The sequence below is a fragment of the Thermotomaculum hydrothermale genome (genome assembly GCF_016592575.1).
GTDB lineage: Bacteria > Acidobacteriota > Holophagae > Thermotomaculales > Thermotomaculaceae > Thermotomaculum > Thermotomaculum hydrothermale.
Genome location: NZ_AP017470.1, coordinates 1,262,501 through 1,320,171, shown reverse-complemented (window position 1 = coordinate 1,320,171; position 57,671 = coordinate 1,262,501). Strand labels below are relative to the sequence as shown.

At 34.6% G+C, this 57,671-nt stretch carries 47 protein-coding genes, 1 tRNA gene and 1 pseudogene (2 of these 49 running past the window's edge); 18 read left to right on the top strand and 31 right to left on the bottom strand.

From position 1 onward, the window contains the following. The 12 genes from nuoH to TTHT_RS05990 all read left to right on the top strand — a co-directional run. Positions 1-863 carry the 3' portion of an NADH-quinone oxidoreductase subunit NuoH gene (gene nuoH / locus TTHT_RS06045; RefSeq protein ID WP_236578187.1) on the top strand. 169 nt of this gene lie to the left of the window's left edge, so the window shows 863 of its 1,032 coding nt (coding positions 170-1,032); the start codon falls outside the window, past its left edge; the stop codon is at positions 861-863. A gap of 3 nt (positions 864-866) precedes the next feature. Continuing rightward, complete coding sequence (locus TTHT_RS06040) at positions 867-1,370, top strand: NuoI/complex I 23 kDa subunit family protein (protein ID WP_201327080.1); 504 nt, start codon at positions 867-869, stop codon at positions 1,368-1,370. A gap of 1 nt (position 1,371) precedes the next feature. Further along, the gene (locus TTHT_RS06035) at positions 1,372-1,872 is read left to right on the top strand and encodes an NADH-quinone oxidoreductase subunit J family protein (RefSeq protein WP_201327079.1); all 501 of its coding nucleotides are present in this window, start codon (positions 1,372-1,374) and stop codon (positions 1,870-1,872) included. 2 nt (positions 1,873-1,874) lie between these two features. Beyond that, positions 1,875-2,177, top strand: coding sequence for an NADH-quinone oxidoreductase subunit NuoK (nuoK, locus tag TTHT_RS06030; RefSeq protein WP_201327078.1), 303 nt, complete (start codon positions 1,875-1,877; stop codon positions 2,175-2,177). 4 nt (positions 2,178-2,181) lie between these two features. Next, the gene (gene nuoL, locus TTHT_RS06025) at positions 2,182-4,131 is read left to right on the top strand and encodes an NADH-quinone oxidoreductase subunit L (RefSeq protein WP_201327077.1); all 1,950 of its coding nucleotides are present in this window, start codon (positions 2,182-2,184) and stop codon (positions 4,129-4,131) included. A gap of 13 nt (positions 4,132-4,144) precedes the next feature. Beyond that, entirely contained in the window at positions 4,145-5,671 is a 1,527-nt protein-coding gene (locus TTHT_RS06020; protein WP_201327076.1) for a complex I subunit 4 family protein, read from the top strand. After that, positions 5,668-7,104, top strand: coding sequence for an NADH-quinone oxidoreductase subunit N (locus TTHT_RS06015; protein WP_201327075.1), 1,437 nt, complete (start codon positions 5,668-5,670; stop codon positions 7,102-7,104). The genes TTHT_RS06020 and TTHT_RS06015 overlap by 4 nt, the downstream gene beginning before the upstream one ends. Then, entirely contained in the window at positions 7,101-7,766 is a 666-nt protein-coding gene (locus tag TTHT_RS06010) for a redox-sensing transcriptional repressor Rex (protein WP_201327074.1), read from the top strand. Before TTHT_RS06015 ends, TTHT_RS06010 begins: the two co-directional genes overlap by 4 nt. Next, positions 7,763-9,607, top strand: coding sequence for an ATP-dependent DNA helicase (locus TTHT_RS06005; protein WP_201327073.1), 1,845 nt, complete (start codon positions 7,763-7,765; stop codon positions 9,605-9,607). The genes TTHT_RS06010 and TTHT_RS06005 overlap by 4 nt, the downstream gene beginning before the upstream one ends. Before the next feature lie 43 nt (positions 9,608-9,650). Continuing rightward, positions 9,651-10,253, top strand: coding sequence for a hypothetical protein (locus TTHT_RS06000; RefSeq protein WP_201327072.1), 603 nt, complete (start codon positions 9,651-9,653; stop codon positions 10,251-10,253). Further along, a complete protein-coding gene (locus TTHT_RS05995) occupies positions 10,243-11,583 on the top strand; it encodes an FAD-dependent oxidoreductase (RefSeq protein WP_201327071.1) in 1,341 nt (446 codons plus the stop codon). Before TTHT_RS06000 ends, TTHT_RS05995 begins: the two co-directional genes overlap by 11 nt. A 79-nt stretch (positions 11,584-11,662) precedes the next feature. Further along, positions 11,663-12,850, top strand: coding sequence for an ABC transporter substrate-binding protein (locus TTHT_RS05990; protein WP_201327070.1), 1,188 nt, complete (start codon positions 11,663-11,665; stop codon positions 12,848-12,850). Between the two features lie 50 nt (positions 12,851-12,900). Here TTHT_RS05990 and TTHT_RS05985 read toward each other — a convergent pair whose 3' ends face one another. The 9 genes from TTHT_RS05985 to htpX form a co-directional block, all read right to left on the bottom strand. Then, positions 12,901-13,677, bottom strand: coding sequence for an inositol monophosphatase family protein (locus TTHT_RS05985; RefSeq protein WP_201327069.1), 777 nt, complete (start codon positions 13,675-13,677; stop codon positions 12,901-12,903). Between the two features lie 9 nt (positions 13,678-13,686). Further along, positions 13,687-15,033: an MATE family efflux transporter gene (locus tag TTHT_RS05980; RefSeq protein ID WP_201327068.1), complete on the bottom strand. Its 1,347-nt coding sequence runs from the start codon at positions 15,031-15,033 to the stop codon at positions 13,687-13,689. Beyond that, positions 15,030-15,788, bottom strand: coding sequence for an HAD family hydrolase (locus TTHT_RS05975; RefSeq protein ID WP_201327067.1), 759 nt, complete (start codon positions 15,786-15,788; stop codon positions 15,030-15,032). Before TTHT_RS05975 ends, TTHT_RS05980 begins: the two co-directional genes overlap by 4 nt. Further along, the gene (gene ubiE / locus TTHT_RS05970) at positions 15,727-16,404 is read right to left on the bottom strand and encodes a bifunctional demethylmenaquinone methyltransferase/2-methoxy-6-polyprenyl-1,4-benzoquinol methylase UbiE (RefSeq protein ID WP_201327066.1); all 678 of its coding nucleotides are present in this window, start codon (positions 16,402-16,404) and stop codon (positions 15,727-15,729) included. The genes TTHT_RS05975 and ubiE overlap by 62 nt, the downstream gene beginning before the upstream one ends. Continuing rightward, positions 16,404-17,051, bottom strand: coding sequence for a metallophosphoesterase family protein (locus TTHT_RS05965; RefSeq protein ID WP_201327065.1), 648 nt, complete (start codon positions 17,049-17,051; stop codon positions 16,404-16,406). Before TTHT_RS05965 ends, ubiE begins: the two co-directional genes overlap by 1 nt. Before the next feature lie 100 nt (positions 17,052-17,151). Next, entirely contained in the window at positions 17,152-17,802 is a 651-nt protein-coding gene (gene thiE / locus TTHT_RS05960) for a thiamine phosphate synthase (protein ID WP_201327064.1), read from the bottom strand. After that, positions 17,799-20,699: a M36 family metallopeptidase gene (locus TTHT_RS05955; protein ID WP_201327063.1), complete on the bottom strand. Its 2,901-nt coding sequence runs from the start codon at positions 20,697-20,699 to the stop codon at positions 17,799-17,801. Before TTHT_RS05955 ends, thiE begins: the two co-directional genes overlap by 4 nt. Continuing rightward, positions 20,699-22,672, bottom strand: a complete 1,974-nt coding sequence (locus TTHT_RS05950; RefSeq protein WP_201327062.1) for a choice-of-anchor J domain-containing protein — start codon at positions 22,670-22,672, stop codon at positions 20,699-20,701. Before TTHT_RS05950 ends, TTHT_RS05955 begins: the two co-directional genes overlap by 1 nt. Before the next feature lie 76 nt (positions 22,673-22,748). Beyond that, positions 22,749-23,609, bottom strand: coding sequence for a zinc metalloprotease HtpX (gene htpX, locus TTHT_RS05945; protein WP_201327061.1), 861 nt, complete (start codon positions 23,607-23,609; stop codon positions 22,749-22,751). Positions 23,610-23,793: 184 nt separating this feature from the next. Here htpX and clpB point away from each other — a divergent pair, with 184 nt between their 5' ends. Together clpB and TTHT_RS05935 are read left to right on the top strand one after the other, a co-directional pair. Continuing rightward, the gene (gene clpB, locus TTHT_RS05940) at positions 23,794-26,370 is read left to right on the top strand and encodes an ATP-dependent chaperone ClpB (protein ID WP_201327060.1); all 2,577 of its coding nucleotides are present in this window, start codon (positions 23,794-23,796) and stop codon (positions 26,368-26,370) included. A gap of 103 nt (positions 26,371-26,473) precedes the next feature. Continuing rightward, positions 26,474-26,563, top strand: a tRNA-Leu gene (locus tag TTHT_RS05935). Between the two features lie 63 nt (positions 26,564-26,626). Here TTHT_RS05935 and TTHT_RS11030 read toward each other — a convergent pair. The 13 genes and pseudogenes from TTHT_RS11030 to TTHT_RS05870 form a co-directional block, all read right to left on the bottom strand. Further along, positions 26,627-26,794: pseudogene (locus TTHT_RS11030) on the bottom strand (type I restriction enzyme endonuclease domain-containing protein); the annotation flags it as partial. A 20-nt stretch (positions 26,795-26,814) separates the two neighbouring features. Next, on the bottom strand, positions 26,815-28,422 hold the full coding sequence (locus TTHT_RS05925) for a type I restriction-modification system subunit M (protein WP_201327059.1): 1,608 nt from the start codon (positions 28,420-28,422) through the stop codon (positions 26,815-26,817). 1 nt (position 28,423) lies between these two features. Continuing rightward, a complete protein-coding gene (locus tag TTHT_RS05920; protein ID WP_201327058.1) occupies positions 28,424-29,518 on the bottom strand; it encodes an AAA family ATPase in 1,095 nt (364 codons plus the stop codon). A 2-nt stretch (positions 29,519-29,520) separates the two neighbouring features. Beyond that, on the bottom strand, positions 29,521-30,768 hold the full coding sequence (locus TTHT_RS05915) for a restriction endonuclease subunit S (RefSeq protein WP_201327057.1): 1,248 nt from the start codon (positions 30,766-30,768) through the stop codon (positions 29,521-29,523). Continuing rightward, positions 30,761-33,730, bottom strand: coding sequence for a type I restriction endonuclease subunit R (locus TTHT_RS05910; RefSeq protein ID WP_201327056.1), 2,970 nt, complete (start codon positions 33,728-33,730; stop codon positions 30,761-30,763). Before TTHT_RS05910 ends, TTHT_RS05915 begins: the two co-directional genes overlap by 8 nt. Positions 33,731-33,788: 58 nt before the next feature. Next, positions 33,789-34,133 carry an ORF6N domain-containing protein gene (locus TTHT_RS05905; RefSeq protein ID WP_201327055.1) on the bottom strand — a complete coding sequence of 115 codons (345 nt, stop codon included), beginning with the start codon at positions 34,131-34,133 and terminating at the stop codon, positions 33,789-33,791. A 34-nt stretch (positions 34,134-34,167) separates the two neighbouring features. After that, positions 34,168-34,362, bottom strand: a complete 195-nt coding sequence (locus TTHT_RS05900) for a hypothetical protein (protein ID WP_201327054.1) — start codon at positions 34,360-34,362, stop codon at positions 34,168-34,170. After that, on the bottom strand, positions 34,323-35,594 hold the full coding sequence (locus TTHT_RS05895) for an RNA-binding domain-containing protein (RefSeq protein WP_201327053.1): 1,272 nt from the start codon (positions 35,592-35,594) through the stop codon (positions 34,323-34,325). The genes TTHT_RS05900 and TTHT_RS05895 overlap by 40 nt, the downstream gene beginning before the upstream one ends. Positions 35,595-35,610: 16 nt before the next feature. Continuing rightward, positions 35,611-35,760 carry a hypothetical protein gene (locus TTHT_RS05890; RefSeq protein WP_201327052.1) on the bottom strand — a complete coding sequence of 50 codons (150 nt, stop codon included), beginning with the start codon at positions 35,758-35,760 and terminating at the stop codon, positions 35,611-35,613. Beyond that, positions 35,757-37,295, bottom strand: a complete 1,539-nt coding sequence (locus TTHT_RS05885; RefSeq protein WP_201327051.1) for a type I restriction-modification system subunit M — start codon at positions 37,293-37,295, stop codon at positions 35,757-35,759. The genes TTHT_RS05890 and TTHT_RS05885 overlap by 4 nt, the downstream gene beginning before the upstream one ends. 276 nt (positions 37,296-37,571) lie before the next feature. After that, on the bottom strand, positions 37,572-38,483 hold the full coding sequence (locus TTHT_RS05880; RefSeq protein ID WP_201327050.1) for a thiamine pyrophosphate-dependent enzyme: 912 nt from the start codon (positions 38,481-38,483) through the stop codon (positions 37,572-37,574). A gap of 10 nt (positions 38,484-38,493) precedes the next feature. After that, entirely contained in the window at positions 38,494-39,681 is a 1,188-nt protein-coding gene (gene porA / locus TTHT_RS05875) for a hypothetical protein (RefSeq protein ID WP_201327049.1), read from the bottom strand. After that, complete coding sequence (locus TTHT_RS05870; RefSeq protein ID WP_201327048.1) at positions 39,674-41,950, bottom strand: 2-oxoacid:acceptor oxidoreductase family protein; 2,277 nt, start codon at positions 41,948-41,950, stop codon at positions 39,674-39,676. The genes porA and TTHT_RS05870 overlap by 8 nt, the downstream gene beginning before the upstream one ends. A 307-nt stretch (positions 41,951-42,257) precedes the next feature. On the opposite strand from TTHT_RS05870, the gene rpsU reads away from it, so the two are divergent. Next, complete coding sequence (rpsU, locus tag TTHT_RS05865) at positions 42,258-42,467, top strand: 30S ribosomal protein S21 (protein WP_201327047.1); 210 nt, start codon at positions 42,258-42,260, stop codon at positions 42,465-42,467. Next, positions 42,442-44,754 (top strand): endonuclease MutS2, encoded by a 2,313-nt coding sequence (locus TTHT_RS05860; RefSeq protein WP_201327046.1) that lies wholly within the window; start codon positions 42,442-42,444, stop codon positions 44,752-44,754. The genes rpsU and TTHT_RS05860 overlap by 26 nt, the downstream gene beginning before the upstream one ends. 1 nt (position 44,755) lies before the next feature. Here TTHT_RS05860 and TTHT_RS05855 read toward each other — a convergent pair whose 3' ends face one another. The 9 genes from TTHT_RS05855 to TTHT_RS05815 are packed head-to-tail and all read right to left on the bottom strand — an operon-like array spanning position 44,756 to position 56,587. Next, a complete protein-coding gene (locus TTHT_RS05855; RefSeq protein WP_201327045.1) occupies positions 44,756-45,718 on the bottom strand; it encodes a sodium:calcium antiporter in 963 nt (320 codons plus the stop codon). Beyond that, entirely contained in the window at positions 45,718-46,032 is a 315-nt protein-coding gene (locus TTHT_RS05850) for a 6-carboxytetrahydropterin synthase (protein ID WP_201327044.1), read from the bottom strand. The genes TTHT_RS05855 and TTHT_RS05850 overlap by 1 nt, the downstream gene beginning before the upstream one ends. Then, positions 46,033-47,424: a UDP-N-acetylmuramate--L-alanine ligase gene (locus TTHT_RS05845; protein WP_201327043.1), complete on the bottom strand. Its 1,392-nt coding sequence runs from the start codon at positions 47,422-47,424 to the stop codon at positions 46,033-46,035. It lies immediately after the preceding gene. After that, on the bottom strand, positions 47,408-49,954 hold the full coding sequence (locus tag TTHT_RS05840; protein ID WP_201327042.1) for an efflux RND transporter permease subunit: 2,547 nt from the start codon (positions 49,952-49,954) through the stop codon (positions 47,408-47,410). Before TTHT_RS05840 ends, TTHT_RS05845 begins: the two co-directional genes overlap by 17 nt. A 38-nt stretch (positions 49,955-49,992) precedes the next feature. Continuing rightward, positions 49,993-51,216 carry a PAS domain S-box protein gene (locus tag TTHT_RS05835; protein ID WP_201327041.1) on the bottom strand — a complete coding sequence of 408 codons (1,224 nt, stop codon included), beginning with the start codon at positions 51,214-51,216 and terminating at the stop codon, positions 49,993-49,995. 17 nt (positions 51,217-51,233) lie between these two features. Next, a complete protein-coding gene (locus TTHT_RS10990) occupies positions 51,234-51,668 on the bottom strand; it encodes a type II secretion system protein (RefSeq protein WP_201327040.1) in 435 nt (144 codons plus the stop codon). 55 nt (positions 51,669-51,723) lie between these two features. Beyond that, entirely contained in the window at positions 51,724-53,715 is a 1,992-nt protein-coding gene (locus TTHT_RS05825; RefSeq protein WP_201327039.1) for a glycosyltransferase family protein, read from the bottom strand. Between the two features lie 12 nt (positions 53,716-53,727). Then, positions 53,728-54,936 (bottom strand): type II secretion system F family protein, encoded by a 1,209-nt coding sequence (locus TTHT_RS05820; RefSeq protein ID WP_201327038.1) that lies wholly within the window; start codon positions 54,934-54,936, stop codon positions 53,728-53,730. A gap of 1 nt (position 54,937) precedes the next feature. Beyond that, the gene (locus TTHT_RS05815) at positions 54,938-56,587 is read right to left on the bottom strand and encodes a GspE/PulE family protein (RefSeq protein WP_201327037.1); all 1,650 of its coding nucleotides are present in this window, start codon (positions 56,585-56,587) and stop codon (positions 54,938-54,940) included. A 105-nt stretch (positions 56,588-56,692) separates the two neighbouring features. Here TTHT_RS05815 and TTHT_RS05810 point away from each other — a divergent pair, with 105 nt between their 5' ends. Beyond that, positions 56,693-57,007 carry an STAS domain-containing protein gene (locus tag TTHT_RS05810; RefSeq protein ID WP_201327036.1) on the top strand — a complete coding sequence of 105 codons (315 nt, stop codon included), beginning with the start codon at positions 56,693-56,695 and terminating at the stop codon, positions 57,005-57,007. Positions 57,008-57,021: 14 nt separating this feature from the next. Then, positions 57,022-57,671, top strand: partial view of a signal peptidase I gene (gene lepB / locus TTHT_RS05805; protein ID WP_201327035.1) — the 5' portion only. It continues 40 nt past the right edge of the window; 650 of the gene's 690 nt are visible here — the first part of the coding sequence; the start codon lies at positions 57,022-57,024; its stop codon lies beyond the right edge, outside the window.

The following is a 57,671-nucleotide window of genomic DNA, read 5'->3' as shown; positions in this document are numbered from 1 at the left end:
GGATACTTGGACTTGGACAGCCGCTTGCAGATGGGTTAAAGCTGTTTTTTAAAGAGGACTTATTCCCTCTTCATGTTGACAGGGTGCTTTACACAATAGCACCAATAATATCCTTTATCCCGGCAACTATGACATTTGCGGCAATTCCCTTTGGAAAGCCTTTTGTGAAAAATGGAACCCAGTATTTTTTAAGTATTTTACCCCCTGACACAAATATAGGTGTTTTATACATATTTGCCCTTGCAGGAATGGGGGTTTATGGAATAATAATTGGAGGATGGGCTTCAAACAATAAATGGTCTATATTGGGAGCAATGAGGGCATCTGCTCAGGTTATATCCTATGAGCTTGCCATGACCCTTGCTGTTGTTGGTGTTATTCTTTCAACAGGCAGTTTAAGGCTTGACAAAATAATCGAAGCGCAGACCGGAATGTGGAATATTGTACCTCAAATTTTAGGGGCAATAGTGTTTTTCACCGCAATGTTTGCTGAAACCAATAGATTGCCATTTGACTTTGCAGAAGGTGAATCAGAGATTATTGGTTACCATACAGAATACATGAGTATGAAGTTTTCCATGTTTTTCCTTGCTGAATACGCCAATATGATTACAGCATCAGGCTTTTTTGTGGTGCTATACCTTGGCGGCTGGCACTTTCCTTACCTTGATTCAACAGTTGCTGGCTCAATTATAGCCTTTGTTATAAAGTTATTGTTTGTTTTATGGACTTTTATCTGGATAAGGTGGACTTTACCAAGATTCAGATACGACCAGTTGATGCGTTTAGGATGGAAATATCTGTTGCCGTTGTCGTTGATTAACCTTGTAATAGTTGCTCTTTTTTACGCATACGGGGGGTAGGAAATGGCTATAAAAAAAGAAGTTAAACTGAAATTCTGGGATAAGATTTACCTTCCCGCTGTTATTAAAGGGATGGGGATTACAATCTCTCACTTTTTTAAAACTCTGTTTACTCCCCCCTCAAAAAGGTACACTATTGAGTACCCTGACAGGAGAAAAGAAGATATTCCAGAATGGTACAGAGGGTTACATAGATTGAATACCTATCCTGACGGCACATTAAAGTGTGTTGCTTGTTTTTGCTGTGCAACTGCATGTCCTGCTGATGCTATTTACATTGAGCCTGAAGACCTTGAAGATTTTGATAAAGAGCATCCGAAAGAAAAGGCACCTAAAGTTTTTCAGATTGATTTACACAGATGTATTTACTGTGGGTTCTGTGAAGAGGCTTGCCCTAAAGATGCTATTGTATTGACAAATCATTATGAGATCGTTCACACATCAAGGGAAGCCGGAATTATTGGTATAGAAGAATTGGTAAAAACTAAAAGAGAAGGTGGGGAATAAAATGCAGCTGGCGTTCTGGATTTTAAGTTTTATTGCGGTTTTTGCCGCGGTAATGGTAATTTTGTCTGATAGGCCAATTGTTAGTGGATTGTATTTATTGCTTTCTTTTGTGGCTGTAGCTGGTATTTACCTTACTCTATCAGCACCCTTTATTGCTGCTATGCAGCTTGTTGTTTATGCGGGGGCAATCATAGTACTGTTTCTCTTTGTTTTAATGCTTCTTAATCAGCACAGGGAAGAACCTTCAAAGAGAAGTAAATTTGTAACCTTTGTTTCAGTTATAGGCGGAATTTTAATAGGTTTGCTAATTTACATTTCCTTTTTGAAGAGTAAAATTCTTTTATCTTACACAAAGATGAGTGCGGTAGGGGGAATGAAAAACAATGTTGAAACAATTGCTGATGTTATGTTCGGCAAATACTTTATTCCCTTTGAGTTAATCTCTTTGTTACTGCTTGCCGCAATGGTGGCGGCGGTATTCTTATCAAAGAAGAGGGTGTGATTATGGTTGCTATGGTGGATTACGCAGTTTTAAGTGCAGTATTGTTTACTATTGGTGTGGTTGGAATTTTAATAAGAAGAAACATTATTACTATTTTAATGTGTATTGAATTGATTTTAAACTCAGTAAACCTTTTGTTTGTTGCATTTTCCCGCTTTATAGGAAATGTTGACGGACAGGTTTTTGTGTTTTTTATATTTGCCATTGCGGCTGCAGAGGCGGCAGTGGGTTTAGCGTTGGTGGTGGCTTACTTTAAGTTGAGGGAAACAATAGAAGTTGACGAAATAAAACTTTTGAAGGGATGATGTTATGACTGGATATGTATGGTTAATCCCTGTTTTTCCGTTAATAGGATTTTTAATTAACGGTTTGTTTGGCAGGAAGCTGCCAAGAAAGGCTATTGGAATTATTGGGAGTGGAGCAATTCTTTTATCATTCCTTCTTGCCTGTGTGCTGTTTGTTCAGATGAACGGAAGTGCAGAATTCTCTGAACACGGCATAAGGAATGTACTTTTCCCGTGGATTTCTTACGGAGATTTTAATGTAAATTTTGCATACCTTTTTGATAGATTGTCAGGCTCCATGACTTTAATGGTAGCCGGCGTCAGTTTCTTAATCCATGTTTACTCAATCGGCTATATGGCAGAAGAGGATGGTTACTGGAGATACTTTGCCTATCTTAACCTCTTTGTTTTTATGATGTTAACACTTGTTTTAGCCGACAATTTGCTTTTAATGTTTGTTGGCTGGGAAGGTGTTGGTTTATGTTCTTATCTGCTTATTGGTTTCTATTACACAACAAAGGTTGCATCAGATGCAGGTAAAAAGGCATTTATTGTAAACAGGGTAGGTGATTTTGGTTTTATTCTTGGAATGTTTTTGATTTTTACCCTTTTTGGAAGCCTTGAATTTACAAAAATTAGAGAAGCTATTGTTTCTGCTGGATTGAAGCCTGAGCATACATTGGGGCTTATCACCCTTGCTACAATTCTATTGTTTGTTGGTGCAACAGGTAAATCTGCTCAAATTCCTCTCTATATATGGCTTCCTGATGCAATGGCAGGCCCAACACCTGTTTCTGCACTTATCCACGCTGCAACAATGGTAACGTCAGGTGTTTACATGATAGTTAAACTAAACTTTCTCTTTCAATTAGCACCAATTACCTTGCTTACAATTGCATGGGTTGGCGGTTTAACCGCACTGTTTGCGGCAACAATTGGTACGGTTCAAAACGATATAAAGAAGGTGCTTGCTTACTCAACTGTTTCACAGTTAGGCTATATGTTTTTGGCGTTGGGTGTTGGAGCCTTTATTGCAGGCTTCTTCCACATTTTAACCCACGCATTTTTTAAGGCTTTGCTATTCCTTGGTTCAGGTTCTGTAATTCACGCAATGCACCATGCATTTCACCATGCGGGAATACACGATAAAGACCCGCAGGATATAAGAAATATGGGTGGGTTGAAAAAGTATATGCCTAAAACATACTGGACATTTTTAATAGCAACCCTTGCTATTGCTGGATTCCCGCCATTTGCAGGTTTCTTTTCAAAGGATGAGATTTTGTGGAAGGCATTTGCTTCAAACCATAAAATTTTATGGGGTATAGGTGCTTTTGCAGCAGTACTAACATCATTCTATATGTTCAGACTTGTTTACCTGACATTTTTAGGGGATTTCAGAGGTACGAAAAACGAAGAAGAGGCTTTACACGAGTCTCCATCTGTAATGACTGTGCCACTTATGGCGTTGGCTTTTCTCTCAGTGGTTGGTGGATGGCTGGGATTTCCTCATATATTCCACCTTCCCAATTTGCTTGAGCATTACTTAGAGCCTATGGTAGAAAATATAGGTCATATACACTTTATGCACAATGTATCAATGGAATGGACTTTAATGTTTGTATCTGTAGGTCTTGCAATAATAGGCTGGTTGTTTGCTAAATTCCTGTATGGAAGAAAGACAGATGCTCCTGAAAAACTTGCAAATACCTTTAATTATTTCTATAAAATTCTCTTAAATAAGTACTATGTTGATGAGATTTACTTTGCTTTAGTTGTTACTCCAGTTAGAAAGATAGGCGAGTTTTGCTGGTTGTTTATAGATACTGTAATAATTGACGGGGCTGTAAACCTTTCCGCATACCTTGCAAGGTGTGTTGGTAAGATTTACTCTCTATACCAGAACGGTGCAGTAAAGGTTTACGCATTAACAATGCTGGCCGGAATACTGATACTATTCTGGATTTTCTTATAGGTGAGGGGTAGTTATGTTTGAGAATCATTTTTTAAGTTTGATTACATTTTTCCCGCTGCTTGCAGTTGTTATACTCTTGTTTTTCCCCTCAAAAGAGGAAAAGGGGATAAAGGTTTTCGGGATTGTCTTTTCCCTTATTCACTTTTTAATATCTTTAAAACTATTGCTTAACTTTGACTATTCAGTCTATAAACTTCAATTTGTTGAAAGGACAAGCTGGATAGTTTCTAACTTTTTAAATTCACAGTACTTTATAGGGATAGATGGCATAAGCCTTTTTATTGTTTTGCTTACAACATTTCTTATGCCTATAATCTTTCTTTCAACCTATTCTGGAATTACAAAAAAGGTTAAATCATTTTATATCCATATGTTTTTGCTTGAGGTTGGAATTTTAGGTTCACTTGTTGCGCTTGATTTATTTCTATTCTATGTTTTCTGGGAAGTTATGCTCATCCCTATGTACTTTATTATTGGAGTATGGGGAGGAGAGAGAAGGATTTACGCAGCAATTAAATTCTTTATCTATACAATGGCAGGCTCTCTTCTCATGCTTTTGGGAATTATGTACATTTACAAAACAACAGGAACATTTGATGTAACTAAGATTTACTCTTATCATTTTAGTTTAAATGAACAGATTTATCTCTTTATTGCTTTTGCAATAGCATTTGCAATTAAAGTACCTATTTTCCCGTTTCACACATGGTTGCCTGATGCTCATACAGAGGCACCGACAGCAGGCTCAGTTATTCTTGCAGGTGTTTTGCTTAAATTAGGTACCTACGGTTATTTAAGGTTTGCAATGCCAATGTTTCCAGATGCAATGGTAAAATTCGCACCTTATGTAATTGTGCTTGCTATAATCGGTATAATTTACGGTGCGCTTGTTGCAATGGTGCAGAAGGATATTAAGAAACTTGTTGCATACTCTTCTGTTTCTCACTTAGGCTATGTTATGCTTGGCTTGTTTGCCCTGACAGTTTACGGTATGCAGGGCGGTATTTTACAGATGATTAACCACGGTATTTCTACAGGTGCACTCTTCCTCTTGGTTGGTGTGGTTTACGAAAGAAAGCATACAAGACTTATTTCAGAATATGGTGGTATTGCTAAGGTTATGCCTGTTTACGCAACCTTTTTTATGATTGTTACCCTCTCTTCAATTGGGCTACCTTTGACAAACGGTTTTGTAGGTGAATTTTCAATACTTTTAGGTACCTTTAAATCTTCCTGGCAGCATGCCTGGGTTTACACTGCCTTTGCTGCTTCAGGGGTTATTTTAGGGGCTGTTTATATGCTCTGGATGTACCAGAGGGTATTCTTTAATACAGAGCCTTCAGAGGAAAACAAGAAGTTAACTGATTTAACTAAAAGAGAGATTGCATACCTTGTACCCCTTGTGATTATGATTTTCTGGATAGGGCTTTATCCAAACTTCTTTTTTAAGAGAATGCAGAAATCTGTTGATTATTATTTGAATATGTTTAAGGCAAAACAGGTTGTTACTGTGATTGATAATGAGGGGGGTAAAAAATGAATATAACCATAAATTACTATATGCTAATGCCCTTTTTGATTCTTACAGGGGGGATAATCGTTCTCTCTTTTATGGGTGTTTTAAATGAGAAGATAAAGCATTACTCAGGGGTTATTGCATCGTTGTTTTTGTTTGCTGATTTATATTACTTTGTTAAGTTATTGCCTCAATTAACATATAGAAGTCTTGATTATATGAACGGTATGGTTTTTTACAACGCTTTTAATATTTACCTCTCAATCCTTGTGCTTGTCTGCGGGATTGCATCATTTGTCCTGGCAGAAGGGTTTTTTAACAAGGAAGAATTCAAGCATCCAGAATTTTACGCAATTGCCCTTGCTACAATTTGCGGTTTGCTTGTGATGGTTAATACAAACAACCTTATAAACATTTTTGTTGGCCTTGAGTTAACCTCAATTCCACTCTATGCAACTGTTGCTTATTTTAGATACAAAGAACCGTCTGTTGAGGGTGCTTTAAAGTATTTTATTTTAGGTTCAATTGCTTCTGGCTTTTTCCTCTTTGGAATTGCTGTAATCTATGGTGCAACTGGAAGTGTTGTTTTAAAAGATATAATGATTGTTAAAAAGGGAGATGAACTCTTTAAATTGGGGCTTTTATTTTTAATGGTTGGTATTGGCTTTAAAGCGTCGGCAGCGCCATTCCACATGTGGACTCCAGATGCTTACGAAGGTGCTCCAACACCTGTAACAGCATTTATGTCAATTGCACCAAAGGCTGTTGCAATTGTTATCCTTGTAAAAATCCTTTATATTGCCTTTCCGGATATGTTTATTTTGTGGGAAAAGGCAATTTTTGTAATAGCAATTTTAACTGTTTTAATAGGTAATTTAGGAGCTCTGGTACAAAATTCTGTAAAGAGAATGCTTGCTTACTCTTCAATTGCCCATGCTGGATACCTTTTAATGGCAATTGTTGCATTCTCAATTGAGGGGATTTCAGCAATACTGTTTTATCTTGCTGGGTACCTGCTTATAAATATAGGTGCTTTCGGCAGCCTTTCCCTTTTGAAAATTGGGGATAATGACTATGTTGAATACAATCATTTAAGGGGATTAGGCTATAAATATCCGCTGTTTGGAGTTCTTTTAAGTGTTTTTATGTTTTCTCTTGCTGGAATTCCAGCAACCATAGGATTTGTTGGAAAGTTTTATATATTTAAATCCCTTATTGTAAAAGAGCAGTATATCCTTGCATTAATCGGTATTTTAGGGTCACTTATTTCTGTTTATTACTATTTAAAAGTTGTTGTTTTTATGTATATGAAGGAAAATCCGGAGGAAAGGAATTTTGAATTTAGTTTTTTAACTTTGTCATTGTTAGTTGTTTGTGCTGTAGGGGTAATCTATTTTGGACTGTTCCCTCAGGCAATTAACAAGTTAGCAATTCTTGCTTCAAAGGTGCTTATATGAATGAAAAGGAATTGAAAAAATATTGTTCCTGTGTCTCAGAGGTTGTTGCAAGAAGGCTAACACTTTATTTGAGGTGCTTTATTCAATTAAAAGAGGAAGGGTACGAATTTGTTTCCTCAAAGGAGTTGGCAGAGAGGTTTAATTTAAATTCTGATTTAATAAGAAAGGATTTTTCATACTTTGGCACATTCGGGAAAAGGGGTGTTGGCTATAATGTTGATGAGATAATTGAAAAGATAAAAATGATTTTAGGCCTTCAGAGGGTTTATAATGTGGCAATTGCTGGAGCTGGTAATTTAGGAAAAGCTCTTGCTCATTACCCAAAATTCAATGAGGGCTCATTCAGGATTGTTGCAATGTTTGACAGCAACGCAAGGAAGGTGGGGAGAACCTACGGGGAAAACAATATCCCTATTTTCCATGTTAAAGAATTGCCTGAAAAAGTAAAAGAATTAAAGGTTGATATGGGAATTATAGCCGTTCCTGCGAGGGCGGCTCAACAGGTTGCAGATGCATTTGTAAAAGCAGGGGTAAAGGGTTTAATGAATTTTGCCCCTGCAAGGATTTCTGTTCCCAACAATGTGAAAACAGTATGTGCCGATTTCAGGGCATTGCTTGAAATGTTAGCATATTATGTCTCAAATCTTAAAGATAGTGAATGAGAGAGTTTTTCAGTCAAAACGGCCTTCTTGCTAAGTTTTTAGATGGATTCTCAGAGAGAGAGTCTCAAATTCTAATGGCCGAGAAGGTGGCCAATGCCATTGATGAATGCAAACCTCTTGTTATTGAAGCGCCTACAGGAGTTGGGAAAACATTTGCCTATCTATTGCCTATTTTTCAAAAAGAGAAGAAAGCGATTATATCAACAGCTACCATTGTTTTACAGCATCAATTATTTGAAAAAGATATTCCATTTACTGCACAGTTGTTTAACAGGGATTATAAGGTTGAAATACTTAAAGGAAGGCAGAATTACCTCTGTTTGCTTAGATTTTTCAACGAAAAAAATAAACCTGGTTCAAACAGAGAGAAACACTTATACAACACAATTTCAAGCTGGATTGAATACACAGAGAAAGGTGATTTTTCTGAAATTGAAGGGCTTTCTCTTTCAGACATTTCAATTAGAAAGATTAATGCTGATAAAAATTTTTGTACAGGGAGAAAGTGTCCTCATTACAAAGAATGCTATTTTTATAGAGCAAGAAAAAGGGCTGTTGATGCTGATATTGTACTTGTTAACCATCATCTTTTTGTTTCAGATTTAGCAGTTAAATCCTCTGATTTTGGAAGCATTCTCCCTCTTGCAGATGTTGTGGTTATAGATGAGGCCCATAAATTTGAAACTATTGCTTCAATTCAGTTTGGAGAAACTTTTTCCTTGAGGATGCTTACTATATTTTTTAATCAGCTTCCATCAGAGTTAAGGTTAAAGTATGTTAAGAATTTTGAGTACCTTCAAAACAAAGAAAATCTCGAACTTGAAAATATTCAGACAGCAAGGATTGACAAAAAACAGAAAAAGTATTTTTACAAGTTGAAAGAAACCATGGGTTTTTTAAAAGAGGATTTGAAATTAATAGATGAAGATGATTTTGATTTAAAGACTAATTTAATAAAAAGGGCAGATAGGTTTATAGTTTTTGTTGAGCTTATAGATAATCCAGATTTTGTTTCATTCTATGAATACGAAGATAAAAGCGTTGTTTTTAAGAATATCCCTTTAAATGTATCTGACAAACTTTCTAATCTTTTTAGTGTCTATTATCCCTGTGTAATTTTTACTTCTGCAACTCTGGCTGTTAACAATTCCCTTGATTTTTTTAAGAAAAGCGTTGGAGTTGAGTATGCAGAAAGCTTTGTTTTACCCTCTGTCTTTAATTACAAAGAGAATACTTTGTTATATGTTCCATTGGATATTCCCTTTGTTGATGAACCTGATTTTGTAGAAAAGTCTGTTGAAGAAATTTATGATATTTTAAAAAGAATAAAGGGAAAAACCTTTTTGCTTTGTACAAGCTTGAAAAATGTAAAACTATTTGCCAATGCTTTAAGAAACAAAGTTGATTTAAACATACTTGTACAGGGTGAAGACAGCAATTCTTTTTTAATAGAAAGGTTTAGAGAAAGTCAAAACTCAGTCTTAATTGGTAGCTTTTCTTTCTGGGAGGGGATTGATATAAAGGGGGAGGATTTATCCTGTGTTATTATTGATAGACTCCCCTTTAACAGACCTGATGACCCTGTTTTTAGTGAAAAATCATCAAGGATTAAAAATTCTTTTAAGGATTATGCAATACCTCTTTCAGTTTTACAGTTAAAACAGGGTATGGGTAGGCTTATACGGGATGAAAAAGATAAAGGGATTTTTATAATTTTAGACAAAAGAATTCAGAAAAAATGGTACGGAAAATTCTTTTTAAAAAGTTTATTTAATTTTGAGGTTGTAAATGATAAAGAGAGAGTTTTTGATTTTATTGACAAAAAACTAATAAACCTTTAAAAATGTATTAAAATATTAATGAGATAACTTTAAGTGGTGAAGAATGAACAAAGAAAAAGACAATGTAACTATACTGTTAGACAATCTGGAAAAAGAGATAAAGAGATTAAGGATTGAATACAACAGGGAATTAGCCCATATGCCTGATGTGAATCTTGAGTTTGCCGAGCAAAGGGTTAAAGAGTTAATAAAAACATTAAGAAGGATTCCATTTAAAAAATACATTCATAAATTCAGGTTTGAGAATTTACTTGCAAGGTATAATGTCCAGAAAATAAACTTCAATAGATTAAAAGATTTTCAGGAGAAAAAGTATCAAAAATTAAAAGAGGAAGGATTGATTACAGTTCCATTAGTTGACGCAAAAGAAGAAAATAGAACAGTTGTTCCTCAAGAAGAAAAGGTTGTAATTGGGGATATTAAGTCAGAAGAGCAGAAGTTACAAAAAATTTATAATGATTATAAAATAAAGTTAGAAAGCCAGAAAAAACAGGTAAATGTTCCCTATGAAGTTTTTAAGAAAAAGATATATGATAGGTTTCAGATGATTAAAGAGAAAAATAGAAATGCTAAATTGCAGATAAGATTGGTTGAGGAAAATGATAAAGTTAAAATAAAAACTAAGGTGGTGAAAGATGGGCAATAGGTATGTTGTTATCGGTGGTATTGCGGCGGGAATGAGTGCCGCAAGCAGAATTAAAAAGGTAGACAAAGGTGCGGAGGTAATTGTTCTTGAAAAAGGGGAATTCATTTCTTACGGTGCCTGCAGTATGCCATACTATATTGCAAATCCTGATGGGGATTACAAAGACTTAATTGTGCTTACAGTTGATGATGCAAGAGACAAAAGAGGCATTGATGTAAGAACTAATCACCTTGTTTTAGGGATATCCCCAAATGAAAAAAGAGTTTTTTACAAAGAGTTAATAAGTGGAAAAGAAAAATCTATTAACTACGATAGGCTTGTTATAGCAACAGGCGCATCACCTGTTAAACCTCCAATCCCGGGAATTGATAATGAAAATGTTTTTTCTTTAAGAACATTAAACGATGGGGTTGCTATTAAAAAATTTATAGAGGAAAAAAAGCCTAAAAAAGCGGTTATTATAGGCGCTGGATATATAGGGCTTGAAATGGCTGAGAGTTTCAAAGAATCAGGGCTTGATGTTACAATTGTTGAAATGCTTGAAAAACCAATGCCAAATTACAATGGAGAGATTATTAACTCTATTTTAAAAACCCTTGAGGGAAACGGTGTTAAGGCATATTTTAATACAACTGTTGAAAGGATTGACAATGACAGGGTTATAACCACTTCAGGTGAATTTGAGGCAGATATTGTTTTGCTTGCAACTGGAGTAAAGCCAAATAGTAAGCTTGCTAAAGATGCTGGCATTGAGCTTGGAGTAAATGGGGCAATTGCTGTTGATAGTAAAATGGAAACCTCAATATCCGGGATTTTTGCTGCTGGTGATTGTGCTGAAAGTATTCACAGGATTACAAACAGAAAGACCTATGTGCCTCTTGGGACAGTGGCCAACAAGCAAGGAAGAGTTGCTGGTTTAAATGCGGCAAGGGAACTTGCGAGGTTCCCGGGGGTAATAAAAAGTGCAGAATTTAAACTCTTTGATAAAGAGGTTGCAAGCTGTGGATTAACATTAAACGATGCTTTAAATGAAGGATTTGACCCAGTTGAAATTGTTATTACTGCTTCCTCTGCTGCCCATGGATACAAATACAAATACCCTATACAGGTTGCAATGATTGGGGACAAGAAAACAGGGAAATTATTAGGCTGTCAAATGATTGGCAAAACAGGAGTTGCCCACAGGATAAATATTGTTGCAACAGCAATTTTCAACGGAAATACGGTTAAGGAATTTTCTATGTTTGACCTTGCCTATGCGCCGCCTTTTTCACCTGTATGGGATCCAGTGCTTGTTGCAGCAAATGTTTTGTCAGGGAAGTTAAAGTAGTGTTCTTTGTTTAACATTGACAGTTATTGCTTATTTTGATATGTTTTTTTTGTAAGATATTAATTATTCAGGAGGAAAAATGAAAAAATTACTTGTGGCAATAATTTCAATAGGTATGTTAATTGCGGTAATGTCCACAACAGCCTGTAAAAAGGATAAGGTTGTAAGAATTGGAGCAATTGTTCCTCTTTCAGGTGTTCTTGCTCCTATTGGTAAAGATATTAAATGTGCTATTGAAATAGCAAAGATTCATTTAAATGCGGAAGGTGGAATTAAAGGTAAAAAAGTAGAGGTATTTTACGAAGATTCAATGGGTATTCCTGAAAAGGGAAAAGAGGCATATAAAAAACTTGTTAAAGAGAATCATGTTAGTGTCGTTGTAGGACCATGTGCAAGTGAAGTAGCTTTAGCAGTTGCTCCTCTCGCTGAAAAGTATAAGGTTCCTTTTGTATCACCAACTGCTTCAACTCCAAGGCTTACTCAAAAGGGTAACGATTATACTTTCAGGGTATACCCTTCTGATACAATTGAGGCCAAAAAGTTAGCTGATGTAATGTTTAATAAAATGCTTATCAGGTCAATTGTTGTAGTTGCAGTAAAAAATGAATACGGCTATGGAGTTTCAAACGAGATTTTAAGAATTGCAAGAAATACTGCCGATATGGATGTTAAAGATGTTATCAGGTATTCACCTGATGCTATTTACGATGACTTTGTTGCTATTGCCAAAAAGATAAAAGAATTGGATCCTGAAGCGGTCGTTATGTGCTCATATCCTGACGATGCGAAAATGCTTTTGAAGGCATTAGATGAAGAAAAGGTTAAAGCGTACAAATTTGCTTCTTCCTCTATTGGAAGGCCATCTTTTATAAAAGAGATGGGCGATTTCGCAGTTGGGCTTGTCTACGCAAAGGCTCAATTTGACCCGAAAAGCACAAGGGAAGATGTAAAAAGGTTTGTAAAAGATTTTATTGATAGGTGTGGACATGAGCCTGATGTATATGCTGCACACGCTTATGATGCTTTAAAGATTGCAGCATATGCTAATGAAAAATCACCAAGGTCTGACGATGTTTTGAGAAGGCTTCAGCAGACAAAAGGGTATAAAGGTATTGCTGGCGATGTAACATTTGACAGGTTTGGCGATGTTGTTAAATTCCCGAAAATTTTCGTTGTAAGAAAAGACAAAGATGGAAATATCTTCAGCACAATAATTACAGACGAAGACATTAACAAGGTTAAAGATTCAATTTTAAATAAGAAGTAAAATAGATAGGAAAGCAATAAATTTAAAGCCCCGAATTTTCGGGGCTTTTTTTATTTAAGAACTTTTTCAATCAACTCATTATGTATCAATGAATTTGTTGCCACAATCTCATTCCCGTAAATAGAAAATTCGTTTCCAGAGTAATCAGTAACTTTACCCCCTGCTTCTTCCACTATTAAAACTCCTGCCGCAGTATCCCACGGTTTTAGTCCTATCTCAAAGTATCCGTCAAGCCTTCCGCAGGCAATATAGCATAAGTCAACTGCTGCCGCGCCTCCTCTTCTCAAACCCTGTCCATTTAAAACAGCCTTTTTCATTTTTTCAAGCAAATTGTCAACAACCTTTGCCCTGAAATAGGGAAGACCTGTTACTAAAAGGGATTTTTTTAATTCGCTTACCTTTGAGACCCTGATTTTTTTCTCGTTTAGGTAAGCCCCCTCTCCTTTTTTTGCAAAAAAAGTTTCTTTGAGAAAGGGGATTTCCACCAGAGCGGCTATTGTTTCATTGTCTTTTTGCAAAGCACAGGAGAATGCAAAGAAGGGATATCCATGGGCAAAGTTTGTTGTACCATCCAATGGGTCAATAACCCATAAAAATTCAGATTTCAATTTGTTCCCAGTTTCTCCTGATTCTTCGGCAAGAATAGAGTCTTTTGGAAACCTGCTTAATATGGTTTCAATAATTGTTTTTTCGCATTCTTTGTCTGCTTCAGTTAAAATATCAACACTTCCCTTAAATTGGTAGTCTTCAATCTTTCCGTAATAGTTTAAAAGAATGTGTGACGCAATCCTTCCAAGTTCTTTTAAAAGTAGTATTCTCTCATTCATGTTTTCTCCTTAAACATTTTTATAGTAGATTAGGTAATTTTCAGTTCTATAATTTGCATACATTATAAGCGAGTAAACAATGTTTAACAAAGCAATTGTAACAAAAATTAGTTCAGGTTTTTCTGGATAGAATTTAATAAAGGTGTATGCAAAGCCGAGGCGTACAAGCCAGAATGAAATTATATTTGCTTTTAAAGGCACAGCCATGTAGCCTGCAGCATAGTAAATACCGACAAAAACAAATGCCATTGCAAGAAAAACTTCTGAGAAAGAGATTGTTTTAAGCATTTTGGTCATGTAAAGAATAACTTCAGTATCTTTAGTAAATAAAAGCGCTATTTTGTCAGCAAAGAGAAAGAATAAAAAACCGAAAAATAATCCAGTAATAGACGCATATGTTAGCAGTTTTCTGTTTATCTCTTTTATTTTTTCAAACCTTTTAGCACCTAAATAATGCCCGACAATTGTTGTTGCTACACTTGAATATGCAAATGAAGAGAAGAGTGAGATAGATTCAGCATACATACCAGCGTGCAATGCGGCTAAAACCTTTGTCCCTAAGGTTGCCACAAGTGCAATAAAGATTAATGATGAAACCGTCCTGCTAATCCCCATTATGGAAGCCACAAAGCCTACTTCAAGTATCTGTCTCATTATCCTGAAATCCGGTAGAAAGCTTTTGTGAAAGGTAATACCATACTTTTTTGATAGCAGTATTAAAATTCCCATAACACTGCCTATTGCTCTTGCAATTAAGGTTGCGTAAGCAGCCCCCTTTACCCCTAAAAAAGGGAATCCGTAATGCCCGAAAATCATTGCATAGTCTAAAAAAACATTTATTATATTGCTTACAGCCATTAAAAAAAATGAAGGTTTTACATATCCTGCTCCCCTTAAAAGGGAGTTAATCATAAAGTTAAAAAAAACAAAAATAAGGGAGAAGGCACTTATTTTTAAATAAATATCCGCCTGAGGAAGAATTTCTATGTTTGTATTAATTGAGGTTAAAAGAGGTTTTGTTAGAAAAAATAAAGGGAAAAAGAAAATTAAAGAGAGCATGGATCCTAAAATTAGAGATTGGTTTACCGTTTTATTTGCGTCATTTTTTTTGTTCGCTCCTAATTGCCTTGCAATTAAAGATGTTGAGCCTATTGAAACAGAGGACATAAAGGCAAAAACAAACATTAAAATTGTGTTTGACTGTCCAACTGCTGCAAGGGAATTTGCCCCTAATTTCCCTACAAATATGGTGTCTATAATCCCGTAGAGGGATTGAAGCATCATTGTGGCAAAAATAGGGATATAGAGTGAAAAAATAGTTTTTGTTATGTTTTCAGAGAAAATTTTTTTATTCATAAAACATTTTTTAATTCTTTAAAAGAGCGGATAATGATAATTCTATCTGAGTCTATTAGCTCTTCTTCCTCGTATTCCCATTGGGTTTCTCTCTGAATTAAAATTCCGTACATTCCGGCCTTTACAGCCGGGTTTATATCTGATTTTGGGGAGTTTCCAACCATAACTGTTTTTTCTGGATTAAGTTTTAAGCTTACAATTAACTCTCTGTAATGCTCTTCTTTTTTGTCATTTAAAACTATTGATGAGTTGAAAAACCTTGATAATCCTGAGCGTTCAACCTTGTTTAATTGCTCTTTTTCTTCTCCTTTTGTCAAAAGTATTAGTTTGTATTTCCTTTTTAAGTATTCAAGTGTTTCTTTAACCCCGGGATAGGGGATTGAAGGCTGGTTGTAAATAAAGGTTTTTATTTTTTCAAGTAACTTAAGCTCTGTGGTGCCTATTTCCTTTTTAGATTCGTTATAGAATTGACTTAATGTAAATTCCATTGCTTTTTTAAACCCGTTGCTTCCAAATCCTATTTCTTCAAGTCTCTTTGTATCAAAATGGTTAAGGTAATAGTTTACGTTTTCTCTGTCAAAGCCCTGTTTTTCCATAAAATTAAGAAATGTGTTTCTTGCCTGCTCAAAGTAAAAATAGTTCTCCCATAAAGTATCGTCTGCATCGATTAAAACAACCTCAAACTGTTTTTTATTACTTTTTGTATCCCTTGTGGAGCAGGGATATTCCAAATGGGAGTCTGAAAAATTTAACATCTCTAAACCCCTGTTTTTCTATTATTTTTTTAAATTCTTCTCCGTTTGGGAACTCTTTTACCGATTTGTGAAGGTATTTGTAAGAATTGCCGTCTGACATAAAGATTTTTGCTAAAAAAGGCATCAAATAGCCTGTATAGAAGTTAAAAAACGGGTTTTTATTCGGAGTAAACTCTAAAACAAGCAACACCCCCCCTGGTTTTAAAACCCTTCTAAACTCTTGTAACCCCTTTTCCATATCCTCAAAGTTTCTAATTCCAAAAGCAATGGATACAACATCAAAGGTATTGTCTTTAAATGGGAGTTTGCTTCCGTCAGCGTGGAAAGGGTAAATCTTTTTCCCTTTAATCTTTTTTAATCCCCTTTCAAGCATTTTTTCGGCAAAGTCAACTCCAATGATGTCTGCATCAGGGAATTTTTTTGCAAAATCAACGGCTAAATCAAGGGTGCCGCATGCTACATCTAAAATCCTTTCAACCCTTTCTCCTTCAAGGGATTGAACTGTTTTCTTTCTCCATATTCTGTCAACATTTGCACTGAAAAAGTGGTTGAGAAAATCGTATCTATGTGAAATATTGTTAAACATTGAGCGTATCTTTTTGCTTTCCTTATCCATCAAACCCTTTCAATCCTTCCACTAACATTTTCTTCATCTATTTCAACTATCCCTATGCCCCCTCTTCTAAAAGGGCCAGGGTTTAAGATAAGAGTTTTTCCTAAAAAATCTATATTCGCTGATTCGTGTATATGCCCGCAAAGAAAAGCAACAGGCTGTTTGTCTTCAATTAAATTACGAAGTTTTTTACTTCCAACATGCATTCCAAATATTGTTCTATCTGTTTTTGTTTTATAAGGGGGATTGTGGCATACAACAACTGTTTTTTCTGGCTCGTTCAGGTTATTTTTCAGGCAATTATAGATAAAATCTTCATCTAATTCAAAGGGTGTCCCAAATGGGGTTTTTGTTGAACCACCACACCCTGCAAATTTAATTCCCTTTACCTCTATTTGTTTTCCGTGAATATTTACCCCTAATTCTTCAAGAATATTAATAGAATCTTTCCCATCCATATTTCCAGGTATGGCAAAAATGGCAGGGTTTATCTCTTTCAATTCTGATATTACCTCTTTTATCTCTTTTAAATCTCCATGCCTTGAAATATCCCCGCATACAATAATAGCATCTGCATCTCTCAAAATTTTCCCGCCTTCTGCTAATTTTTCAAGATTTCCGTGTATGTCGCTTAAAACAGCAAGCCTCATAAAAACTCCTCAATCTTTAAATTCTAAATGATTTTGAGAAAAATTAAAGTATTTTCTGGAAGAGGCTTTTTAATTAAGTATTTGCAAAAGTATAAAACTTTCATGCCCAATTTTTTTTGCATAGTGCAAGAAAAAGTTTTTCAGTTGCCTTTTGTAAATCTTCTGATGATAGTATTGCTGAAATTACAGCCACCTTATTTATCCCTATGTTTGAGAGGTATTTTACATTGTCAGAATTTATCCCCCCTATAGGGATTACAGGCTTTTCTGTATTTGATAAGACATAGTTTACAAAATCAATCCCAACTGCATTTCCTGCATCAGGTTTTGTTGATGTTGAAAATACAGGTCCAGGGGAGATGTAGTCTATGTCCTGATTTAAAGCATATTCTAACTCTTTTTTATTCCCTGCTGACATCCCTATAATTTTGTTTTTTCCTAAAATTTCTCTCGCATATTTTGGTGGCAAATCATCCTGACCAAGATGCACCCCGTCTGCATTTGAGGCATAGGCTATGTCAACCCTGTCGTTTACTATGAAAATTATCCCGTTTTTTTCACATGCCTCTTTTACCTTAAATGCTATTTCAAGGTATTCCCTTGTTGATATATTCTTTTCCCTCAACTGCACTATTTTTACACCAGATTTTGAAACAGAGTCTATTATTTCTATATAACTTTTCTCCTTTGCTAACTTTCTATCAAGAATAAGATATATACCTGTAAGTTTTTTCAAATCATCTTTATTCATTGCACAATCCCTTCCATTCCAGCAATATAATCCTGCCTGTGGATAATCTCACCGTTTTCCTCTGATGTAAGGTTTCCGCTTATTTCAAACCCACAGATTGAATTATTAGATTGAGCAATTATGTATGAAACACTCTGTATAGTATCTTCTGAAAAGATATCTTTAACAAGGAACACCTTTTTTTGATTGGGATTAATATCAGAAAAATCAACCTGCTCAAGGAGATTGCCATCTGAATCGTATGCAGAAAGACTGATGTCTGAAATAGAATCAGAAGAATTGATAATAGCAATCCCTGTCCAGAAGTTTTCCCCTGTTTGAATGTGTGGGAACAGAATCTTCGTTGACAGGTTTATTATCCCGTTTATGCCTGCAAGAAGCCTTGCCCCCTGTTCAGGAAGGGTGCCAAATAACTGATAACCAATGAGACAGGGAGATTGAGAGGATAATTTTATCCACGCTGTATTTTCTGGAAATTCCCTTTCATTATTAGTCCATAAATTCTGAGCAAGGCACACTGTTTTTTGGTAAGGTTGTTGCTCAATTGTAAAAGAGTCTAAAAGGTTACCATCAGAATCATAAGCAAAAACTGTTATTTCTTCGCTTGAATCAAGCACATTTTCAAAAACTATTCCTGTCCACCAGTAATTCCCCTCAACATGAATGTGGGGGAAATAAATTGTGTTTGATGGGGTTATGTCAAGGCTTAGTCCCCCTGATTGTGCCACATCCTTTCTTGTGAAAAATTGATAACCAGCAAGGCATTCTCCGTTTGATTCAATTGTTACCCAGTTTTTTTCAGGGGTAATATTGTTTGGGTTGTAAAAGTCATTGTACCATTCAAGGTAATTCATTGTGTATTTTTCATTGGGATTGCTTAAAGAAATATTTTCTCCCTCGTGGGTGTTAACCGTTAAACTTGCCTGCTCATTTGAGCCATTTACAATTGCCGAATAACTATTCCAGTAATCAGTTTCTGGTGCAATGTGTGGCACATATAAAGTGTTTGAAAGTTTTTTTATCCCTTTTAAAATTGTACTTTTCGTTTTATCTTTGTCAATAAAGTAGATATATCCATCAACAGGTTTATCTGAAACCGCCATAATCCAGAATTTTGTGTCTATTTCATCAGGGTTTACCTTTTCGTAGTATTTTTCACCAGGGTTTAAGTTTATGTCTTTCTCTTTTAAAACAAGAAATCCTTCCTGTGAAATAAAAAGTAGATGCACTGTTTCGCTTTCATTTGAGGTGTTGATTAATCCCAGAAAACTATCCATATTTGAATTTTCTTCTGCATAGGGGAAGAAAAGTTTATAACCATTAAATTCAGGAACTGAAGTTATGTAATTTTCAGGGAGTATCCCCCTTTTAAAAAAGAAGTAGCCTATTGCCTCTTTAAAATTGCCCCCATTAAGCAAGTTTGCGGAGTAAACAGACATCGCAGCAGATTGGAAACTTGCTGAAGTTGAAATGTGATACAAGGATTCAATTACATCCCTGTCAAAATCCTTTCCAACCGCTTTTCTTATCTGCCAAAGTGTTGAGGAAAATATAACCCCGTCCCAGTGATAGTTTGGTTGCCAAGTAAGATAATATCTTTCTCTCATATTCTCAGGATAATGCCTGTCAGTTTTAATTGGCCTGAGCCAGGGAGGATTTCCCGCATGGTAGTAAGTTGCATCCCATTCCCCTATATAATCCCTGAACCTTGTATCCCTGCTGAATGTTGCTGCAAAGTAATCGCTGAGCCCTTCGTCCAGAGCCTGCGCTTCCCACACCCCACCTATCCCGGGGACTATATAATGGGTAACTGCGTGCATAAATTCGTGAAGTATTATTTCTGCGTCCTCTGCATCGTCTACCCCTCCGTCTCCAAAGTGAATCCCGTGGTCTGCTTCTGAATAAAAGGAAGTATCATCAATCAAAAAGTGAACATTTATAGGTATTGGGTTAGGCAAAATGTTGAATCCTAAAGATTCAATATACTTTCTTGCCTCTGTAATCCAGTAATACGCATTTACCTCTTCAAACCTGTAATCGTCCCTTGTAAAAAAGTAATTTCCGTTTTCTGGAAGGGCGCTGCCTGGTGTGTATTCAGAGACTCCGACAACTCCAAATGTACTGGGGGGAAGCAATCCATGACCGCTTAAATCAACATATCCGTTTTTTAATACACCAGAATTGTCAATATTAGTTAATGTTACTGTTACATAACTATCTTCTAAATCTTCATAGTTTGAATCTTCGTTATCGTAAAGAGAGGTGTTTCCTGAATAACAAACAGGGTTAGGGTAGAATACATTTCCCTTAGCGTCAAAGTGAATTAAAAGGCTTTTTTCTTTGAGAATTTTTCCGCTTTTTGAATCAACAAAAACATCTAAAAGGTTTTTTTTTGCTGTAATTCTCAGCCTATAGCATGGCTTTTTTCCAAAATATCCCTTTTCAATTTTAATTATCCTTTTGAATTCTGGGTTTTCTTTTAACAATTTGTTCTTAATTATTGAACTGTCGCAGAATTCAGGTTGTTCAAAATTTTCAAAAGTGTTGTTTACAAATTTTAAAACACTTCCCCTGTAAATCACCCCTAAAACCTCACTGTTAAAAACAGGATATCCATTTACTTTCTGCTTATATCTTAATGTTGTAGTATGCCTGTTTGAGATTTTTTGAGTAAGGTAAAGTGAGTTAAAGTCAAGGGGTAGTTTTTTTGATTGAATAAAGTTTTTGAAAACCTCTTCTGGGTTTAATTTTTTGTTTGAACTTTTTATAAAAACAGGGTTATAAACAATCTCTTTCAGTTTACCCCTTTCCTTTTTTTCAAACATTACTTCTGGTGGTGTTGCCTTTGAAATCAGAAAAAAGAATATTAGAGGTAATAAAACAATTGTTTTGTTCACTACCTTACCTCAATTTTATCTAAATGAAAGGATTGTTGATATTTTGATTTTATTTCAAAAATAATTTTAACCTTTTTCCCTGCAAATTGAGAAATATCGAGGTTTTCTTTCATCCAGACTGTGAAATCTGATACCTCTGTAGATTTGTCCAGCGATTCCATATAAGAAGGAGTATACTCTTTAATTAAAGTTGTTTGGTTAAAATCAATTCCGTCGTTTGTGTTTAAATCTTCTGTAATGTAAACATTGCATGACTCAACCGCTGTTGAAGTCCAGCCAAACTGGTAAAAATAGGTCAGGGATTTAGCGTTTGCAGGTAAATCTATCTGTGGGGAGACTAAATACTGATGATTCAAAGCTGAGCTTGTTCCGTAATAGCCTACAACATAATCGCTTCCCTCAGGTGGGGTTTGTGGGAACTGTGAAGCCCATGTTTCAATTCCGAGAGAAAGCTTTGATGCTACCTGCCAGCCTTTTCCTGAGTATTCATTATCCTTTGCTTGAACCACCTTCCAGCTTCCACTATCTATAACATCACTATTTTCAAAGCCTTCTTTAAAAACCACCGGGATAGCGGGAGTTGCAAGCATTCCTGAAATATAGTCCTGTTCAGGGATTAGGTTGCCCCAGAGTTCAAACCCGACAATTTCCTGGCTTGAACTAATCTTTAAATAGGTTGTTCCTTCAGGCACATTGTTGTTAAACATTGCTTTTACTGTTGATACATACTTTTCATTGGGTTTAAATGAGTCTGAGATTGTAATTGTTTGAAGTGCTTTTCCCTCATCGTTGTATGCGGTTACCTGAACGGTTGCATTTTCATCTCCTATATTGACGAATGCAATTCCTGTCCAGTAATCTGAGTTTGATTCAATATGAGGGAAGATTAGCTCTTTATATCCTTCAATAGGGGAGTTAAGGCCTGCAAGAAGCCTTCTTCCCTGGCTTTCCAGAGTTCCAAATAATTCATATCCTATAATCTTTTTTTCTGTGCAGGTTACCTTAATCCATGCTGTGTTTTCAGGGAATTCCCTGTCTTTGTCTGTCCATAAGCTTTGGGCAAGCTTTACCAGTTTAGAGTATGGGTCAATAAACCATGTAACTGAATCAAGTTCTGTACCGTCTGACGATATTGCGTGAAAGGTTACAGGCAATGTTATCTCTGAAGCATTATTTACAGCAATTCCAGTCCACCAGTAACCACCTTCAACATGAATATGTGGGAAATATAGTGTGTCTGTTAGCTCTGACGGTAATGACAGTCCTGCAGTGTTGTAAATACCATCTGCCTTTACCTTGAAGGTTTCCATTCCGCTTAAAGTTGCGTTGCCGGTAGTGTAAATCTTACCCCATCCTCTCATATTGTCCGGAAATGAGCCGTTAAAAATATCAGTTTCCCATTCAAAGTAACTTTGCTCAAGTGGGTTAACAGGTGCTGGCAGGGTAACAAGGTCAGAAAAATAGTCAAAGTATGGGGAGCATACATTTTCAAAATCGCCGTTGACTAATGCAGTGTATGTGTACCAGTAATTTGTTTCAGGAGCGATATGCGGTACATAAATGCTTTTGGAAAGCCCGGTGTCTGGAAGGTAAAAGTAAGATTCTGTTAAATCGTTTGATATTGTATTCATATAGCCTGCAAGAAATTTATCACTGCTAACCATAACCCAGCAGGGAGAGTTTAACTGTTCATCGCAAATTTCACGGTAAATCCTTTCCCCTGCATTAAGAGTTCCTGTAACATTTTCAATAAGCAGGTTGCCATTGCTGTCAGAGATGTGGATTACATAATTTGCTATGCTGTCGTTTAAGTTTAATAAACCAATATAAGAAGTGTATGTATTGTCATGAAAAGCTAAAGGAAAGTACAAATGGTATTTGTAGCTATCAGAAAAGGATTTTGTGACAGGATTTGCTGCTGCTGAAAAGGTGATTATAATTAGAGATAAAAGTAAAAAAAACTGTTTTTTCATTTCAAAACCCCCTGATTTTTTCTATAAAAATTATACAACAATTTAAAAATCAGGGGGTGATTTTTGTCATATAAATTTAGTTTATTCTATTTGAATAAGCCATTTCCTCAAGCCTTTTTATTCTCTCCTCAATAGGTGGATGGGTTGAAAAAAGCTTTGCCAGTGCTTTCCCTGAAAGTGGGTTGACAATAAACATATGAGCAGTTTGTGGGTTTGCCTGAGGCATTGGTAATTCCTTTGCGTATGAATCAAGCTTTCTCAAAGCGTTTGCTAGGAATAATGGATTTCCGGAAAGCTCTGCTCCCTTTTTATCAGCAAGGTATTCCCTTGAACGGGATATAGCAAGCTGTATAAGTGTTGCAGCAAGGGGTGCGAGTATTGATACAACTAAAAGTCCTATTATTCCACCGTTGTCATCGTCTCTTGAAAAGCCACCGAAGAATGCTGCCCATCTTGCCATTGATGATAGAACCATAATTGCCCCTGCAACTGTTGCTGCTATGGACTGTATTAGTATGTCTCTATGAATTATATGCCCCAATTCGTGACCAAGTACACCCTTTAATTCATCCCTGTTCAACAGTTGTAGAATTCCGGTTGTTACAGCCACAGCAGCGTGTTCAGGGTTCCTTCCAGTTGCAAATGCATTTGGTTGGGGAGATGGGATTATGTAAATTTTAGGCATTGGTATCCCTGCTTTTGTGGCTAATTCTCTTACAATGGAGTAGAGTTCAGGAGCCTCATTTTCGGTTACCGGCTTTGCTCTGTATGCTGCAAGAACGATTTTGTCAGAGTACCAGTAAGAGAAGAAGTTCATAAAAAATGCGAGAACAAAGGCAATTATCATTCCGCTTTGTCCACCTATCATTCCACCAATCCATACGAACAAAAGGGTTAAAGCGGTTAAAAAAACAAAGCTTTTTATTTGATTTAGCATATTTGCCTCCTTAATTTTTTCTTTCATCTTTAAATATATTGTTGAATTTCCTTAAAGTCAAGCGCAAGTTTTAAAGTTGAGTATATCATTATAAAATTTTCTTATAAATTTTTTATAAATTTGTGTTGACAAAAAAATAGTTGGGATTATATTAAGTAATGAAAAAGATTTTAAGGAGGTAATTATGAATCTTGACAGATTTACCATAAAGGCAAGGGATGCTATTGCAGATGCTTTTGAAAAGGCAGAGCTTTATCAAAACCCGGAAGTCACTGAATTACACTTAATGAAATCCCTGCTTGAGCAGGAGGGAGGAATAGTTAAGCCTCTCTTGCAAAAAGCAGGTATTTTAGTTGATTTGCTTGAAAAAGAGGTTGAAGAGAAGCTTTCATCTCTTCCAAAGGCGGAAGGGGTGCAGAGGTATCCTTCTCCAAATCTTCAGGCAATATTAGTTAAATCCAAACAGATTGCCGACAGCATGGGTGATGAATACACATCTTCAGAGCACCTTGTTCTTGCAATAATTGAAAAATCTGGAAGCCTGGCAGATTTTTTCAAACAGCACAATATCACCAAGGGAGCCCTTTTGCAGGCTATAAAAGACATAAGGGGCGGGCAGAAGGTTACCGACCAGAGTGCTGAGGATAAGTATCAGGCTATTGAAAAATACTGTATTGATTACACCAAACTTGCAGAAGAGGGCAAACTTGACCCTGTAATCGGTAGGGATGAAGAGATTAGAAGGGTAATGCAGGTTTTAACAAGGAGGACAAAGAATAACCCTGTTTTAATCGGTGAACCAGGAGTTGGTAAAACTGCAATTGTTGAAGGTATTGCCCAGAGAATTGTTAAGGGAGATGTTCCTGAAAACTTGAAAGATAAAAAACTTGTTGCTCTTGACCTTGCAGCTTTGGTTGCAGGTGCAAAATTCAGGGGAGAATTTGAGGAAAGGCTGAAAGCTGTTGTAAGTGAAATAGAAAAGTCTGATGGACAGATAATCCTCTTTATTGACGAGCTGCATACCCTTGTGGGAGCAGGGGCATCAGAGGGCTCAATGGATGCTGCAAACATATTAAAGCCTGCACTGGCAAGGGGAATGTTAAGGTGCATTGGTGCAACAACATTAAACGAATACCAGAAATACATTGAGAAGGACGCAGCCCTTGAAAGAAGGTTTCAGCCTGTAATTGTGAAAGAGCCTACTGTTGAGGATACAATCTCAATTTTAAGGGGATTGAAGGAAAGGTATGAGGTTCACCACGGAATAAAGATTGCCGATAGTGCAATTGTTGCTGCGGCAACCCTTTCTCACAGATACATAACAGACAGGTTTTTACCAGATAAGGCAATAGATTTAATTGATGAGGCTTGCTCAAAGCTAAAGATAGAGATTGACTCTGTGCCTGCTGAAATTGACCAGTTGCAGAGGCAGATTATGCAGCTTGAGATTGAAAAGCAGGCTTTAAAGAAGGAAACTGACCCTGCATCTAAAAAAAGGCTTGAAGAGATAGAAAAACATTTAAGCGAATTGAAAGAGCAGGAAAAATCCCTTTTGGCAAGATGGCAGCTTGAAAAAGAACACATAATGAAGGTAAGGCAGTTAAAGGAAAAGATAGAAGAGCTTGAGAGAAAGCTTGAAGATGCGACAAGGAAGGGAGATTTTGAGGAAGCGGCAAGGATACAATACGGTGAGTTGCCAGAAACAAAGAGACAGCTTGAGCTTGCAAACGAGGAATTGAAAAAGATTCAATCTGAATCAAAGCTTTTGAAAGAGCAGGTTGATGACGAAGACATTGCGGAGATTGTATCTAAGTGGACGGGAATTCCTGTTTCCAAAATGCTTGAAAGCGAAAGGGAGAAACTCCTTAAACTTGAAGATATATTGAAACAGAGGGTAGTAGGACAGGATGAGGCAATTAAATTGCTTGCTGAGACTATAAGAAGGTCTCGTGCAGGATTGCAAGACCCGTCTAAGCCGATAGGTTCCTTTATCTTTATGGGGCCAACAGGTGTTGGTAAAACTGAGCTTGCAAAGGCTCTTGCGGAATTTCTATTTGATACTGAGGACGCACTTGTAAGAATTGATATGTCTGAGTTTATGGAAAAACACTCAGTTGCGAGGTTGATAGGAGCGCCTCCAGGATATGTTGGTTATGACGAAGGTGGAGTGCTAACTGAAAAGGTGAGAAGGCAACCTTACTCTGTAATACTTCTTGACGAAATAGAAAAAGCACATCCAGATGTTTTAAATGTTCTCTTGCAGGTGCTTGACGATGGAAGGTTAACTGACGGTAAAGGAAGGACTGTTAACTTCAAAAACACGGTTCTTATAATGACTTCAAACATAGGAAGCGACTTGATTCTGGATATGAACGACTCAAACAGAGAGATGATTTTAAAACAGGTGAATAATCTCTTAAGAAGCACATTCAGGCCTGAATTCTTAAACAGGGTTGACGAGGTTGTTGTATTCAACAAATTAGGCAAAGAGCACATGAGAGAAATTGTAAAGATACAGTTAAGGCTTGCTGAACAGAGGTTAAAAGAGCAGGATATTTCTCTTGAACTTGAGGAAAGCGCTTATGAATTTTTGATTAACAGGGGATACGACCCGAATTTTGGCGCAAGGCCATTAAAGAGGGTTATCCAGAAATATCTGCTTAACCCGCTTGCTACAAAGATTCTTGCGGGAGAAATACTCCCCGGAAGCAAGGTAATTGCCTTTGCCCAGAATGATAGGCTGGAATTTAAAACCCAGTAAAATTAAAAGATTTAAAAAGCGGGAGAAATCCCGCTTTTTTTGTTTACTAATTTATTAAAAAAAGTTGACTTTCTTCACTCTAATTGGTAATATTTTTTAGCGAGCCCGGGTGGTGGAATTGGCAGACACACAGGACTTAAAATCCTGCGGACCTTGTGGCTCCGTGCCGGTTCGAGTCCGGCCCCGGGCACCACTTTCCACCACATTTTTTTTAAAGCCATTAACAATTTTTTTGAATATTGAGTTTTAGTAGTTTTTATGTAGTCAAATCATTTGCAATAAGCTCAGCCTGTTTTAAAACAGTTTCTGTTGCCAGCTTTTGCATATCTGGCGGGTAACCGTATTTTCTTAAAGTTCTTTTAATAATTACTCTTAATTTTGCCCTTGCGCTTTCCCTTATTGTCCAGTCAATTATTATATTTTTTGTTTACAAATAACACAAAATTATGGAAGTAACTTAAGTCTTAGTTCTTCAAGAAATTTATTGTGTTTTTCCTTTGCATGCTTTAATTTTTTCTCTATTTCCTTCAATTCTTCGTTAACTTTATAAATATCAACTGGTTCCTCTGGCTTAGCAGTGCTTACATAACGGGAAATATTTAAATTAAAATCATGTTCTTCTTTTATTTCATCCAGTGAAACACGACGAGAAAAACGTTTCTCTTCTTTTCGATACTGATAGGTTTCTACAATCTTTTTAACATGTTCAGGCAACAATACATTTTGCCTTTTAGCCTTTTCAAAATGTTCACTTGCATTAATAAATAGAACATCATCAAATTTCTTACATTTCTTTAAAACAAGAATACAAACGGGAATGCCTGTAGAATAAAAAAGTTTTGGAGGAAGTCCTATAACAGTGTCAATATTTCCATCTAAAAGCAATTTTTTACGAATTTTTTTCTCAACGCCTCCTCTAAATAAAACACCATGGGGTAAAATAATTGCCATTGTTCCGTCTTTTGCTAAAAAATGAAAACCGTGAAGCAAAAAAGCAAAATCAGCCGCAGATTTAGGTGCAAGTCCATATCCCTTAAACCTAAAATCGTCTTTTAATGATTCTGGGGGATTCCAGCGATAACTAAAAGGCGGATTTGCGACAACTGCATCAAATTCCATCTTTTTAGCAGGATTTTCTTCTCTTAAAATATCCCAATCATTTGTTAATGAATCTCCGTGAAAAATTTCAAATTCAGTATCTTTTACACCATGTAAAAGCATATTCATACGAGCAAGGTTATACGTGGTAATATTTTTTTCCTGTCCGTAAAGTTTCCCTACATTTTTTCCCATATGTTTTCTTACATTAAGGAGCAATGAACCTGAACCGCATGCGAAATCGAGTACTTTATTTAATTTTGCTCTACGTCCTGTTGAAGGGTCTTGGCTATCTAAAGAGACAATACCAGATAAAATACTTGAAATTTGCTGTGGTGTGTAAAATTCTCCTGCGTTTTTCCCTGAGCCTGCTGCAAACTGTCCTATTAAATATTCATATGCGTCACCAAGAAGGTCTCTATCTTTAGGGAACTCTGAGAATCCCTCTGAAATTTTTTGAATAATTGCACAAAGTCTTTTATTCCTTTCTTCATAGTTTTTGCCGAGTTTTTCCGAGTTAAGATTTATCTCTGAGAAAAGGCCTTTATAATTCCTTGAAAAAGATTCATTTTCTATAAAATTAAATCCCCTTTCTAAAGTTTTTAATAAATCATTATTTTGGATGCGGGCCATTTCGGCAATACTATTCCATAGATACTCAGGTTTTATAACATAATGCACTTTTCTACGCATATGCTTTTCAAACTCTTCTACATCTTCTTTATTTTTTTCATACCAAACAGAAAGAGGGGAACGCCTGTCATCTTCTTCTAATTCAGGCCAATCACTTCCCAATTCCTTTTTTGCAGCCTCTTCATAATTATCAGATATATACCGTAAAAATAAAAACGAAAGCATATAATCTCTAAAATCGTCGGCATTCATTGAACCACGAAGTTCATTTGCAATATTCCATAATACCTTACCAAGTTTATTGTTATCATTGTTAGTCACTTTAAGCCTCCTCTTCTATAGTTTCCTGGGGGAATAACTCTGGATTAAATCTATAATTCTTCATAAAATCTTCTAATATTTCCCTAAAATATTTTTTGTTTTCTTCAAGCATTTCAATAGGTTCAAAAATAGAATAATTACCATGACTCAAAAGATTAATCACACGAGTATAAATAATGCCCTCTTCATCATCATCAAACCTTTTTACTACATCTTTAAAACTGTTAAATCCGTGAAAAGTTGCTGTTTTTTCTAAAATACTTCTAAGAATTGTAAAATGATAAGTATAAATCTTTCCTGATTTAGCAACCTCATAAAGCTCCTTTAACATAGCAACGTGATAAAATCTCGGTGTATCATTGGTACTTCTTAATTCATATTTATCATCTTTATAGCTTAAGAAATACTTTAAGGCTCTTCCCATTTCATTACATAGAACATTAAAAAACAATGTATGGTGAGAAGAAATCACAACCTTAATATCGTCCTGTCCCTTTATCAATTTTGAAAGAGTAGCAGCCACAGCTATTGCATTATTGTCATCAAGGGAGGAAATAGGGTCATCGATATAAATGTAATTAACCCATTCGTATGCCTCCTGTTTATCTATAGCAAGTTGAGCAATAGCAACAAAAAAACACCAAATAAAGATATTTTCTTCACCACGAGATATTTTAATTAGTATCGGTTCATTATCTTTATTCACTTCTCTCCAAAAACGGATGGTTCCTTCACTGTAATCTATGTCAAAGTTAAAATCAGCATATCTATGTAAAAAAGATGCGATTCTGTTTTCTATCTCAAACTCTTGAAGTCCCTTGAAAAAGCGAGACGCTGTATTCATTTTAAGCATTCTATAGGTATCATTTTCAAGGTCATTATCCCAGACAAATAAATCTTCTGTAAACGCATTAAAATAAAGTGTGTCCCTTTCATCTCCTTGCTTTCCTAAATCCTTAAAAGCCATTGAAAGACGGGTTTTACCAGTTCCGTTATAAGCATATATTAATATAACTTTCTTATTTTCTAATTGTTGCCTTAAATACTGTGCAAGCTCTTCAATTGTATTAAAAGTTGATATATTATTATTTGCCATTTCTAATCCTCAATTGAAGGAAATAATCCTTGCATCAATCCTTTTTTGTGTTGTTTTAATAGCTCTATCTTCTTAGTCTGAAGTTCTATAATCTCATCGAGTGATGAAAGACAGTCAGCAATTTTTTGCTGTTCTTCTTTTAATTTTGGAACTATCATTTTAATTTTTGAAAAAATAGGGAATTTTAAATTCCAAGTGTCAGGAGTTAACCCTTGAGAAAAACGTTTAAAATTTTCTACACTTGTTGATTTCTTAAAATAATAAGCCCAAAAGACCGAATTTTGATCACTTAGAGGTTTTAGCACTGTATATGCCGGGCTAACAATTCCACTCCATTTTGAAACACCACTGGCTCCTTGCCACATTCTCATTGAATTATAGACAATGTCATTAGGATAAACTTTCTTATAATTTGAGAAATCAGAAGTAGTATTATTTTTTCGTTCTAATTGAGATGTTTTTACAACACCTTTTGAAATAGTAACAGAAAGCAATTCAAATTTTCCATTGCCATTTCTTTCATTTCTTTCTTGAAAAATTTCTCCCAATCTTTTTTCTTCCCACTCCCCTGAATCCTTAAACTCGGGAAAACGGAAACGGGGAACTTTTTCGCCTTCATTTGGAAAGAGATTTTGCATTAGACCTTTTTTGTGCTTTTGCAATTTTTCAAGTTTCTTTTCTTCTAACTCTATAACCTCATCAATCGACGAAAGACAATCAGCTATCTTTTGCTGTTCATTTTCTTCGGGTGGCAATGATATTTTCCCCGAAAGAAACCTCTGGGGAGTAATGTTTATTGTATTCTTAGGACCTTTTTGAATAAGTGGTTCAAGATAAATTTTAGCTCTTTCTGGTGATTCAAAATATGAATTTAAAATAGTTCCAATAGCATAATTTGGGGGAGAAAAAACCAAATATAACGGAGATACTATTACGGAAAAATTTAACTTACTTTGTTTGATAATTCCAAAAGGAAAATCACCAGTAGGACTTTTAGTATATACGACATCTCCAGGTAAAACTAACTTATAGTTTTTTGTATTAGCTGCAGCAAAACTTCTGCCAAGATGTTTTATTTGTTCTACTAATCCTTTATTTACTGATACAGAATACACTTTTTCTCTTCCTGTACTTATACTTTTATGTTCTATAAGAACATTTGAAATAGGAATTTTTTTCCACTCGCCTGAATCCTTAAACTCGGGGAACCTAAATTTTGGGATTAGTTTTTTCTTCTCTTTTTCACTCATCGTAAACCTCTAATCCTGAAATATTTTGCCCTTGTGCAAGTTTTCTAAGAATAGGTATCAAATCATCCATTAATGCAAGTTCTTTTTTTGCTCTTGCCTTCCAGCCTAAATTTAAAGGAGCCAAAAGCTCAGTTAAGGCATCTGCATCAAATATCATTCTATCAAGAATATTATTTACAAAGTTAAATAAAGAACTAAATTCTATCCCATGCTTTTTAGCAATCTCCTTTAGCTCATTTTTCCTTTTATTCTCCTTAAAAATCTCATAGCCTTTTCTAACATCCTCTTCGTTTAAAGGTTTTTCTTTTTCAAGGCTGTTTATATATTCAATAAGGTCTTCTTTTTCATCTAAAAATTTTGCATTTGACGAAAGCATTTCTATAAGTTGGGTTCTTGTAACTTCCTGCTTTTTGGGCTCTTGATATGTATATTTACTAATTAATTTCATTATGTAATCATAATCAATCAAAGCGGAATCAAATAGCACAAATTCCAGATCAACCTGCTGAATGGGGTCATCAGAGTCTTTTGTTTTTCCCTGACGCTCTCTAATGTCTCTTGCAAGGTCAAGGTAAACCGTACGAAAACTTGTCAAACTTTCTTCAGGCAAAAGCTCTTCAATCTTTTTCTTATCCTCATCTGATATATCAGTGTACTGGTCAATCTGAGTAAACAACCGTTGAACTTCTTTAAAGGTATTTATAAACTCAATTCTGGCTTCATCTCCTTTAAGATTTGCAACTTCTGACGGGTTAAATTCAAGATTTTGTGATTCCATAAAAGTTTTTAGATTTTCAACTGCATTTTTATATTTTTCTATAATCACTGGAGCAGGGTCAACAATCCATATTTCTTTTGCTCCTTTCTTTTTCTCTCCAGAAAATAGAACAATAGCCTCGTCAACATTATTTCTTTGCGCTCTAAAATCAATAATATTTCCATAAGGTTTTGTGTTGTTAAGCACTCTGTTTGTTCTTGAAAATGCCTGAATAAGGCCATGATATTTAAGATTTTTATCAACATATAGAGTGTTTAAGTATTTAGAATCAAAACCTGTAAGAAGCATATCAACAACAATGGTTATGTCTATTTTTTCCCTATGGGGTAAATTATTATTGGGGTATTTTTGATCTTTAATTCTTTTTTGTATGTCCTGATAATAGATGTCAAAATTAAATATGTCGTGATGAGTCTTATATTTTTTATTGTAATCACTAATGATTTTTTTAAGTGCCTCTTTCTTTTTATTTGGCTCAACTTTAAGGTCTTCCTTTTCTTGTTCCAAATCTTCTTGAAGCTGAAGTATGTCTTTGTTGCCTTCTGCTGGAGGAGAAAATACACAGGCAAGATTTAAAGGTTTAAACTCAGGATTTTCTTTTTGCTTTTCTTCCTGGATTTTTTGAAAAAGTTCATAGTATTCTATGGCATCATTGATTGAAGCAGTTGCAAATAAAGCATTAAAACGACGGAAATTTGTTAGTTTGTCATGTTTTTCAAGTATTGATTCTATAATTGCCCTTTTAGTAGGAAGGTCTTTTGGGGCAATGTCTGTGTCACTCTTTGGTTTGTAGTATTCAACACGGAATTTTAGTACATTTCCGTCATCAATCGCATGAGTAATTGTATAGGCATGCAACAATTTTTGAAAAATATCTTCAGTGGTTTTAAATCTTAATTCTTTCCCCTCTCTTATTTTGTATGAGGCATTTTCTTCAAAAATCGGCGTCCCTGTAAATCCAAAGAGTTGAGCATTTGGGAAAAATTCGCGTATAGCCCTATGGTTTTCTCCAAATTGGGAACGATGGCATTCATCAAAAATAAAAACTACTCTTTTATTTTTTAAAGGTTCAAGCTGTTTTCTGTATTCCTTCTTATTGTTTCCATCTAATGCAAGCCCTAACTTTTGAATTGTTGTTACAATAACTTTATTTTTATAATCATCAGATAAAAGCCTGTTTACAAGCATTCTTGTATTTGTGTTCTCTTCAACACAACCTGGCTGAAATTTATTAAATTCTTCACGGGTTTGTTTATCAAGGTCTTTTCTGTCCACAACAAACAAAACCTTTTCCACATCTGGGTTATCTTTTAAAAGGGTTGAAGCTTTGAAGGAAGTGAGAGTTTTACCGCTACCTGTTGTGTGCCAGATATAGCCATTGCCTCTATTTTGATGAATACAATCAACAATAGCTTTAGCTGCATAAATCTGATAAGGACGCATCATTAGGAGTTTTCTTTCACTTTCAATAAGCACCATATAACGGCCAATCATCTCGGCAAGTGTACATTTAGAGAGAAATTTTTTGGCAAATTCGTAAAGTTGGGTAATTTTTTTATTGTCTGGATCTGCAAATTTGTAAATAGGCAGAAATTGTTCATTAGCATCAAACTTAAAATGCTCGTTGTTATTGTTTACAAAATACCAAGTCTCTGAAAAATTGCTAACTATAAATAGCTGCATAAAAGCCAATAGCGTATTGCCATATCCGTTTCCAGGTTCATTTTTATATTTTACAATTTGTTCAATGGCTCTTCTTGGGCTGATTTTTAAAGATTTCAACTCAATTTGCACCAAAGGAAGGCCATTTATCAATAAAATCACATCGTATCTTTGAAAACTGTTTTTTGTGTTTATTCTGATTTGTTTTACCACTTCAAAAGTGTTTTTGCACCAATCCTTGATATTTACAAGTGTATAGTGCAGAGGAGTTCTGTCTTCTCGTTCAAAGGTATTTTGTTGACGAAGTATTTTTGAACAACTAAAAACATCAGGTGATGTTATCTGTTCTAACAAACGCTCAAATTCATTATCTGTAAGTTTTACTCTATTTAAGGATTCAAATTTTTCCCTAAAATTTTTTTCTAAAGATTCCCTATCACGAATGTCTGAACGATAGACATAATTAAGCTCACGAAGTTTTTTAATCAATTTTTCTTCTATATTTTGTTCTTTAACAAACATACTTCTTTCTCCTAAAAGCTACTTTACATTCTATATTAATAAAATTTTTAAACCTTCGCTATCCATTTTTGAAAATGCAAAAACTTTTTTGCTTAAATCTTTTACTGCTGAAAGCAATTGCTATTCCCTGCTCTGTAAAGGCATAGGGGAGATATTTTCTGTGTTTGCCTCTTCCTTTTTTTAAGGTCGCAATTTGCGACCTTAAAGACTCAAATTCTTCTTTTGTTAATTGAAACATAAAATCTTCAGGGAAACGTTCTTTGTTTCTTCGAACCTGTTCCAGTAATCTTTTTGTTTCAACCCCATAAAGATTTGCGAGGTCACTATCAAGCATTATCTGGACACCTCTTATCGTATAAATTTTGGATTCAATTTCTTCAACTCGTATTATTTTTTCATCCATAGTTTTTCACCCTTCACGCTTCATCCTTCATTTTTCACCCTTCATCCTTCTTAAAACATAATAAGTGCTTCTTCCTTTTCCTTGCCTTTTGAAGTATTTTTGCAATTAATGAGCTTAATATTTCATGTGCTTTGGTTTTTTGAACATCAAGGATTTTTATTGCTTCTTTCCTTGTAATTTTTTCATTATCTAAAAGATAAAGTAATATCTTTTTTTCTTCCAGAGGCAATTGTCCGTAATCGTCCGTAATCGTCCGTAATCGGCCGCGATTTGAATGTTCTCACCCTTTTGAATTTCAAGATTATAGTTTATCTTTCTAAGTGTTACCCCAAATGAAATTTCCGGCTCGCTCCACTCAAATTTTATTTCTGGATAGTTTTTTAACTCCTCAGCAATTAACCTTAACCCGTTTCCCCATTGTTCGATAATGCCGAGTTTTTTAAATACTGACGCAAGTACTTTATTTCTTATATCAGATTGGCCAGATTCCATATCATTAAAATCAATGGTAGGCATTAATTTACCAGGGCTTGTAATTTCAATTTTATCGTCAAATATTGCAATTTTTATATCTTTACCCCTTAATGAATAATCCCTGTGAATAACAGCATTTTTTATAACTTCACGAATGGCAATAATTGGATATTCCCACCTATCTTTCCTGTAAACGCCTTCATAAACTGAAGCTTGAGAAATATGCCTTAAAACAAACCTATATGCTTCTTCCGCTTGAAAGCTTAAAGGCTCATCAATAGTCTTTTGGTCTATAAAATCTCCTGGAGTTGTTCCTTTAAACCTTGCGCATTCAATTTTTGCATATGGGAAAAGTTTATTTCTAATTTTATCGTTTGATAATAGTACCAGGGCATTTGTAGGGAAATTCCTGTTTTGCTCTTTAAGTATTAGATTTAATTTGCTTAAAATGGTTTTAGTTAATTTTTCATCTGTAATTTCTTCAAACTGCTTTGCAAAAAGAGAAAATTCCAACTCATCAACACTTTTCGAATATACAGGTAAAGAATCAAATGATATTCCTTGCTTTTGTCTTTCTAATTCTTCAATAATCTCTTTATCAGCCAGTCGGTTTGAAGAACCAACTCTAATATAAGTTCCTTTTTCTTTTCCTTTGCTTTTAATATAGTATGGTGGTTTATTACCTTTGTAAATTTTAATTACAACTATATGTTTGTCATTTTTATTTAAAAAGAAAATATCGGGTAAGATTAGTGGATGGCAATTATCATGTATGATATTACTAATTTTTTCTTCTATTTTTAATAAATCATCTTCAGGAACACCGACAATTTCTCTTGGCTTATCTTTAATCCCAATATAAATTTCACCACCGGCATCATTGGCAAAAGAGACAACAGTTTTACATAAATCAAACTTATTTGGCAGAGTCTCTTTAAATTCAAGTTTTCTGTTTTCCGGTTGTTGTAAAATCTTTTCTAACTTCATAATCTCCCTATTTAACTTATTTTATTTCATTTATAGCTAAAGCAACCTGTTCCAAAATTGCACAGGTTGAATTTTTATAAAATTCCAACTGTTTCCAAAATGGAAACAGTATCGTTAAACTAATCAACTGATTTTCGCCCTTCATTCTTTTCCCTTCATTCTTCATCTTTCGTCTTTCCCCTTAACATCTATTTTCTCTAAATTCTCAAGTATAAGTTTGTTTAACCTTTCCTCTTCTTTTAACTGTTCCAAAAACTCGCCTTTTAATTTATTAAACCTTTCTTCAAAATCAAAGTCATCTTCTTCTTCAGCAAGCCCCACATAACGGCCGGGGGTTAATACATAATCGAGTTCTTTAACATCTTTAATAATTACTGATTTGCAGAATCCCTTTATGTCCTCATAACTTTCATCTTCTTTTTGCCATTTGTGGTATGTGTTTGCAATTTTTTTAATATCTTCTTCAGTTAAAATTCTTGTCCTTCTGCTGATAAGTTTTCCCATATCCCTTGCGTCAATAAAGAGGATTTGCCCTTTTCTTGTTGTTTTATTTTTTCTAATAAACCATAAAGAAGCCGGTATCTGTGTGTTTAAGAAGAGTTTTGCAGGAAGATTGACAATACAGTCTATAATGTCATCTTCAATCATATTTTTTCTAATTTCATACTCGGCAGTTTGTTTTGTGGTAAGAGCGCCTTTTGCTAAAACAAAACCTGCTTTTCCATAAGGTGCAAGGTGAAAAATAAAATGCTGAATCCACGCATAATTTGCATTACCAACAGGTGGCACACCGTACTTCCATCTAACATCGTTTCTGAGTAGTTCACCGCTCCAATCACTGTCGTTAAAGGGCGGGTTGGCTATTACAAAATCTGCTTTTAAATCTTTGTGAGCGTCGTTTAAAAATGAGCCTTCAGGATTCCACTTTACCTGTGAGCTATCAATTCCTCTTATTGCAAGATTCATTTTGCAGAGTCTCCAGGTTGTCTGGTTGCTTTCCTGTCCGTAAATAGAAATGTCGTTAATCTTTCCTTGATGCTCTTTTACAAACTTTTCTGATTGAACAAACATTCCGCCACTTCCACAGCATGGGTCAAATACCCTTCCTTTGTATGGTTCAAGCATTTCAACTAAAAGTTCAACAACGCTTCTTGGGGTATAGAATTGGCCACCTTTTTTACCTTCGGCTAACGCAAACTGTCCCAGAAAATACTCAAACACATGCCCTAAAATATCCGATGTTTGTTCTTTTGCTTCATTAATGGCAATATTGCTGAACAGGTCAATTAGCCCACCGAGGTTTATAGGGTCAATGTTTCCCCTTGCGTATACCTTTGGCAAAACCCCTTTGAGTGATGTGTTTATTTTTTCTATAAGCTCCATTGCATTGTCAATTAGTTTCCCTATTTCAGGGTTTTTTGCGTGAGCTTTTAGATAGCTCCATCTTGCCTCAGGTGGGATAAAAAACACATTTTCAGCTTTGTATTCGTCTATGTCTTCCGGGTCTGCTCCTGCGTATTCTCCTTCACCTTTTTTGAGTTTTTCGTATAAATCCTCAAAAGCTTCTGATATATACCTTAAAAAGATAAGCCCTAAAACAACATGTTTATACTCTGCAGCATCAATGTTTTTTCTAAGCTTGTCTGCTGCCTTCCACAGGCTTTGCTCAAATGATTCTAAATTTTCTTTTTTCTTTACCATATGATTCACCTTTTTAAAATTTATTAACAAAATTTATATCACCATAATACACTAACTACAACATAAATTAAAGCTTAATCCTCTTTAATCTTAAAAAAACTTGACACTGATTTTTAAGAAGATTAGTTTTTTTTCTAAATCAACTTTGATAGGATGGGGTAGGGAATATGGCAAATCTTTTTTTTATTGTTAGAAGAGTTTGGCGTAGAATATAGCTTAAAAATAAAAAACCCGGGAATTTTTCCCGGGTTTTGTTATCTTTATTATGGTTTTTGTTTAGAATTGGTAGCTTATTTCCTCTAATTTGACAAGTCTTTTCCAGTTTGAATCAACCTGTTCCTGAATTGTTTTCAATGCATCTGTTGCATTTTCTTTAAATAGGTGTCTGAACCTTCCCTGAAGTTTGAGGCATTCTTCCACAGGAATTTCCTTTTTAGGGTAGTAGTTGATTTTTACCCTGTGATGTTCAACCTCAAAGAGAGGGAAAAGTTTTGTTTCAACAGCAAGCCTTGCTATTGAAATTGACTGGGAAGGGTCTGTTTTGTGCCCGGGAGGGCAGGGGCCGTCTATCATAAGAAAGCTGAAGCCATCTGCATTTTTAGCCCTTTCAACCTTTCTTCTGAAATCCTGGATAAAGGCAAGGGAGCAAGTTGCAGCATAGGGTATATTGTGAGAGGATACTATCCCCATTAAGTCTTTAGGCCACGTTTTTTTATAGCTTGGATTTGGGTTTGTTGTTGTTACTGCACCATAAGGGGTTGCAGTACTTGTCTGGATTCCTGTGTTCATGTATGCACCGTTGTTGTTGCAGACATATATTATCCTTTCTCCCCTTGACGCTGCTCCTGATAATGATTGAAGCCCTATGTCAAATGTTCCGCCGTCTCCAGCAAGAACAACCACATTTGCATCTTTGTTTCCCTGCCTGTCAAGAGCAGCCCTTACGCCAGTTGCCGTTGCAGGTGCTGCTGCAAACACAGTGTGAACTGTGCTTCCCTTTACATGGTTATATCCGTATGGCCCGGCAATAATTGAGTAACAGGAGGCAGGAACGACATAAACAGTATTTTCCCCTAAAATGCTTGCTATGTGTCTTACAAGCAGAGCCCAGCCGCAACCTCTGCAGCTTAATGCCCCGGGGTAAACCTTTTCTTCACCAATTAGGAACTTATATACTAAATCAGCCATTATCTCCTCCTTACTCAAAATCAATCCAGATTATTTCATCTGGATTGCTGCGAACCTTATCAATCATGTTCTCAATTGTAATGGGGGAAACATCTTTTCCACCCATACCCGCATAGATATCGTACATTTTAAAATACCTTTCTCCGTAAAGAGCCCTCTTCATCTCCTGCATTAATGCACCTTCTTTTCCACCTAAAAAGTTTCTTTCAATGTTTACTATTAAGGCGTTGTCGGATAAGGGCTTTAATGCTTCAAGAACACTTTTTTTCGGGAAAGGTTTCATTAGCCTTATTTTGAGGATTCCAATTTCAGGGTGAAGGTTAAGTATTCCTCTCACTGTTGTAGTAATTGTTGAGGTTGTAACAAATACCATTTCTGTTTTTTCGTTTATGTTTATTGCTTCAACAGCCTGGTAGTTTCTTCCGAATTTTTCTCCAAACTGTTTACCCACAGTGTTTACTAAATCTTCAACCTTTAGAGCATCTTTCCACCATGCGTATTCAAATGTTTCATACTCTTCTGGTGGTATAAGGCCGCCTATTGCTTTTGGGTGGTATCCGTCAATCTCAACTCCCTTTTTCTGCTTAGGTGGCAGGAATTCATCAACTAAAGATTGTTCTGGTACCCAGACATTTTCACTTGTATGGCTTAAATAGAATGCATCAAGCACAACCATTACAGGAATGTCAAGGGTTTCGGTAATTATGTATCCCTGAATAATGGTGTCAAGCACTTCTTGTGAGGTTTCAGTGTAAATCTGTATCCAGCCTGTATCTCTCTGGGCAAGGGAGTCTGTCTGGTCTGCCCATATATTCCACGGGATTGATGGCCTTCCAACATTGCAAACAACCATTGGAAGCCTGAAATGGGCTATTGCGTGTAAAACCTCATGGGCATAGAATAAGCCCTGTCCGCTTGTTGCAGTAAATACCCTTTCACCTGCCATTGCAGCTCCCATTGCTGCAGCAAAGACAGAGTGCTCACTGTCCATATTTACATAGGTTGCATCCATCTCTCCTGTTGCAACTTTTCTTGATAATTCTTCCACAATTGTTGTTTGAGGTGTAATTGGATATGCTGGGATAAACCCCGCTTTGCACAGTTTTGCAGCTTCTGCCGCTGCAAAGTTACCTTTAAGTATTTTGGGATTATGTCTCTTAAACTCAACGGCGTTTTCCATGTTTTTTACATCAGTCATTTTTCACCTCGCCTAAAGTAAAGTCAATTGCAGAGCACGGGCATTCATTGAAGCAGATGCCGCACCCTTTGCAATAGTCGTAGTTAATATAAAGCCTGCCATTTTCATCAAGAGCAATTGCTGCGTCCGGGCAGAAGTTGTAGCAGTTTCCGCATTCAAAACAGTCTCCGCAGTGTAAACACCTGCCGCTTTCCTGAACCACCTGTTCTTCAGTTAACCCTTCCACAACCTCTTCAAAGTTAAGGTAAAGGTTTTCATCAAAGTGTGTTTTATTTTTTATTCTCGGTACGGCGGGGTAGTATTCAAACTTAATATCTTTTGGAGTTACTGCCCTGTGTAAAACTTCATTTTCTTTATCGTAGAATGTGTTGCTGAGAAAAGCATCAACCTCTTTTGCTACAAGGTTTCCGCTTCCTATTGCCTCAACAACAGTGCCTCCCCATGCCATATCTCCGGCACAGAAAACAGGAACTTTTGAGTCATAATCAATTTTCCCCTGTTTCGGTTTAACCTTTTCACCAAAGACAAACTCGTCATACTCCTGTCCTATTGCTTTTATAAGTTTGTTTACGGTAACGGTAAACTCTGAGCCTTCAATTGGAATAGGTCTTCTCCTTCCAGATGCATCAGGCTCACCTAATCTCATTTTAATCATTTTAACTTCAATTTCATTGTCGTTTTTTCTGTTTAATTCAACGGGAGCAGTTAAAAATTCAAAGTTTACGCCTTCTTCAATAGCCTCTTCAACCTCAATGTGTATTGCTGGCATTTCATTTCTTGTTCTTCTGTAATAAACTGTTGGCTCTGCACCTAATCTTAAAGCAGTTCTTGATACATCTATTGCAGTGTTTCCACCGCCTATTATTGCAACTTTATCACCTTTTTTAACCCCTGATGTATTGTTGTTCAGTTTAAACTCTCTTAGAAAGTCAATACCGTCAAGGGCAAGCTCTTCATTTTTCATTCCCATTGTGTAGCCTTTATGGGAACCAACAGCAACAATTACAGCGTCAAAATCATTTTCAAGCTCTTTAACAGTTGCTTTTTTATTTGTGATAATTTTTACCCCGCTTTTTACAATTCTCTCTATCTCTCTATCAAGCACTTCATCAGGCAGCCTGAATTTTGGGATACCTGAGCGCATCATTCCACCTGGTTTTGGCATTGCTTCAAAAACTGTAACATCGTACCCTCTGTTTCTAAGCCTTAACGCAGCGGTTAATCCAGCAGGGCCACTTCCAATAACTGCAATTTTTTCCTTTTTTGTTATTTTAACCGGTTCCGGGAAGTAATCTTTGTTTTTATCTCCAAGAAACCTCTCAATAGAACCTATATTTAAACTTTCATCGTACTCTTTTCTATTGCAGTTTTGTTCGCAGTAATGAGGGCAAACCCTTCCGCAGATAGCAGGAAATGGATTATGTTCCAAAATCAACCTGAACCCTTCATCAAACTTTTTCTCATTTGCAAGTTTTACAAATTCTCTTACAGCAGTACCTGCCGGGCAGTTAAGAGAGCATGGTGCTTCGTTTGTATGGTATTCAGGGGTGAGAACTCTCCAGTTGCCGGTTTTGTTTTTCGACATTGGGCCGTACCACTCAGGGTACTTTGGAATTTCTGTATAATGTTTTTTCTCAAGGTGTTTTCTTTCGTCTAAAGTAAATTCAGAAATCTTTGGTTTTGTTGAATTAAATGCTTCAACAATGTAAGTGTAATCGTCTTTTAAGCCATTAACACTGTTAAAAGCAACTTCTGCAGCCTCAACATTCTTTTCAGGTTTTACTGGAACATTTGCGGCAATTATTTCCTTTGCAATGTCAAGATTTTCTCCTAAAACCCTTAAAATTGCCCCTATCATTGCTGAGTTAACAATAGGCAATGCCTTGCTTCCTAACCCTTTTTCAAGGGAAATTCTTGTTGCCGGTACTGTAAAAATGTTTTCAGTAAACTCTTTAAATTTGTCAATTGGTTTCTCTGTGTTTAAGAGAGCAGCTCCATTTTTTTCAAGTCCGTCAAAGATTGGAACCTGGTCAAGCAATGTTTCATCAAAAACAACAATTAGGTCTGGATTGTAAATTTTACTTCTGTTTAGAATTGGGGTTCTGGATACCCTTAAAAAAGCCTGAATTGGAGCACCGGTTCTTTCAACTCCAAATGCTGGAAAAGCCTGGACATAGTAGCCTTCCATCTGTCCAAAAATTTTTGCAAGAATTTCGAAAGCGGTAACCATTCCCTGACCGCCTCGAGCATGTCCTCTGATTTCTAACATATCTCCTCCTCTTTTATCTCAACCTACTTTTTACTTCAGGGCTATAATGTCGCACCATTTTGAAATTGTTTGTTTTGAGAGTTTCCTCTCCAATCAATTCTATCTCTTTGCTTAAAATAAAGTCAAGGGATAAGCCTAAAAAACGACATAGGTGTTTTTTCCAATTTTATATTATAATTACCAGGATTTTAAAAATGTAATATTTCTCTTATTTTTTCTTGAAAAAATGATTTAAAAGTTTTAAAATTATAAAGCCTGTGTGTATTTTTTTTGTTTAAATATAAAAGGAAATGGGGTGAGAGGCTAAATGATTACAGTAGAGGTTAGGGACGGCGAGAGCTTTGAAAACGCGTTGAAGAGATTTAAGAGAAAATGCGAAAAAGTGGGGATTCTTTCTGAAATCAAGAAGAGGCAGCATTACGAAAAGCCAAGTGAAAGAAAGAAGAAAAAGATTCTCGCTGCTCGTAAAAAGATGTTGAAGAAGCTCAGACTTGAAAGACGCCTTAATGGTGATTGATTTTGTTTTTGAAGAACTTGAGTTTGAATCTGCTTTAAAGCAGGTTAAAAAGCACTGCTTTACAGAGCAGGGCTTGAAATTTTTTGATAATTTAAAATTTTATACAAACCCAGATGAAATTGAGAAGGAGCAAAAAAAGCTCCTTCTTTTTTGTTCTGTAATTGAATCAGGTAAAGCTGTTAATCTGGGAGGCGGAAAAATAATTCCCCTGCCAGATTTTTTTTCTCCCCAATTTATACTTTCACCAGAAGAAATTATCTCCCTCTACAAAAACTATTTAATTGCAGAATCCCTTTACAAGAGGTTTTACCAGTATGATGAATTCAAAGAGTATTTTAAGGATTTTGTTCTTTTAACCGAGTTTAAAAATGCTGTGAAAAAAACCTTTGAGCAGGACGGCAGTTTCAAGGAAAATGCAACACCAGAGTTTGCTTCCCTCTATAAAAGTTTCAGAAAAGCTGAAAAATCAATAAAGCAGAGGCTTAATAAAATTCTTGAAAAATATAAAGACTATGTTTTTGAGCCAATAATAACCACAAGAAACGATAGATTTGTTATTCCTATAAACAGAAACTTTAAGGGAAGGCTTGAGTGCCTTGTTCATGATTTTTCTTCAAGCGGAGCAACTGCTTATGTTGAACCTATTGAGGTTGTTGACTTAAACAATAGCCTGATTGAGGTAAAAGGAAAGATTGAGGAAGAGAAAGGCAGGATTTTAAGAGAGTTAACAAAGGTAATTTTAGAGAATAAAGATACCTTTCAAATTGCAGATAAGGTTATTGAGTATTTTGACAGTTTAAATGCAAGGTACAGGTTTATGAAACAGTATAACCTGACTGTGCCTGTGGTTAAGGGTAGCGGAGATGTTTTTTTTAAGCAGGCTGCACATCCCTTGCTTTTGTTTTCAGGTCAGAAGGTTGTAAAGAATGATGTAATTTTAACCCCTGAAAAAAGAATTTTAGTTGTTTCAGGCTCAAACACAGGGGGTAAAACTGTTTTTCTTAAAATGGCAGGGCTTTTAATTTTAATGTCCCAGTGCATAATTCCTGTACCGGTTGAAGATGGAAGTTATTTTACTCCCTTTTCAGATATATTAACTGATATTGGAGACAGGCAGGATATTGCTCAATCTTTATCAACCTTTTCTTCACATTTGACAAGGATTAAGCTTATTTTAAACAGGGCAAATGACTCAAGCCTTGTTTTAATTGATGAATTGGGAACAGGAACAGAGCCGACAGACGGGGCGGCAATTGCAAGGGCTGTTGTGTTAGGGTTGATAAAGAGAAAATCATTTGCAATTGTTACAACTCATCATCAGGATGTTTCAGCTTTAGCCTTTGAATTTGATAAAGTAAGGCTTGCAAGCGTTGACTTTGATGTTGAAACCTTAACCCCAACTTATAGGTTAATTTACGATGTGCCTGGTTTAAGCCATGCGATAGATATTGCTGTAAAATTAGGCCTTCCTGAAGATTTCTTAGAGAATGCAAAAGAGTATTCAAAAAAGGCAAACAGGGATTATTCTCAGTTGATTTCTGTTTTGTCTGAAAAGGTGAAAAGATACGAGGAAATGTTAAAAGATATTGAAGGCAGAAGCAAAAAGGTTAAGGAGAAAGAAGAGAGGATTTTAGAGAGGGAAAAGAAGCTTGAAAAATTGAAATTTGAGCTTGAAAAAGAGATAAAGAGAGATTTTGAGAATTTTATTTCTGATTACAGGAAGGAAAAGGAAAAACTTCTCCACGGGATTAAGGGTGAGTTGAGAAAGAAGGCGGAACAATTTGAAGATAAGGCTATTGATAGGTTTAAACAGGATTTTGTGAAAAAGATTGAGGTTAAAGAAAAAGAGAAAAAGAAAAAAGAGATTAAAAAAGGCTATATGGTTAAACACTCTTTTTTTGGAATAAAAGGGATTGTGGAAGAGGTAAGCGGAAACAAGTTGCTGATAGTTAGTGAAGGTAAAAAGATGTGGGTAAGTAAAGGGGATGTTGAGGTTGTTCAGGAAAAAGTTAAAAAGAATTCTCAAGTTAAAATAAGAACTGGGGCAAAAGAGCAGATGTTTCCCCTTGAATTAAACCTGATTGGGAAGAGGGTTGACGAGGCAATAGACATTATTGAAAAGGAATTGGACAGGGCTATGCTTGAGGGCTTTGAAAAGGTAAGAATTGTACACGGGCATGGAACTGGAAGGCTAAAAAGCGGGATAAGAAGCTATCTTGCAAAGCTTCCATTTGTTAAAAAGATTGAATCTGATTCTAACGACGCAGCAACTGTTGTTTCTTTGTAAATCACTTACTGAAAATATAGTAAAGGTTTAATAGGTAAAAGAGAATAAGAAGGTATGCGTCTATTCTAAATTTTGACTTAATTCTATACTTTAACGAACCTATTGTTATTGAAACAAGGATAAAGAAGATAAGGATTGAAAAGAGAATTGACGGGGAGACGCTTGCAAACATATTTCCCGGATAGAAAAAAGAGGATATCCCTAAAATAAATATGTTGAATATATTGCTTCCAAAGACATTGGCATAAGCCATATCAATCTTTCCTATTTTTACTGCACTTATTGAAACAATTAACTCTGGAAGGGAGGTTGATATTGCTAAAAATAGTTGCCCAACAAAGGTTGAGCCTAAAACAATTGTTTTGGAGTTTATGTTAAATGGTGTTGTTGCCATTTTGTCACAGATTATAGTTAAATAGTATCCTGAAATAACGATAATTGCAGACAGAAATAGAAATAGCAGATACTCCTTCCATAATTCTTTAATTTTCAGGCTTGTTTTTTCTTCTTTTTTATTATGCTTGTTTTCAAATTTGAAGGAAAGATAAATAATGGCAATGTAAAAAATTCCCAGTATTACTCCTGAAATTTTAAGCTTTAAAAAGGTTAAAATCCCTGCAAGGGCAACTATGAAAAGCCCCATTGATGCGTTGAAGATGTTTTCACTTTTTGCTTCATGCATTTTTCTTGAGCCAAGCACCACAACGATTGCTATTACAACCATATTGAATATATTTGAGCCTATCATATTACCGAAGACAAGGTTTGCGCTTTTTAAATGTGCAGCTGAAATTGCAGTTACCAATTCAGGTAAGGATGTTATTGACGCAAGCAAAATAAAGCCAACCATGTTTGAGCCAAATCCAGTTTCATCTCCAATTCTGTCTCCAGATACTGTTAGTTTGTAGCCTGCAAATGTGATAATTATGGAAATTATAAGAAATTTTAAAAGGAGAATTGCCATTACTTAACCCCTCCGCTAAAGTTAACAGTCTCAAATACTTCAATCTTTTTTACTTTTATTTTGTCTTTAAGGTTTTGGTAAATAAAAAGGGCTATGTTTTCTGTTGAAGGAGTTTTTTCTTTGAAGAAATCAATTTCGTTTAGAATTCTGTAATCTAAAAGTTTTAAGGTTTTATCAAATTCCTTTTTTACCTTTTCAACCTTGTCTAACTCAAACTCCCCTATGCAGTAAAAATTGTGTCCGTGTATATCCTCTCCATTATGTATGTGTGAAGCAACAAAGTATTTTTTTAAAACAAAACTATACTCAGCCATTTATTCACCTTGATAAAATTTCTTAACCATTTTCATATAACCCCACGGTGCACCGTTTGACATAAAAAGAAAAACAGAATTTTCAAAATTTCCCTTTCCTAAAAATTCCTCAAAATCCTTTTTGTTATTTAAGTTTACGATATTTTCTCCTTCAGGTGGAGTAAAATTGTCTTTGACAGAATGCCTTTTTTTTGACGGTACAGGAAGAAAAATAGTTAAATCCGCCTGTTTAACAGAATTTTTTAGTTTTTTTCCAAATTTACCGCTTCTCATTGTATTTGTTGCAGGTTCAATTATTGCGATTATTTTTTTGTTCGGGTAAAGTTTTTTCGCTGTTTTTATTGTGTATTCAAATGCGGTTGGGTGATGCGCAAAATCCTGAATAACAGTAATTCCCTTTTTTTCATTTTCATAATAAGTTTCAAACCTTCTGCTTACCCCGTAAAAGCTTTCAATTGCTTCAATTATCTTTTCAGGCTGTAACCCTAAACTGTAACACACGGAAAATGCCGCTGTTAAATTTCTTGCATTGTGTTTGCCGTGAAGGTAAGAGGATAGTGTATATTCATTTGATTCTGTTTTAATTTTGTAAATTGATTTTCCGTTTTTAAATCCAGCGTATTTTACTTTAAAGTCTGAGTTTTTTTTGAAGCCAAAGAGTTTTATCTTTGAAAAGGAGTAATCCTTTAATGAAAGTGTTGTTTTATGGTCGTTATTTAAAAACACAGTCGAGTTTTTAGGACATTTTTTTAAAAGGTGAATAAACGATTTCTTTATATCCTTTAAACTGTCAAATATATCCCCGTGGTCAAATTCAAGATAATTTATAACAAGAAAGTCTGGTGTGAATTTTAAAAATTTGCTTGTTTTGTCAAAAAAGGCTGTATCGTATTCGTCTCCTTCAAGTACAAAGTACTTTGATTCTTCAGAATACTTAAATCCGCTTTTCAACTGAGGAACTATTCCTCCAATTAAAAATGAAGGGTTTAATCCACAGTATTCAAGTATGAATGCAATTAGAGATGTTGTGGTTGTTTTGCCGTGGGTTCCAGTTACCATAATTAATTTCTTGTTTTTTACAAAAAAGGAATTAACAGCTTCTGGAAGTGAAGTAAAAGGAATTTTGTTATCAAGCACAAACTCAACTTCAACATTCCCCCTTGGAATAGCGTTACCGATAATTACTAAATCTTTGTTTTTTACATTTTCTTCAGAGTATTCAAAAATTTCAATCCCGTTTTCTTTTAAAAAGTCACTCATAGGTGGATAAACTCCGCTGTCTGAACCTGTAATTTCGTAACCTGAATTCTTTAAGCCAACTGCTATGTTTCCCATTGCTGTTCCACAGATTCCTGTAAGATGAATCTTTTTGATTTTATCTGTGCAAATCATTATTTTTCCCCTTAAAAATCAGTTTCAGCATTGCAGGGAAGAAAATAATTGATGCTATCCAGCAAGCTGTAACACCAAAAATAGTTGAAAGGCCTAAACTTTTAAATCCTTCAAAGTGGCTTATAAAAAGTGAACCAAAGCCAATTATAGTTGTTAAAGAGGTGAAGGTAATAGCCTTTCCTGTGTGAATTACAGCTTCTGCAATGTTGTAGTCTTTTGAGTTTAAAACCCTGCTTAGTATGTGTATTCCACTGTCAATTCCAATTCCTATAATCATAGGGGTTGCAATAAAGTTGTACATTGATATGTTGTCTCCTGAAAGTTTCAATGCTCCAAGCATTACAATAATTCCTGATAAAAGGGGAATAAATGAAAGTAGAGAATGATATATATTTCTGAAATGGAGATAGACAATAAGGAATACAAGAAATAAAGAAAGCAAACTTGAAAACACAAAGTTCTCTTTTACAAGTTTTCTAATCTCGTTGATTACAACATCAATTCCTGTAATAAAGTCCTGGTTATTTCCTGTTTCTTTAAACACTTTTTCAACTGTCTTAACAATGTCGGAAGTAAATTTTTTGTGCCATAATCCTAACTCAGGGTATATTTTCACTATAATTTCATACTCTTTTTTTTCTTTTGAATACCTTATGTAGTTTTTAAGAAGGGGATAAATTTTTGAATTGACCAGCTTGTTAAATGTAAGAGGGCTGAGGTTGTCAAGCCCTGATTCAATAGAATTTATGTATTTTTTATGGTAATCGGTAATTGCAAATCCTTCTTTATCAAGGAGTTTTAAGAAGTTTTCAGAAATGTTTTTGGGTTTTTCTGTATTGTTGAGGTATTCAATATTTTTCATTTGCTCGTTTAATGGGGGGATAAATGAAAATATTGATTCAATCTTTGAGATTTTTTTGTTTTTTAATGACTTTGTTAAAACTTCAAACTGATTTTCAATCTCATTTTGATTTTTGCCTTTTAACACCACAATGAGGGGTCTCAATGAACCACCTAATTTTTTTGTTAGAAAAGTCTGGGTTTGTAAGGCAGGGTTTGTTCTGCTTCTTAAATCTCTTAAACTTGTGGCAAATTCAAGCCTTAAAGCAAAAATAAGGAAAAATATAACAAATAGAATTGATAAAATTACTATTTTTTTTGGATGCTCATCCACTATTTTGTGAAAGAATTTTGTTCCAAATCCTGATATTTTTTTGGGCTTGTAAACATTTTTCCTGAAAGAGAGGGTTAAAGGGATAATTAACAGGCATGCAAATAAAGTGGATACTATCCCTAAAGAAGCCACAATTCCAAATTCTCTTAACCCTTTGAAATTTGAGAAAAACATTGATGAGAATGCTGCAGCTGTTGTTAGCCCCCCTGCAATTGTGGCAAAGCCTGTTTCCTCAATTGTTTTTACAAGAGAACTGCGTAAATCCTTGTTTTTTAATTCTTCTTCTAAAAACCTTGAGTAAATGTGTATTGAAAAATCTATTCCCAATCCAACAAGAATTGCACCAACAATTGAGGTAAGAATATTGAGTTTCCCTATTAAAAGATAGGTGAGTCCAAAAGTCCATACTTCTCCTACAATTAATGGTACTGCAGCGTAAAAAATTGAAAATGGGTTTTTAAATCCTAAAATAAATATTAAAAGTACAAGAATGAATGAAAGATATAAAGATGAGAACATATCATTCTGTGCAACATCTTTGTCGTAAAAGGTAATTGCATGAGGGCCTGTAAAGTTAACACTTATCTTTAAAGAAGGGTTTTCAACTTCATCCTGAAAGTCTTTGTTGGTTTTTTTTATAGTTTTGAAAAGCAGGTTCATCGCCCCTGTTGTGTATTTAATGTTGTCAGCATGTCCTTTTGTTTTTACAAAAAATATTTGGAGTGATTTGTCTTTAGAAAAGTAATAGCCATCTACAAGGGAAATTTTTAGCTTACCTGTCATTTCTTTTGAATAAGATTTGAGAAAAGACAGAATATTCAGCGGGTCTTTTTTTATAAATGTCTCTAATCCGCTTCCTGTTTGTATAAGCATTTTATCCTTTTCAATTATTTCTTTCATCTTTTGGTATTTAAAAATGTTTATAAAGTTACTTAACTTGTTGTTTGGAATAATAACCCAGAGATTTTTCAGGAAAAATGGAGTAAACACCATGTTTAGTTTAGTTTCAATATTTGCATCAATTCCATTGAAGTAAGTTTTAAATTCTGGATTTGATTTAAGATTATCAATAAATATTTCTGAATAAAGTTCAATATTTTCAGGGTCACTTTCTCCATCTTTTCTTGATACAGCGACTACTATGCTATTAGTTAGCCCTATATTTTCAATTGTGTAAAGGTAATTTTTCACTTTTTTATTTGAAGAAGGAAGCAAGTCAACTATTCTTGTTGTGTATTCAATCTTTGATGAAAGATAAAGCATAAAAAATGTAAAAAATAAGACAATAAAAGCTAATGTTTTCTTATGTTTGAACACAAAATTTATATACTTTTTACTAAATTCACTTTTATTCATACAGGTTAATTTTATCAGAATATTAAAGATTTTTCTTTTTATTCAGGGAAAATTATCATTGTTATTGCGACTGTTTTTTTATTGTCATCAATTGTTATTGGCGAAAAGACTACATTAGCAGGCAAAACTTTATTTTCTCTGTCTTTTAGAGTTGTTTTTATATTTTGGGTTTGTTTTTCAGATACAACTTTTTTCAGGATATTTTGTATTTGCAAAAGATTTTCTTTTGGTATTAATTCAATAAAAGACATACTTTTTGCTTCTTTTACCGTGTATTTAAAATGTTTTTCGGCTGAGTTATTCCAGTTTGTAATTTTCCCTTTTAAATTAAAGGTTAAAATAGGTACGCCAGCATTCTGGAAAAGAGATTCAAGAAATTTTTTCATGTACTCGTTTTCTTTAAGTAGCCTTTCTAATTGCTTATTCTTGTTTTCAAGCTTATTTTTTAGTATGTTAACTTCTGCTAATTTTTCAGCGGTTTTTGTTGTGGTATTAAGGGCTGATTTAAGAATATCTTCTTCGTCTTTAATTTTTCCCCCTTTATTTTGGTAAATCATTTTAAGAAGCCTATCAGTGGGGTCTATTTTTTTATTTTTTGGTTTAACATAAGATTTTAGTTTTGAAACCTCATTTTTTATTTTTAGAATAATTTCAGGCAACTCTTTTTCAGAGACAACCTTGTGTTTTTCAGCAAAGTTTTTGAAGGTTTCAATTGCTATTGCTTCAAAGGTTTCAAGCACCCCTGTCCCTTCTATTGCAATTGCTTTAAAACTTGGAACTTTTCTGAAATTTAGTTTGTTTTCAAGTTCCTCAACACTTGATATATCAACTAAATCCCGCTTATTGTACTGTAAAACAAGGGGTATTGTTTTTATGTCAAGTCTATTTGCTCTTAAATTTACATGTAGATTGTTTAAACTCTGGACATTTTCTTGAAGTTTTGATTTTTGTGAGTCTGCGACAAAAACAACACCGTCTGCTCCGGCGAGTATTATTCTCCTTGTTGAGTCATAGTGTACCTGTCCAGGGACAGTGTACACCTGAAACTTTATCTTTCTGTTTAATGCCTCTATTTCAAAAGGCATTAAGTCAAAAAAAAGGGTCCTGTCCTCCATCGTGTTGATGGAGAACAGTTCCGTATATTGTATTTGATTAACTAATTCGTGAAGCTTTTGAAGATTTGTAGTTTTCCCGGATAATCCAGGACCGTAATAAACTATTTTTAATAGAACTTCTCTTGTTTGAGTATTTATTTGTACCAACTATGCTCCATTAAAAATTAGTATGCACACCATTGAGTGCCAGCGCCATCGTCATCACTATTATTGTATCTTATTTCACCTGTGCTTGGATTGTATAAATATCCATCAGCTGCAGTAACATCACTGCATGTGACAGGATCTGAATTGACTTCAGTTACAGAATTTGAGTTGTCGATAGGTGATTTTGGAAGTTCTCTTTCAACAAAAAGTGACTGTTGACCAGTAGCAGTTAATTCAGCAGTAGTTGGAAATACTGGTGTTCCGTTTAAAGCACTTTTAGCATAAAAGATCGCAATTGCGGATCTAATATTGCTTATAGTTGCCTTTGCAGAAGCTCTTAATGCTTCCTCTCTCATATCCTGATATTTAGGCATAGCAACAGCTGCTAATATACCAAGGATAACAATAACCATAACCAGTTCAATAAGTGTAAAACCTTTGTTTTTCTTCATTTTTCCCTCCTAAATTAAAATTCTGTTAGAAAATATAACATTTTTCTCAATTTTGTCAATAACAATTGTCGAGTTCTTTCCATAAATTGTTATAAATCACATTATTTTTTGAGTATTTTTTAATCAGTTGTTTGAATTTGTAATCCTCTCCTGTTCTGTCATAAATGCATAGGGTTAAAGCAATTTTTTTTACAAAAATAAAAAATTCTAAATCATTATAAATATTTGCAATTTTTATGGAATTTAGCTCCTTTAACGCTTTGATATAATTTTGATTTTTTATATCTTTTATTGCGTTTATTAAATTTTCAATTTTTTTATTATAAATTCCAGATTTTTTTAATAGGGTTATGTCTTTGTTTATTGGAAGATTAAGCCTGATTTTGCAATCAATATTTAATAGAAATATTTTGGTATTAATATTCTTATTATTGTAAATTTTGTCAAATAAAATATTATTTGTTGTAAATTTTTCTAATTGTGGAAGAAATTTTTCTGTCTCAAATATTACCTCATCATACAATCTATTTTCATAGAGAAAAGCAATATAGGTTAGAAAATTCTTTGGTGTGAAATAGTCTGAAAGGGATTTTTGGAAATATTTTTTAGCTTTAGATATGTTGTTTATATCAGCGTAAGCTTGAGCCATTAGCTTCAACAATGCAAATTCCTTATGAGGATATAGCTTTCCAATTGCTATAACCTCTTTATTAAATCCAAGTTTTTTTAAAATACGTACAGTCCCAAGAAAGGGGACAGTTCTATTAGGCGTTTTTAAAAGTTTTAGATACAAATTTAAAGCATCTTTCAGCTTCCCCTCTTTTTCTAATTCAAGAGCATAGTTTGTTTTTGCAACGATACTATTTTTATAGCTTTCATAATTCTTTTTAGTATAGTATGGCTTGAATGTCCATTTCATATTGTGAACAACTGTTACCCACATTGCATTTACAATTAAAATAATTACAATTACATTTCTAAATTTTGGTTTTAAATATGATAATAATTTGATAAAAGCAAGTATTATGAAAAAAGATGCAATGTAATTTCTATGAAAAAACATAAAGTATAAAGGTAAAAAGGTGGATTCAATACTGTGGAAAAGGAAAAAACTCAATATTCCAAGTGCAATAATTTTGTCTTTATTTATTGCTAAATATGAGATCAAAACTAATGCTAATAATAAAATTAAAGAAAACAAAGTTGAAATAGGAGTAAATAAACTTTTTGAATGAATAATATCGGCAAATAAGTAAATTTTATTTTGAAGAGGCAAGAAAATATTTTGAATGTATAAAATTAATATCCTTAATTCTGTGAAGAATCTTTCAAAAGGGGAAAATCCTCTCCTTATAAATGTAACTGCAAAAAAATTCTTGCTAAAAAAGTACAGGAAGATTAAAAATAAACCACCTGTTATATAAACCACGATTATGTCTTTTTTGCTTCCGTTTTTCAGATAATAATGGAGTAAAAAAAAGCCTATAAAAAGTATTCCACTTTCTTTTGAAAGAGTAGACAGAATTACAAAAAAAATTGCTAAAACTAAGTTTTTAAATTCCCTGTTTTCTTCCCATTTTAAATAATAGAGAGTGCCTATCCCCCCAAAGAAAGCCATTAAAGAAGTCATTCTCTGAACAATATAAGTTACACCAAAAAGATTAACTGGGGATACTGCCCAAAAGAGTGCAGAAAAAAAAGAGATTTCTTTATTTTTAGTTAATTTGAGGGCAATATGGTAAAAAATCATGGTGTTAAAAAAATGAATAAGCACATTAATTATAATAAATGAGTGAAGTTGTCCGTTAAAAATGTAATGGTTTAAATAGAAACTTAAATATGAGAGAGGCCTGTATCCACCCTGGTGAAAGGTTATTGCGTTAATCAATGAATGAATGTTAAATCCATTTCCTAATAAATTATAGTTAAAAACATTAATAAAATCGTCATAGTATATTTGAGGATTTTTTATGACATTGAAATAACAAATTATTATTGCAACTAAAAAAATAAGATAATTTATATAAATATTTAATTTTTTATTCATTTATATTTTCCTCTACTTAAACAAACTCATCATATTCCACATAGGCAAATAAATTGCCAGAGCAAAGAATAGCACAATTACAGCCAGTCCTGCAATGAGGATAGGTTCAATTAATGTTGATAAATTTTTTATTGTATAATCCACTTCTTTTTCGTAGTAGTTTGCCACTTTCATTAGCATATAATCAAGTTTTCCTGTGTTTTCCCCTATTGTAACCATCTGGACAACCATATCTGTGAAGTATTTACTTGCTTCCATTGGTTCGGCAAGGGTTTTGCCCTCAAGGATAGCATTTTTTACCTGGATTATAGCATTTTCAATAACAACATTGTTGGTAACACCTGCAACGATATCAAGAGCCTGAACAATAGGCACTCCGGATTGAATCATTAAAGAAAGCACTCTTGTAAATCTCTCTAAATATATCTTTAAAAACAAAGGGCCAAAAATATATATTTTTAGTTTAAACTTATCAAACTTCCGCCTCCCTTTTTCTGTATTAACCCATTTTCTAAAAAGCAGGTAGAGTAAAAGAATAATTAGAATTAAAAGCCACCAGTAATTTTTCAAAAACATATAGATTCCAAAAAGCATTCTCGTAGGTAATGGCAATTTTTTCCCGAATTTCCCGTACACTTTTTGAAATTGTGGAACCACAAACCACATTAAAATTAAAAATGCAATCGATAAGGCTGTAATGACTAATTTTGGATACCTTGTTGCTGTTTTTATTTTTTCTTTTGTTTCTTTTTCATTTTCTAAGATTAGTGCTATTCTGTCTAAAATCTCAGGTAAAACACCTCCTTCTTCAGCCACTAAAACCATATTAATTTGCATTCTCGTAAAAATATCAGGGTATAGGCTCATTGCTTCAGACAGAGATAGGCCTTCTTCAATTTTTTCTTTTACATTTGCAATGGCTTTTTCAAATTTTTCATTTGTCAATTGTTTTCTAATAATTTCTAAAGATTGAATTAGAGGGACTCCCGCATCAATCAATGTTGCCAATTGCCGGAAGAAAAGTATTTGCTCGGTAATGGTTATTTTTTCCGGGAAAATGTGTAGACTTAAAATCCCACTTTTTTTAATTTCCTGAATTTTAATAGGAATGTAATTTAATGAATTTAATTTTTCATAAAGTTGTTTTTCTGTTTCGGCTTCATAGGTGTTTTCTATAAGATTCCCAAATTCATCCCTTGCTTTTACAAAGAATTTAGCCATTTTACTCTGTTATCCTTGTTACTCTCAAAACTTCTTCCAAAGTTGTAATTCCATCCAAAACTTTCTGGAATCCATCCTGTTGCATTGTCTTGTATCCGGATAATTTTGCTTTTTGAATAATCTCATCTGGTGTTTTTTTCTCTACAATCATTTTTCTTATTTCACTATTTATAACTAAAATCTCATAAATACCCGTTCTTCCTTTATACCCGGTATTTGAACAAAAGGAGCATCCTTTACCTTTTTTTAATACTAATGGTTTATCAAGGGGATAGCCTAAAACTATTTTTTCATCGTCTCTTGCATTGTATTTTGTTTGGCAATTGGGGCAAATCTTTCTTACAAGTCTTTGCCCGATAATTGCTCTTATTGATGATGCTAACAAAAAGGGTTCTATTTCCATTTCAACCAGTCTTGAAATTGTGGAAGATGCGTCATTAGTATGAATAGTTGATAATACAAGGTGTCCTGTTAGTGCTGCTTGAACTGCAATCTCTGCAGTTTCCCTATCCCTGATCTCTCCAACCATAATAATATCCGGGTCCTGTCTGAGGATAGCCCTCAATCCGTTTGCAAAAGTAATACCAGCCTGTGGATTAACCTGCACCTGGTTAATATTGTCAAATTGATATTCTACAGGGTCTTCAACAGTAATTATGTTTTTATCTTCTGAATTTAACTCTTTTAAACAAGAATACAGGGTTGTTGTTTTCCCGCTTCCTGTTGGTCCGGTTACCAGAATAATGCCGTTAGGTTGCTTTAATAATTTTTTAATTATCTCTAAATGCTGTTTATTTAAGCCTAAAGAATGCAAGTCAACTGATGCAGATGATTTATCAAGCAATCTCATAACTATTTTTTCACCATATATGGTGGGAAGGGTAGATACCCTGATATCGTAATCTTTTGTCCCTAATTTTAGCTGGATTCTTCCATCCTGAGGTGTTCTTTTTTCTGCTATATCCATATTGGAAAGTATCTTTATCCTTGATATTACTGCAGATGCAAGTGACGAGGGAATGTTGAAATCCTGTTCTCTTAAAACTCCATCAATCCTGTATCTTACCCTTAATCTTGCTTTCCCTGGCTCTATATGTATGTCACTGGCTTCCTTTTGAGATGCTTGCATTAAAATATTGTTGACCAGTTTGATAACTGGTTTGTCCAGCAAATCACTTTCTGCCCCCTCTACTTCCTGATTTAAAACTTCCAGTTCTGTTTTTGCATAAAGATGCTCTAACGCCTGTTCAATTTCTCTTTCACTGCTTACCACTACATTAACCTTTTTCCCGGTCATTGATGCAATATCATCAATTAAATAAATGTTTAAAGGGTCTGCAACTGCAACAGTCAGGGTATCATCAACAAGAAAAAGTGGGATTACTTTGTTTCGTTTACAGAAGTTTTCAGGGAGAATTCCTACCACCTCTGGGTCAAAAAGCATATTGCCCACTTCAAGATAGGGGATATTTAATTGCTGGCTAATAGCCTTTAAAATATCCTCTTCACTTACAAAATTTAATTGAATTAATGCCTCTCCCAGCCTTAAATTGTGTTTTTTTGAGTAAGTTAAGGCTTCTTCAAGTTGTTTTTGAGTTATTAATCCAGCTTCAATTAATATTTGACCTATTTTTTTTCGTTCTTTTGCCATATATACACCTTTTTTTGATATATTTAAGTATAATGTAAAATAAATTTTGTTGTCAACAAAAGTATTGTATAATATTTTAAGAATAAAGAAATTAGGAGAGGTAGTATGTTATATGTAGAAGAAAATGCCGACAGTTTAAAAGGGTATGTCACTGTTTTAGTAAAAGGTAAAATAGACACGATAGGTAATGACATACTAAAGAATAAAGTTGAGCCTTTCCTTGAAGACCCTAATTTTAAAACAATAGAAATAAATTTAAAGGATTGTGATTTTATCACATCTGTTGGATTGGGAGCACTTGTTGCTCTTCATAAAAGAGCGGAAGAGTTGGGGAAAAAGATAATTTTTACTGAGTTGCATAAAAATGTGGAAAGTATTTTTAAAATAACAAACCTCTATAACTATTTTAATATAGAATAAGGATAATTTAATTTATGCTTCAATTTAAGAAAAGTGAATTAAGGGATTATTTTGAGACTATACTAATAGGAATTCTTGCGGTTACCTTTGCTAAAACATTTGTATTTCAAAATTTTAAAATTCCAACTTCTTCTATGGAAGATACTTTATTGATAGGAGATCATTTAGCAGTAAATAAATTTATATTTGGTCCGGTTAGTTTTGCATGGGAAAAGAAGGTTTTTCCCCAAAGGGATATTAAAAGGGGAGATGTGATAGTATTCAGGTCTCCTGAAAACACAGATATAGATTTTATAAAAAGGGCTATAGGGTTGCCTGGAGACATTTTAGAAATAAAAGATAAGCAGGTTTATATTAACGGGGAAAAACTCGACGAGCCTTATGTTGTTTTTAAAGATAAATACAATATTTATAGAGACGGACCTTTAAAAGTCAGGGATAATTTTGGGCCTGTTAGAATACCAAAAGGGTATTACTTTGCTATGGGGGATAATAGAGATAATAGTGATGATAGCAGATTCTGGGGGTTTGTCCCACGGGAGTACATAAGGGGAAGAGCAGTGGTTGTGTGGTGGAGTTACCCTGAAGAAAGAGGCGCCTATAGAAAAACAGGTTTGTTTAATTTTGTCAAAGATGTGCTTGATAAAACAATACACTTTTTTAC

What these genes read in the sequence shown, in the direction of transcription:
- TTHT_RS06035 (WP_201327079.1), top strand. Translation starts at nt 1,372, where the DNA reads ATGCAGCTGGCGTTCTGGATTTTAAGTTTTATTGCGGTTTTTGCCGCG.
- TTHT_RS05915 (WP_201327057.1), bottom strand. Translation starts at nt 30,768, where the DNA reads ATGAGTGAAAAAGAGAAGAAAAAACTAATCCCAAAATTTAGGTTCCCC.
- porA (WP_201327049.1), bottom strand. Translation starts at nt 39,681, where the DNA reads ATGACTGATGTAAAAAACATGGAAAACGCCGTTGAGTTTAAGAGACAT.
- thiE (WP_201327064.1), bottom strand. Translation starts at nt 17,802, where the DNA reads ATGAATAAAGATGATTTGAAAAAACTTACAGGTATATATCTTATTCTT.
- htpX (WP_201327061.1), bottom strand. Translation starts at nt 23,609, where the DNA reads ATGCTAAATCAAATAAAAAGCTTTGTTTTTTTAACCGCTTTAACCCTT.
- rpsU (WP_201327047.1), top strand. Translation starts at nt 42,258, where the DNA reads ATGATTACAGTAGAGGTTAGGGACGGCGAGAGCTTTGAAAACGCGTTG.
- ubiE (WP_201327066.1), bottom strand. Translation starts at nt 16,404, where the DNA reads ATGGATAAGGAAAGCAAAAAGATACGCTCAATGTTTAACAATATTTCA.
- TTHT_RS05890 (WP_201327052.1), bottom strand. Translation starts at nt 35,760, where the DNA reads ATGAAGAATGAAGGGAAAAGAATGAAGGGCGAAAATCAGTTGATTAGT.
- TTHT_RS05965 (WP_201327065.1), bottom strand. Translation starts at nt 17,051, where the DNA reads ATGAGGCTTGCTGTTTTAAGCGACATACACGGAAATCTTGAAAAATTA.
- TTHT_RS05975 (WP_201327067.1), bottom strand. Translation starts at nt 15,788, where the DNA reads ATGTTAAATTTTTCAGACTCCCATTTGGAATATCCCTGCTCCACAAGG.
- TTHT_RS05950 (WP_201327062.1), bottom strand. Translation starts at nt 22,672, where the DNA reads ATGAAAAAACAGTTTTTTTTACTTTTATCTCTAATTATAATCACCTTT.
- TTHT_RS05920 (WP_201327058.1), bottom strand. Translation starts at nt 29,518, where the DNA reads ATGGCAAATAATAATATATCAACTTTTAATACAATTGAAGAGCTTGCA.
- TTHT_RS05885 (WP_201327051.1), bottom strand. Translation starts at nt 37,295, where the DNA reads ATGGTAAAGAAAAAAGAAAATTTAGAATCATTTGAGCAAAGCCTGTGG.
- TTHT_RS05985 (WP_201327069.1), bottom strand. Translation starts at nt 13,677, where the DNA reads ATGAATGAGAGAATACTACTTTTAAAAGAACTTGGAAGGATTGCGTCA.
- nuoK (WP_201327078.1), top strand. Translation starts at nt 1,875, where the DNA reads ATGGTTGCTATGGTGGATTACGCAGTTTTAAGTGCAGTATTGTTTACT.
- TTHT_RS05895 (WP_201327053.1), bottom strand. Translation starts at nt 35,594, where the DNA reads ATGAAGTTAGAAAAGATTTTACAACAACCGGAAAACAGAAAACTTGAA.
- TTHT_RS06010 (WP_201327074.1), top strand. Translation starts at nt 7,101, where the DNA reads ATGAATGAAAAGGAATTGAAAAAATATTGTTCCTGTGTCTCAGAGGTT.
- TTHT_RS05825 (WP_201327039.1), bottom strand. Translation starts at nt 53,715, where the DNA reads ATGAATAAAAAATTAAATATTTATATAAATTATCTTATTTTTTTAGTT.
- TTHT_RS10990 (WP_201327040.1), bottom strand. Translation starts at nt 51,668, where the DNA reads ATGAAGAAAAACAAAGGTTTTACACTTATTGAACTGGTTATGGTTATT.
- TTHT_RS06015 (WP_201327075.1), top strand. Translation starts at nt 5,668, where the DNA reads ATGAATATAACCATAAATTACTATATGCTAATGCCCTTTTTGATTCTT.
- TTHT_RS06040 (WP_201327080.1), top strand. Translation starts at nt 867, where the DNA reads ATGGCTATAAAAAAAGAAGTTAAACTGAAATTCTGGGATAAGATTTAC.
- TTHT_RS06005 (WP_201327073.1), top strand. Translation starts at nt 7,763, where the DNA reads ATGAGAGAGTTTTTCAGTCAAAACGGCCTTCTTGCTAAGTTTTTAGAT.
- TTHT_RS05880 (WP_201327050.1), bottom strand. Translation starts at nt 38,483, where the DNA reads ATGGCTGATTTAGTATATAAGTTCCTAATTGGTGAAGAAAAGGTTTAC.
- TTHT_RS05850 (WP_201327044.1), bottom strand. Translation starts at nt 46,032, where the DNA reads ATGGCTGAGTATAGTTTTGTTTTAAAAAAATACTTTGTTGCTTCACAC.
- clpB (WP_201327060.1), top strand. Translation starts at nt 23,794, where the DNA reads ATGAATCTTGACAGATTTACCATAAAGGCAAGGGATGCTATTGCAGAT.
- nuoL (WP_201327077.1), top strand. Translation starts at nt 2,182, where the DNA reads ATGACTGGATATGTATGGTTAATCCCTGTTTTTCCGTTAATAGGATTT.
- TTHT_RS05990 (WP_201327070.1), top strand. Translation starts at nt 11,663, where the DNA reads ATGAAAAAATTACTTGTGGCAATAATTTCAATAGGTATGTTAATTGCG.
- TTHT_RS05980 (WP_201327068.1), bottom strand. Translation starts at nt 15,033, where the DNA reads ATGAATAAAAAAATTTTCTCTGAAAACATAACAAAAACTATTTTTTCA.
- TTHT_RS05810 (WP_201327036.1), top strand. Translation starts at nt 56,693, where the DNA reads ATGTTATATGTAGAAGAAAATGCCGACAGTTTAAAAGGGTATGTCACT.
- TTHT_RS05840 (WP_201327042.1), bottom strand. Translation starts at nt 49,954, where the DNA reads ATGAATAAAAGTGAATTTAGTAAAAAGTATATAAATTTTGTGTTCAAA.
- TTHT_RS05855 (WP_201327045.1), bottom strand. Translation starts at nt 45,718, where the DNA reads ATGGCAATTCTCCTTTTAAAATTTCTTATAATTTCCATAATTATCACA.
- TTHT_RS05870 (WP_201327048.1), bottom strand. Translation starts at nt 41,950, where the DNA reads ATGTTAGAAATCAGAGGACATGCTCGAGGCGGTCAGGGAATGGTTACC.
- TTHT_RS05820 (WP_201327038.1), bottom strand. Translation starts at nt 54,936, where the DNA reads ATGGCTAAATTCTTTGTAAAAGCAAGGGATGAATTTGGGAATCTTATA.
- TTHT_RS05845 (WP_201327043.1), bottom strand. Translation starts at nt 47,424, where the DNA reads ATGATTTGCACAGATAAAATCAAAAAGATTCATCTTACAGGAATCTGT.
- TTHT_RS05905 (WP_201327055.1), bottom strand. Translation starts at nt 34,133, where the DNA reads ATGGATGAAAAAATAATACGAGTTGAAGAAATTGAATCCAAAATTTAT.
- TTHT_RS05995 (WP_201327071.1), top strand. Translation starts at nt 10,243, where the DNA reads ATGGGCAATAGGTATGTTGTTATCGGTGGTATTGCGGCGGGAATGAGT.
- TTHT_RS05910 (WP_201327056.1), bottom strand. Translation starts at nt 33,730, where the DNA reads ATGTTTGTTAAAGAACAAAATATAGAAGAAAAATTGATTAAAAAACTT.
- TTHT_RS05815 (WP_201327037.1), bottom strand. Translation starts at nt 56,587, where the DNA reads ATGGCAAAAGAACGAAAAAAAATAGGTCAAATATTAATTGAAGCTGGA.
- TTHT_RS06020 (WP_201327076.1), top strand. Translation starts at nt 4,145, where the DNA reads ATGTTTGAGAATCATTTTTTAAGTTTGATTACATTTTTCCCGCTGCTT.
- TTHT_RS06000 (WP_201327072.1), top strand. Translation starts at nt 9,651, where the DNA reads ATGAACAAAGAAAAAGACAATGTAACTATACTGTTAGACAATCTGGAA.